Below are 42,623 nucleotides of genomic sequence, written 5' to 3' on the forward strand. Positions count from 1 at the left end.
AGCGAACAGGGATTGCAGGCTGGAGCTCACTCTGGGAAGGCTGGCAAACACTGCAAAGTAAACTGGACGGCTTTATTGCCGCCAAAGAGATGATGGCTTCGGGGATCAAGATCTGATCAAGAGACAGCGACATACCCCCAATCAACCGGGTTATCCCCCCATCATTTTCGCCGTCTGGATCGCCTCGATAAGCGCCGCACGGTTGATGCGAGGGCGCTCGCTATCGAGCAGCTGTTGCCACAGCGCAATGGCCCGGGTGTAGCGGCCGTGCAGGAAGTGATCGGCGGCGAGCAGCATCAGGGCGCTCACTTCCCCTTTATCCTGTTTGAGGGCGCTCTCCAGCAGGCGGGTTGCCTCCGGGGTAAGCTGCTGGCCCGCCTGATAGTAGCGCACGGTGGCCTGGGCGGCTTGAGTCGCCGCGCTGGCCCCCCCCTCCAGCAGGGCAAGGCGCTGATAGGCGAGCAGGGCGTTGTCATATTCGCCCCGATAGAGATAGAGCTGACCGAGCGCCGCCCAGCTGTTGAGATCGGCGGGGCTGCGCTGCAAGGTTTGATGCAGACTCCCCAGCTCCTTGTCCTGCAGAGCTCGTGGGCTTAGCCCTGCCAGCGGGTCGGGACGGGATGCATGGGCCTGCCATGCCTGATAGCGGCCGCTGCTCATGTAAGTGGCGGCAACGGCAGCGATTGCCATGATGCCAAGTAGCAACAAGACGCGCCCGTGCCGGGTATGGCGGTCGCTATTGTCACGCTGGTTGGTCAGTTGTGCGCGCAGGGCCAACTCTGTGGCGGGTGTGGCATTGGCAAGGCGGGCGGCGGTCAGCTCCCTATAGAGCGGCTCTGCGGGGGAGAGGCTGGCCTGCTCCCCAAGCATGATCAGCTGATTCAATTCGCTGCGCGGATCGGCGGCGGGTTGATGGCGCGGCTCAACGATGGCCTTAACGACAGGGACGGCCCGTACTTCTGTGCGCGTCAGGCGACGACGCAGAGTCAACAGCGCGAGCCCCAACAGCAGCAGGGGGCCACCCCACAGCAGCGCCGTGCTGGCTTTGAAGGGGGGATCGTAGCGCACGAAATCGCCGAAGCGCTCCGTCATCCGGGCGATCACCAGCTCATCAGACTGCCCCTCGTCGACCCAGCGGTAGACCTCGAGTCGCAGATCCCGCGCGATGGAGGAGTTGGACTCCACCAGATTCTGGTTTTGGCACTGGGGACAGCGCAGGGCGCGGGCCAACTCCTGCGCGCGCGGTTGCAGCTCGGGATGGCGAAACTGATAGGTATCGACCCCGCTGGCCGTGGCTGCTGGCGTGAAAGAGATCATCAGGCCGAGCAGCAGGAGATGTGGCAAGAAACGCGGTAAGTAACACAGAAAGTAAAACGGAAAGTAACGCAGCAAGGTCATGCCCTTCATGGTCTCGCCTCCCTTGCTAACACGTCAGCCCGCGCCTGCGCCAGCAGCGGTGCAAACTGGCGCTGCCAGATCTCGTTGGTGAGCGCGCCGGTGTGGCGGGCAAGCAGGGCGCCATCGGCATCAAACAGATAGGTTTCAGGCGTGCCGTAGACGCCGAGCTCCAGCGCCAGTTTGCCGTCGGGGTCGGCCAGCACGGCGCGATAGGGGTTGCCCGCCTGGATAAGCCAGGCGCGGGCTGCGTCACCCTTGTCCCGATAGTTGAGACCGTAGAGGGGCACTGTGCCCGCCAGCTCGGTGAGCAGCGGATGCTCGGCGCGGCAGTTGACGCACCAGCTGGCCCAGACGTTAAGCACAAAGGGCTCACCCTTGAGGCTGGCGGTCTGGATCGGACTCCCATCCAGCAGATTGTCGCTCTGCCACGCAGGCAGGGTGCGCCCCAGCGTCGCTTCATCCTGACGATAGGGATCTTGCCCGAGACCGAGCCAGAGCAGGGCGCCGAGGCCCAGGGTCAGCAGCAGGGGAACAAAGAGGCGCAGGCGGGATCTCATAACGCCTCCTGTTCGAGCCGGAGATTGGAGGCACCAACCGCAATGGGATGGGAGGCAAGCAAGGGGCGACGGGCGAGCAGGCGCAGGGTGCCGCCCGCGATCATCAGCAGGCCGCCGAGCCAGATCCAGCGCACCAGCGGCTTGTAGTGCAGCCGCATGGCATAGGCATCGGGTCCCATCTTCTCGCCGAGCACTACGTATAGATCGCCAAACAGCCCCCATGCTATGCCCGGTTCGTTCATGTTCATGGTGCGCACGCTGTAGTGGCGCCGCTCGGGTGTCAGCCGCGCCACCTCTTTACCGTCCTTATACACGCTAAGCGTGATGCGCTCGGCGGTGTAGTTGGGGCCGATCACCGGCTCTCGCCCCTCATAGCGAAACTCGAACGCGCCGAGTCGGTAGGGCTGGTTGGCGCCGAGCACTGTGCCCCCTTCCTGACTGTGGTGGCTCACTTGGGCAATGCCGAGGGCGCACACCGCCACCCCGAGGTGGGCCAGCAAGCTGCCGAGCCGCTTGAACGTCAGCTCACGAAGTGAGGTCAGTTGTGAGAAAGGGAGTAGCAGGCTGGCCATCAGCCAGAGGCTCACCATATTGGCGAGGATGCCGCTCCAGCTACCGGAAAAAGATCCCTGTTCCAGATAGGCAAGGCTAAGCAGCCCGCCGCCAAGCAGGCCAAACAGCGGCGGCAACAGGGTGTTGAGCCGGGAACCTGCGGCAAGCTGCTGCCAGCGCAGACGGGGCAGCTGGGTCATCAGCCCCATCAGCAGCAGGGCCAGTGGCACGAAGATGGTGTTGAAGTAGGGGGCCCCCACCGAGAGCGATCCCAGATGGAGCGACTGGAACACCATGGGGTAGAAGGTGCCGAGCAGCACACTTGCGCAGGCCACGCAGAGCAGCAGGATGGCGGCTGCCGAGCAGCCCCTCCTTTGACAGTAAGCCGAAGCGGGCGTAGGGGGCGCGGGTGTCGGCGCGCAGCGCAAACAGGGTGAGGGCGCAGGTTAACAGCAGCCCTAGCAGCAGCAACAGGGTGAGCCCCCGGTTGGGATCCACCGCAAAGGCGTGTACCGAGGTGAGCACTCCGGAGCGCACCACAAAGGTGCCGAGCAGGCTCAAGGCGAAGGTGAAGATGGAGAGCAACAGCACGGCGTGGCCGTAGGCGCCGCGCTTCTCGCAGACTACAAGAGCGTGCAGCAGGGCAGTGCCCAGCAGCCAGGGCAGCAGGGAGGCATTTTCCACCGGATCCCAGAACCACCAGCCGCCCCAGCCCAGTTCGTAATAGGCCCACCAAGAGCCCAGCACGATACCGGCGGTGAGAAACACCCAGGAGCCGAGCGCCCAGGGGCGGCTCCAGTGGGCCACGGCGCCATCCAGCCTGCCCGAATGGAGCGCTGCCATGGCGAAGGCGAAGTTGACTGCAAAGCCGACGTAGCCGAGATAGAGCAGGGGCGGGTGAATGATAAGACCTATATCTTGCAGCATGGGGTTGAGATCGCGCCCCTCCAGCGGTCCGGGGAATTGGCGGTCAAACGGGCTGGAGAAGATCAGGGTATAGAGGGTAAAGAGCCCCACGATCAGCCCCATGATGGCCAGTACCCGGGCGGTGATCAGCGGATCGACCCGCTTTGAACAGAGCGCGACCAGTGACCCCCACAGAGCCAGTGCGAAGACGAAAAAGAGCATGGAGCCTTCATGGCCAGCCCACACCGCAGCCAGTTTGAAGCCAAGGGGCAGGGCACTGTTGGCGTGCTGGGCCACATAGCTGACGGTGAAATCATCCCGGGCAAAGCAGCTGGCGAGCAGCAGCAGGGCCGCGCCCAGCAGGATGGCGTTGCTCAGCGCCAGCGGCTTGGTGCTGCGCAGCAGGGTCGGGGAGGCGAGCCGCAATCCCAGCCAGGGCAAGGTGCCCTGCAGCAGCGAGAGTACCGCTGCCAGTAGCAGTGAGAGATAGCCAAGCTCCGCTAGCACAAAACCTCCTGTTAATCAATCGTTTATGTTATGCCGCAGCGCCTGCACCGTACCGGCGCTGCGGCATAACATCCACATGCTTGGAAACAAATCAGCGCCAGTCGCCCGAGGGCGGCTGGCGATTGTCCCCCACTTTAATAACCGGATCACGACCTCGCTGCAGGAGCGTGAACGGGTTGTTATACGACTGTCATCTGGCCGGCGTAGAGCACGAAGTAGCGCAGCAGCAAGATCCCCATCAGGGTCAGGCTGCAGATCAGTACCAGATGGCCGTTCCTCTCCCGTAGCCGAGCGGGCATCAGCAGGGTGAGCAGCTGGGGCAGTAGCATGCCGATCCCCAGCACCCCGACCCAGAACACCTGAGCCCAGAAACCGCTGCCGATGGCAGCCCACATCGCCACCTCTTTCTGGCCGCCACCAAAGTAGAGGCCGGTAAAGAAGCAGACCAGCAGCAACAGCTCCACCGCCAGCACCGGCCGCTCGAAGCGGTGGACAAAGCTCACCCCCTGGCTGTGGTGGTTCTCTCTGAACAGGGTCACCGCCAGCAAGATGGTGGCGGCAATACCGGAGCTGATGCCGGAGACCAGAAACAGCACCGGCAGCACCGGGTTGTTGAGCAGCGGATAGGTTTTGAGCGCCGAGAGCAGAAAGCCGGTGTAGGCCCCCAAGAGCACGGCGAGCAGCAGCAACAGCGGTGCCAGCAAGGTTTCAACGCGTGCCAACAGGGCGATCAGTCCATCCACAAAGGCGAACTTCTCTTTCAGCAACCGGCGGCGCAGCGTCTCAATATCGGCTCTGAACACCACCGCCAGCCAGGCGAACAGCACAGCCATATAGAGCTGGAACAGCATGACCCCCATCGACATCACGGAGTCGAACTGGTAGTGGAACATCAGCTTCCAGAAGGTCCAGGGACGGGCCAGATGGAAGATGAGGATGAGCAGCCCCAATATCACGCTGAGCGGCGCCAGAATGGCGGTCGCCTTGATGATGCCGCTCTCGCTACCGGCCCCTTTGCGGCGCAGCAGCACCGAAAGGGTGGTGGCGCCGGCGGAGATGCCGAGCAGAAAGAGGTAGATGGCGATCGGCCAGTCCCAGACAAGAGAAGGGAAATGAAAGGCGTCATACCACATGATCCATTCCTCCTTCTGTTACTGCGGTAGATGGCGATCGGACAAATCCCAAAACAAGGGAAGGGAAGTGAAATGCCGCTTGCATGGTCATGAGGTTATCTCCCCTTTGGGGACGCGGTACATCTTGGGCGAGGTGCCGAGCGCCTGCTTGTAGCGATAGCTGGTCTCCTTCACCAGCCGCTGTGCGATGGGGCTGCCCGGATCATCCAGATTGCCAAACACCAGCGCCCTGGTGGGGCAGGATCCCACACAGGCTGGCTCCTTGCCCGCCGCCAGATTGGTCTTGCGGCAAAAGTCGCACTTGTCGGCGACCTTGGTGACCGGGTTGATAAAGCGCACCTGATAGGGGCAGGCGGCCAGACAGTACATGCAACCGACGCACAAGTCCGGGTTCACCTCGACGATGCCATCCTCCGCCCTGATATGGGAGGCCCCGGTGGGGCAGACGTGCACGCAGGGTGCGTTATCACAGTGCTGGCAGGATTTACGAAAGAAGCGGTACTCGGTATCGGGAAATTCACCGACGGGGCCGGAACGGATGATCTCGAGGCGCGAAACCCCTTCCGGCACCTGGTTCACCTCCCGGCAAGCATCCATGCAGGCGGTACAGCCGATACAGGCTGTCTCGTCGTGGATCATGCCATAGCGCACCCCGTTGATGGTCTGGCTGTGGGCGAGGGCAGTCGCGCGAACAGGCCCCGTCATCATGATGAGGGCCCCCGCGCTCATCCCCGCTATGAAGTGACGGCGAGAGCAGCTCATTGTGCCTCCTTGCCCGGGGCGGCGTTCGTGGCTCTGATCGCCTCATGCTGCTTGCTGTGGCAGTCGACGCAAAGCTTGATGCGGGATTTTTCAGGGATCCCCGCCATGGGCTCTTTGGCCGGGTGCAGCTGGTGACAGCTGGTGCAGGTGAGCTTGGTGGCGTGCACGTCGTGAGCCCAGAGCGCCTCGCGCAGGGGTTTGGGCTCGTGGCAGCTCATGCAGACCCCGTTTTGCTCGGTGATGGGGTAAGCCTCATCGCTTTGCGTGTCGTTGGCGCTGCTCAGCTTATCTTGCAATGCGCTTTGCTGGTCGTTGAAGCTGTCACTGAACCGCATCACATCCTTGACCCCTTCCCTGTGCTGGGGAGAGGGCAGGCCGTGGCAGTTGGTGCAGGTGACCGGCGCCAGGTTGTTGGGGTTGGTTGCCTGGCCATGCTTGCCGTGCATGCCGTAGGCCTGCTCCTTGTGGCAGTCGGTACAGGCCGCATCGGGATTGCGCAAAAACTCCACCTCCAGTGTGGCCGGGGTAGGTGTGGCCGGAACAGGGGCGGCAACCGGTTCGGTCGCCTGACCCTGTAGGCTGGTGAGCAGCATGGCTGCCATCAGCATCAGTCGTAAGAAATCCATCGTTAAATCACCCATAGGAAGCCTCCATCCGCTGCGGGCCCGATCTGGTCGGGCCCGCAGGCGCCATTACTGTGCCAGCCGTCCGGCCGCTTTGGCCTCGGCATCCCAGGCGGGGACTGTGGTCTTGAGGAACTGGGCCTTGTCGCTGTTCATCTGTTTCATATCCATGCCAAGGGCGGTTTGGGCCTTCTCCTTGCTGGAGATGTCGGGGATGGCGATCTCGTGGCTGATCCCTTTGGTCGCCAGCAGGCGAGCCAGTTTGGTGCGGGCGTCAGCGGCCTTGTCCAGCGCGCTGCCAAGTACCTTGAGGGCCACTTCGGGGGCGTGCATCTGCACCCCGTGGGAGGCGATGGCATAGTCCCAGCGCCACTGGGCGTGACGGATGTCCTGCAGAATGTCCTTCATCTCGGCGTCGGTGGCACCGGCATCCCAGGCCGCCTTGGCCTCGAAGTGGGCGTGCACCAGCTGCTTCTCGACCTTCAGCTTGGTCTCGATCACCGCCTCTTTGCGCTGCTGGACTATGCCTTGCAGCATCTCCTTGCTCTGGGTGTGGCAGTTGCGGCAGGTCTGCTCGAAACGATCGAAAGGGTTGCCCACCTTGTGATCCGTGTAGACCTTGCCCTGATCGTTTTGCACCTTGGGCATGTGGCAGTCGACGCAGGCGACGTTGTTCTGGCCGTGGATGCCAGCGCGCCAGGTCTCGTATTCCGGATGCTGGGCCTTGAGCATGGGTGTCCTGGAGAGGGCATGAGTCCAGTCGGCGAAACCGATCTCGTCGTAATACTCTTCCATCTGCCCAACCGTGGTGCCCTTGTCCCAGGGGAATTTCACCGCCTTGGTGGGGCCGCTGAAGTAGTACTCCACGTGGCACTGACCGCACACCTGAGACTGCTGATCGAAGCGTCCCTGATCCTTGAACGGCTTGCCGATGGCGGTCATGGCTCGATCGGCATAGGGACGGGAGAGGTGCAGGGCCGGTTTGCCCTCCTTGAACTCTTTCGAGGCGGTGTCGTGGCAGTCGGCGCAGCCGATGGTGTTGACAATCTCCGGCCCACCTTTTGCCCACATCCCCTTGAAGTAGCCATCCTCGCCTTTCTCATCGATGACGCGGGCCACATCCGGGCCTTTGCAGCTCCAGCAGGCCATCGGCAGCGGGCCATCTTCGGCAGTTTTCGGGGCGCCGGTGCGCAGGGTTTCCCGCACATCGGTCAGGGCATAAAAGTGGCCGCGTGGCTTGTTGTAATCCTTGGCAAAGGGGTAACCGCCCCACAGCACGATCATATTGGGATCTTCTGCCAGCGCATCGGTGCGCGTCTCGCTCTCGCGGGTGGCCTGCCAGCTGGTGAACTGATCGGTGTGATCCTTGGCGAACAGCTCACTGCGCGCCTCTATCTTGCCCTTGGTGGTTGCCTCATCAGCCTGTGCAAAGCCGCTGGCGCCAAGCCAGCTGGTTAGCAGCAGGGCAGCGAAGCCCAGTTGGGTATGCCTGTGTTGTGAACCCACGTTTATCACTCCCAGATAAATGTCTTGGTCTGACCCTTTCCATCTTGTTGCGTGGATTTCATCCCCATTGGGCGGGGTGGGCAGACGTGTGGTTGGCGATGAATAAAACCGCGCAATATGTGATTTCTAGAGGCTTACCCTATCAAATAGGTAAATTTAATGATGATTTATCAGCAGGAGAGTTGTGCCAGATCAATTGGTGCACCGGATTGATCGTTGAAATGAGATCTCGATTAAATTTTATGAAAACTCAACTCTTTGTTCACCGCAGAACATCCGATGTAAGGGGGGACAGATACCGTCATGAACGAGCCATGTTGCTGCCAATCCCGTTTGCCATTGCCACAACGCGGATTGCAACGCCATTTCGAATGTGTTTTTTTTGACTAAATATGCAATTTCGGCATGTTGAGTGCGAACCATGTGACGCGCCAGCAGTCGTCAGTTCATCGAGGTGCTGGGCAAATTTCTCGCCACGCGACCGAAATGCTCACATGCGAGCGAATAAGCCTGTTACTAGAGGGGTGGAGGCGGGGCCATTCAAATCTTGTTTTGTTTAAGAACCCTTGCCTGATGCACAAAGTTGTCAGTTAAGGCCATTTAATCGCTTTTGTTGTCGAAAATAGCGAAAAGACCCAAGCTGCCGGGTGCGGTATGATTATTGAACAAATGAGTATCCGGTTGATACTGATATCAGTGCGTAAAATGGTACTGGAGGCTGTATGGCTGAGTTGCAAATTGAAACGTCCAAGGTGATCACCCAACTCGAGGGCTCCGTGTTTGTCATCAATGCAGATGGATCTGTCATACGCGCAAAGGTGGGGATGGTGTTGCAGCCGGGGGACCGCCTCCAAACCGCCCAAGGGGGCCATTTTCAACTAGCCGAGCCGGGCAGTGATACGGCTGGTGAGCAAGCGGTTGCCGCCAAACCTGAGCCTGCCACTCCCGCTGGTGATGGGCAACTGGCCGATCCGGAGCTGGCCTCGTTGCAAGAGGCTATCCGCCAGGGGATAGACCCGACAGCTCAATTCCAGGAGACCGCGGCGGGCAATGCTGCCGCGGCTGCAGGTAATATCGGCGGTGTCGCCGGTTCCAGCTCGGGCGGATTCGTTGTGGTCGATCGTACCAATGACGCTACCCTGGCCGAGGCTGGTTTCGACACCTATCACACAGCTCAACCTGCGGGCGATGAGCTGCTGTTTTCCGAAGAGCGCGACCTCTTTGCCGCTATCACCATCACCGACCCCCAGACCAGCGACAACATCATCAATGCCGATGAAGCGGCGGGCGTCATCATCCGCGGCACTGTGTTCGATGTGGAGGTGGGCCAGCCGGTCACCGTCACCCTTATCGACCAGGCGGGAAATTCACTGACAGTAACGACCGTGGTGCTGCCTGGCTTGGTCTGGGAGGCCAACTTTGGCGATGTCACCGGCAAGCTGGTGGATGGCCCGCTGCAGATTGTGGCCAATACCCAGGATCAGGCGGGCAACAATGCCAACGACACCGGCCAGACCCTGCTCGATACCATCACCACCATTACTCTGGATCTCGCCGATGAGAGCGACAGCGGTGCCAGTCAGACCGATGATCTGACCCGCGACAATACCCCGCTGCTGCAAGGCAAGGGGGAGCCCGGCGCCACCGTGACCCTGAGCCTTGGCGGCAGCGTGCTCACAGTCCTGACGGTGGATACCGCCGGTAACTGGCAATATCAGTTGCCGCAGACCCTGGCCGATGGCCAGTACCAGTTTCAGGTCAATTCAGTGGATATTGCCGGCAACCGCGCCAGCGATACCCTTGTTATCAATGTCGATACCCAGGCCTTCATCGACATCGATGATCTCGATACCGCCGCCCTGTTTGGCAATAACAGCGCCACCCTGAGCGGTTCCAGCAGCAATGTGGAAGCGGGTCAGAATGTCACCATCACCCTGGTCGACAGCAATGGCCAGCCGCTGCTGACTACCTCGGCGCTGGTAGGGGCCGATGGTCGCTGGCAGGTGAGCGGCCTTGATCTCTCCGGCATCAATCAATCCTTTGAAGTGCGCGCCAGCGTCACCGATTTGGTGGGCAACAGCGCAAGCGATGGCGCACCGCTGATCGGTCAGAGCGAGACCCTGACACTCTCCGAAGCAGGTTTGGCCGATGGCCCGGTGACCGCGACCGGCAGTCTCAATACCGGTGCCGGTCAGGATGGCAATCTGCAAGTTCAGTTTGCTGCCGACCAGAGTGCGCTGGAAGGGCTGGGGTTTGTCAGCCACGGTGTGCCTCTCGGCTACACCATCAATGGTCAGACCCTGACCGCCACCGCCGGTGGTTCGACCGTCTTCACCCTGACCCTCAACAATGACGGCAGCTACCGCATCGTCTGGAGTCAGAGTCTGGATCACGGTCAGGACACGTTGCGCCTGCCGTTCAACCTCGAATATCGCGATAGCGACGGCGATCTGGTGAAGGCGCCGTTGGTGCTCACTCTGGTGGACAGCAATCCGCCCAGCTTCGACATCCCGGCCATTCCCCTGACCGAAGATGCCTTTACCAACGGCGCCGCCGTGGTGGGCGAGAGCAGCTTTGTGGTCAAACACACCGCCGATCCCCTGCTGGTGGATTCGCTGGTGTTCAGTAACCAGAGCCAGACCCTGGCCACCCTAAACGGTGCCGGGCTGGGGAGTGATGGCCATCCGCTGACGTTCGAATTTGCCGGTGATCGCACCCTGTTGGGTTACTACCTGGATGGCAGTGGCAAACGGGTAGAGGTGCTGCGCGCCGAGCTGAAGGCTGAGCAGCAGGGCAGCGATGTGGGCGGTCGGGTGGTCGTCACCCTCACCGGGCCGCTGGATCATCAGGGCCGTGACAGCCTCTCCCTCGGTTTGCAGGTGAGCGCCAACGAGATCGACGGCGATAGCACCAGTGCCAACCTGACGCTGACCGTCAATGATGGCAGTGATCCTGCATTGGGCATCGACAAGGGTATTGCCCTGCAAGAGGGGGGTAACCAGAGCATTGATGGTCAGCTGCCGGTGACGGTGGGCAGCGATCGTCTGGTTTCCCTCAACTTTGATGCGAACCAACCGGCGTTGGCCGGGCTGACCAGTCAGGGCAAGGCCACCAGTGTCGAGGTCAATGACAACCAGCTGATCGTCAAGGATTGGCAGGGCAAGGCTATCCTCACCGTCACCATCGAGCTGGATGGCAAATACAGCGTTTCTCTGACCGGCGTGTTTGACGAGCCGGTGGCGACCGATCGCCTCAACCTCGGTTTGAAGGTACAAGGCAGCGACGTTGACGGGGACAAGAGCAACCTCGGCACCCTCAATATCACCATTACCGACGGTGTTTTGCCGCAAGTGAATCCGGTTTCGGTCACCTTGAGCGAAGATAGCGACTGGCAGCTGGGGCAGAGCCTGTCTGGCGATCTGGCCATCACGGTAGGCAGCGATCCGTTGGCCAGCATCACCTTCGATGCCAATCAGCCGGGGCTGCAAGGGTTCACCTCGGGCAAGCAGGCCGTTGCCATCACGGTGGCCGATCACCGTATCGAGGGGCATACCCCCGATGGCAAGCTGGTGTTTGAGTTGACCCTCGGTGATGACGGCAAATACAGCGTCACCTTCCATCAGCAGCTTGATCAGGGCAGTGCAAATAGCTCGCTGCAAGCGGACTTTTCCCTGCTCGACAGTGATGGCGACAAGGTCTCCTCCACCCTTACAGTCGCGGTGGGCGATGGCGCCAACCCGACAATCTCTGCCGTGACTGGCACCACTATCACCGAGACGGCGCAAGGTGAGGCGGCCGCCGTCAGCACCATGAGTTTTTCGGTGGCGCACGGTAGCGATGCCCTCGACCTCAGCTCCCTTGGTTTTGATATCACCGCTATTCAGGGCACCCTGAGCGGGTTGACCAGCCACGGCAATCCGGTCACCTTCTCCCTCGATGCCAACGGTCAGTTGGTCGGGACCGCCGGTGGACAGGTGGTGCTGCGCGCCGAGCTGAGTCTGGTCGACAACAACGGCAACTGGAGCGTCACCGCCAAGGTGACCCTGAGTGGCGAGCTGGACCACAAGGGGAGCGAATCCCTCAAGCTGCCGCTGGCAGTTACCCTTGCTGACCAGGATGGCGATAGCGTCGGCACCACGCTGCCGCTCACCATTGTGGATGGCAAGGCGCCGAGCTTTATCGCTGGCACTGACGTGACGCTGGATGAGGGGGACCTCACCGGCAGTAACAGCCTGAGCCAAACCGGCCACTTCGATGTGCAAGCCGGGTCGGATCGGGTGGCCGAAGTGGCCTTTGCTGATGCCAACCAGCAACCGGTTCTCACTGCTCTCGGCCAGAGCGTTAAATACGAGCTGGTTGATGGGGATCCCGCCATCCCCGGCAGTCAGTTGCTCAAAGGTTATGTGATGGTGGATGGCCAGCGGGTCGAGGTGTTCGAGGTCAAGCTGACTGGCAGCCTCGATCAGGCGGGCAAGAACGGGTTTGACTATCAGGTGACCCTCTATCAGGGGCTTCATCAGGGTGGCAACGCCGTGACCGAGCTGCCCATCAAGGTGATCGTCAACGACTACGACAAGGCAGACGGCAACAACGACAGCACCAGCGGCACCCTCAATATCACGATTGGGGAAGGGGAGAAACCGACCCTCACCCTGACCGGCGTGACGCTTGGCGAAGGGCGTTTCGATGGCGCCAACTTGGCCACCGATGACCAGCAGGCGAGCGGCAAGATCACCATCCAGGCCGACTCAGACCCCGTGGTCGATGTGCGGTTGGCCCTCTCCGGTCAGGTCATGGATGCCAGTGGCAAGCCCATTACCCACAATGGCGAGAGCTTGAGCTGGAAAGCGGTGGGCACGGATGGCCATACCTTCCAGGCGGTGACCAGCGGCGGTCTGGTAGTGATGACTGTGTCCATCCCCACCGTCCCCGCCAGCATAGCCGCTCACACCAGTGCGGAGATCGGCTATCAGGTGACGGTGCATACCAATCTGGATCACGGTGCCGACAACAAGTTGGAACTGACTTTGCCAGTCAAGGTCACTGATAGCGATGGCAGTGTGACCACCGGCAACACCACTGCGGTGATTTCTGATGCGGCCAATCCTGTGATCACCAACGTCGAGGGGGGGACCGTCAAGGAGTCGGATCTCAATGGTGGCGGTGGCCAGCATGGGGGGACCAGCCCGTCAGGCATGGGCGAAGTCGCCGTCGGCCAGGTGACGATTGCCGCCGGGAGCGACCGGGTGGTCTCTCTGCAACTGGATGTGGCACGTTTCAACGCCCTCAACAGCCTCACGTCGGGGGGCAAGGCGGTCACCATCGGCGCCGATAGCCAGCCGGGCGTGTATCTTGGCAAGGACAGCGCGGGCAAGGTTATCTTCAAGCTGACGTTGGATGTCTCCGGCCGTTATACCTTCGAGCTCTCCGGCAATCTGGATCACAGCGTCCAGGGCAAGGATCTGCTGGATATCCAGCTGCCGTTACAGGCGCGAGACAGTGACGGAGACCTCAGCGCCGAAGTGATTGGCCATGTGAGCGTGCAGGATGATGTGCCCGTGGCCGTGGATGCGAGCAAGACCCTGAATGAAGGTGCGAAAGTGACCGGCGATCTGCTGGCCACCGCCAGCGAGGGGGCGGACGATGCGGTGGTGAAATCGGTGACCATCAATGGTACCGAACACCCCATCGCAGCTAGCGGCAACACTACCATCGCGGTGGCTGACGGCACAGGGCAAGTCATCGGCACTCTGGTGATCAATGCCGAGGGTACCTACAGCTTTACCGCCAAATCGGGCATCGATCACAGCAACACCACGCTGGTGCAGCAGATTGAATTTCATCTGGTGGACGGGGACCGAGATAATGATGATGGGGTCCTGACCCTGACCATCCAGGATGAGGCAGGCAAGCTCACCGTGAGCGCGGCCACCGGCCAAGAGGATACGGGGGCGACCAATCCCGGCCAGGGGATCCCCATCACCATGAACCTGGATATAGGCGACTTCGATCGGGGCGAGCATGTGGAGCAGTTGCTTATCCAGGCACCGGCCAATGCCCAGGGCATCTTCTACTTCAACGGCATCGCACTCACCACCATTACCCAGGGTGGCAAGACCTGGTATCAGGTGCCGCCAGAGGCCATGGTGGCGGTGGCCAATACCAATGACAGGTTCCAGCTGACCGGTGTCACCTTCGTACCAAATCATGACTACTCGAGCTACAACAACGGGGGCAGCGCGCTGCGCTTCCCGGTGCAATTACAGGTGGGCGTCACCGAGGGGAACAAGCCCCCGGTGTTGACCGGCAATCTGGACATTACGGTAGAGGGCATTGCCGACAAGCCGCTCTGGGATGGGGCGAGCACGAATCAGCACTACAGCACCAATGAGGACAGCACCGGCATCGCTCTAAATGTGAAGGCCGCGCTCACCGACACCGATGGCTCCGAAACCCTGAGCTACCAGATCAAGTGGGAGTTGGGCCAGGGCAGCCTGACCCTGAATGGCAAGGTGCTCACCCCGGGGGCAAACGGCCTCTACACCGTTGCTGGCGGCGACATCAACAAGATAATTGTGGTGCCCGGTAAGGACTACAGCGGTGACATCAAGCTGGTGGTGACACCGGTGAGCACAGAGAATACCCCTGTGGTGACCGACAAGGTGACAGCCCTCGGCGATCCGTTGGCGGTGGTGATCAATGTCAATCCGCAGGCGGATGATGCCAAGCTGACCATTCGTGATATTCAGGGCAAGGAAGACATCTTGCTCGATTTGGGTAGCAAGATCTCCCTGGCTCAGCTGGGTGACAAACTCGATGGCTCCGAGCAGATGTTTGTCCGCATCAGCGGCTTGCCTGCCGGGGCAACCTTGCTGCTTGGCGGTGTAGCGGTGGGTCAGAATGCGGCGGGCTACTACGAGGTGCCCTATGACCGCATTCGCGAGCTCAAGCTTGAACCACCGAAAAACAGCAACGTCGATTTCGATCTCACCATCAAGGGAGTGGTGAAAGACACCGCAACGCTGACCGATGCCAATGGCCAGATCCATACAGTGGTCAACGAGAAGGAGACCGGCGCCCAGACCATCCATGTGGATTTGGTTGGGGTCGTGGATAAACCCCACGTCGAGTTGGGCGGCACAGGTTGGGCGTCTGAAGGCGCAGGGTACGCCATCACGGTGGCCGAAGATGGCAAGGCGCCGCTCAACTTCAAACTGGCATCCGGTGAGTGGGTAGAGACCCCTCTCGATCACTCGGAAAGTCTCAACATGGTGTTGGGTGGTTTGCCAGACGGAGCCCGGGTGTTCGATGCCAGTGGCAATGAGTTGACCCTCACCTTTGCCGGACTCGATGCCAGTGGTAAACCGACGTATCAGGTCAATGTGTCGGATCTGGGCAATCTGCAGATCCAGCCGCCACCCAATAGCACCGCTGATCTGCATCTGATTGCCAAGGTCGTGGTGACCGAGAGCGATGGCGATCACAAGAGCTTCGAGGTGCCCCTGCACATCAAGGTTGAACCGGAGATCGATGCGACCCACTACAGCAAGACCAGCCATGGTCTTGAAGATCAGTTCGTTGCGCTCGACTGGCATCCGGTGTTGACCGATGAGGCCGAACAGGTGACTGGTCTGACGCTATCGGGCGTGGCAGATGGATACCAAATCTGGTTGCGTGCAGGTGGCGTTGATACCCAGATCGCCATCAGTGGGGGCAATGTCTCGTTGACCTCCGCTCAACTCGACAGCCTGCTCAAGGGTGGGCAGCTGTTGGTGAAAGCGCCGGAAGATAGTGACAGGGATATTACGATTCAAAGCCATGTCACCGTGACCCAGTATGATGTGGATTCCAGTGTGGTGGCTAACAAAGTGATTGATGGGCAACTGCACGTCGATATCCAGGCGGTGGTGGAACTCGATGGCAATCTGGTACAAGTCGGGGGGGCTCTGGTCAGTCCTGATGGAGATGACATTCCGCTCAACGGTATCTTTGTTTTTGAGGATCTGGATCTTAGCAGCAGTGAGACCATCAACTACCTGGTGATAAGCGAGTTGCCTCCCGGTTTCGTGGTGGTGGGGGGGATTAACGATGGTCTGGGCAACTGGACTGTACCGAGTAGCTCGCTTGGCCATTATTCTTTACACGCTCCTGGAGGTTATCCTGGTGGTACAGTCACCTTCAAGGTGAGTGCCCAAGTGATCGATCTTGGCGATAACAATGAACATGATGTCAGTATGCCGGCTTATCGTAAGCTGACGGCCACTGCTGAGTTTAAAGATAAAATTGAGTCAAATCAGGTTGCAGCAACCGTCGATGTTGACAACAGAGCCCCTATAACCGGCGTAGAAGATCACGGAGTCAACGTTGGTGCCCAGTTTAAGAACATGGTTACCCTTGGCGCTGCGGATATGGGCGATGATGAACTCAGTATCGTTATCACCGGTCTGCCAGCCGGGGTGAATGTAGAGGGGCTGACCTTCGACTTCGTCAATAACGAGTATCTGATCAAGCTGCCGGGCGGCCTCAGTGACCTTGACAGGCTGACTCTGACCCTGCCGGAGGATTATGCTGGCAACAACCTGCATTTCAATGTGCGGTTGGTCAACACCGATACGGTGAGCGGTGATACCAAGACAGTCGAGAAGCAAGTCACTCTTTCCATCACCCCCGAAGTGGATATCAACGGCGGCCAGGATGGTCACCCTGAGCTGACGCTGCAGGTGAGGGACGTGAACGGTCAGCCGAGTAACGTTGAAGACACAGTGACTCACCTCAACCTCTCGGTCAAACTGGCCGATATCAGCCCGAGCATTGCGGATGGCGGTCTCGAGACTGTGGAGACGGTGACCATTACCGTCGATCCCAAGTTTGGCTATTTCCTGATGGGCAACCAGCCACTGACCACGCTGGTGGTGAGCGATATGGCGGCGCTCAAGGATCTGATGTTTGTGCCAAAAGAGCACTTTAGCGGCAAGGTACCGCTGGATATCAAGGTCGATATTCTGGATACCGCCACCACGGGCACGGCGCAAGGCAGCTGGAACGGGCATGTGGAATTTGAGGTCAAGCAGGTCAACGACCCGGCCACGCTCACGGTACACAATGTGGCAGGCAATGAGGATGGCACGGTCAACCTCGCCGGATTTGGCGCGGCCCTTGTCGACAACGATGGCTCGGAACAGATAGTCGCGCTGCAGATCAAGGGGGTACCGGATGGCTTCACGCTGTCGGCTCCAGCGGTCAACAATGGCGGCGGCATCTGGCAGATCCCGGTGGGGACTGACTTCTCCAAACTGACCCTGATCCCGCCAGCGGATTTCAGCGGTAGCGTGGATCTCTCCTTGAGCGCCTTTACCCTGGACAAGGGGCTCTCTATTCCGCTCGAGACCAGCGGCAGCTTCACCGTCACCGTCAATCCGGTGGGGGATGTCATCATCGCCGACATTCAGGACAAGGCGAGTGGCACCGAAGGGGATGTGATCACCCTGGATCTGGGGCTAGAGACCCACGATACCCAGGTAACCGGCGGCACTGCCGCTAATGTCCATGAGAATGGCCCGGAGCAGGTGCGGGTCACTATCGAAGGGGTACCTGATGGTGCCCAGATCCGCTTGCCAAACGGCGTTGCTGGCACTGTGGTTGATCTGGGAGGGGGGCGTTGGCAGGTGACCACGGATGGCGGCAAGCTGGGTGCTGTTGAACTGGTGACCAATGACACCAACGGGACGCTGGATCTCAAGGTGACGGCCCAGAGTCTCGACAACGGCGCCCTTGGTCCCGAGGTCAATAGCACCATCCATGTGGATCTGAGCCCGGTCAACGATGCGCCTGTCAACGTGCTGCCTGCGGCAGCGCTGGTGGCCGAGGAGGACACGCCGTATACCATTAACGGTTTACAGGTGAAAGATGTGGATGCGGGCAGCAGCCCCATTGAGGTACGCCTCTCGGTCGAGCACGGTACCCTCAATCTGGCTACGGGCAGCGGGGTGACCGTGAGCGGAAACGGGTCCGGTACGCTGGTGCTTAGCGGGTCGCTTGATGCCATCAATGCGCTGCTGTCCGGGGGGGTGACTTATCAGGGTAAGCAGGACTTCAATGGTCAGGATCAGCTCACCATGGTGACCAATGATCTTGGCAATACCGGCAGCGGCGGTGCGCTTGGCGATACCGATGTGGTGGCGATTGAAGTGCAGCCGGTCAACGACGCGCCGATCAATCAGGTGCCGGGCAGCATGACGGTGAAAGAGGATGGTTCGCTGTCGCTTTCCGGTATCAGTGTGAAGGACGTGGATGCAGGCACTGCCCCCATGTCCATGGTGCTGCAGGTCGAGCACGGTGTGCTCACCCTGCTGGGTGCTAGCGGCGCCGTGGGAGTGCAGGGTGCAGGTACCGGCGAGATCACCCTGGTGGGTTCTCTTGTCGATATCAATAACCTGCTTGCCAGCCAGCTGCACTATGAACCAGCCAAGGATTTCTGGGGCGATGACAATCTCACCATCACTACCTCGGATCAGGGCAACACGGGGTCGGGTGGGGCGCTGACCGACAGTGCCCAGATCGGCATTACTGTGACCGCCGAGGCGGACGATCCGCGCCTTAATCTGGGGGCCCATGAGATCCACGCCCTGCAGGGGGCCTGGGTACCGCTCAACCTGAGCGCCAGCGTGGTCAACCCCGCGCCGGGTGAGCTCTCCGTTCGCATCCACAACCTGGGCGGCGGCCAGGTGGTGGACGAGCATGGCCAGAGCGTGGGTCATGCTGACAGCAACGGTGACTGGCTACTGCCGATGGATCAATCCGTGCCGATCTATCTCAAGGATCTGCCGGTGGGAGATCACGCCCTGACCCTGAGTGCAGAGTCCAGTGTGGGTGGCGCTATCATCAGTTCCCCGTCCGATACGGTCATCGTCCACAGCCAGAGCGGCCATGACCTGCAGGGCTCGGATCAGAGTGACTGGCTGTTTGGTTCCGGTGGAGATGATCGGCTCCTGGCTGGCCAGGGGGATGACGTGCTCAGGGGGGGCCAAGGCAACGACATTCTGACTGGCGGTGCCGGCAGCGATCTCTTCGTGTGGGGAAGTGGTGATGAGGGGACGGCGGCGTTGCCTGCCATGGATACCATTACCGACTTTCGCCCGGAAGAGGGGGACAAGATCGATCTGACTGACATGTTGCACGGGGTGACCGACAACAGCGTGGATGGCTTGCTCAATCACCTCTCCGCCAGTGTGGCCACCGGCAGCAGCGGGCTGAGCGACGTGAGTCTCTCGGTATCACCGGCGGGGGATGGCCAGGTGACTCAGCAGATCACCCTGAAGGACGTGGACTTGAGCAGCTGGCATGTTGCCAGTAGCTCATCCCACGATATCTTGCAGTCCATGCTTGATAACCAGAGTTTGATCATCCAGCACCCTTGATGCGCTGAACATGCAAACAAGTAAAGGTAGAGCCGGCGATTGCCGGCTCTTTAGTTTATCCATTCGCGGGCGATTGTGTTATCAGACCAGTGCCTGGGCCAGCAGATGGATGAGGTGTGCACAGCGGAAATCGGAGTGCTCATCTCTATATCCATCTGTCACTGTGGTCCCTTATGCCAGCGCCTGAGCCAGAAGGTGGATGGGGTGTTCGCAGCGAAACGCCGTGCTCATCTCGATCTGCCACTTGCAGGTCTCACAGTCGGTGATGACCAGATCAGGCTTGAGGCGGTTTATCTGATCAAATAACCCTTCACCTATGGCCTGGCTGGTCTCGTAGTTCTCCGACTTGAAGCCGTAGGTGCCGGCGATGCCGCAGCACTGGGACTCCAGTACTGTCACCTTGACCCCGGGAATGGCGCGCAGCAATTCGAGTGTATAGATGACGCCGCCCATCTTCTCCATGTGGCAAGGGGTATGGTAGGCGATGTGCAGGTCCAGCGGCTTCATGGCCGGTTTGTTGCCCTTGTAGAACTCGTTCCACAGGAAGCGGGTCACCAGCGAGATGCGATCGCGCACCTTGTGGTTGTCCTGCTCCAGCAGGTGGGGGTATTCATCGCGCAGGGTGAAGCCGCAGGTGGAGGAGGTGGCCAAGAGCGGCATCTCGTTGCCGAGCAGAGTGTTCTCCAGCTGCTTGATGTTGAAGGCCGCCTGCTGCTTGGCCTTGTCCATGAAGCCGTTGGCAATCAGCGGCACACCGCAGCACTTCTCCCGCTCCAGCAGTTGCATGCCTATGTTCATGGCGTTGAGCACTTGCACCAGCTCCTTGCCAAGCTGCGGGTGGTTGTAGTTGACGTAGCAGCCGTGGAAATAGGCTATCTGGCGCTCATATTGGGCCTGGCTGGCTTTCTGCTTCTTGTACCAGCCGCGGAAGGTGCCTTGCGAATACTTGGGCAGGTCACGGTGGGAGGAGACGCCCAGCGCCTTGTCCAGTACCAGCTTCATGGGCTTGAGCCCGGTGGTGAAGTTGACCACGGGCGCCATCAGGGTGGACATGCCGCCCATCAGATCGGTGTGGGAGAGCACGAATTCGCGGATCCCGGGTTTGAAGCCGCTGTACTTGTGTTTGGCCTTGGCGATGATGTCGCCGATGCGCACCCCGCTCGGGCAGGCCACTTCACAGCGCTTGCAGTTGGTGCAGTACTTGAGGGCGCTGTCGAACAGCTCAGGGCTCTTGATGCGCAGCCGCTCCCCATCCGGGCCCGCCTGTTTCGGGCCGGGGTAGGCGGGATTGGCCTTGGCCACCGGGCAGTAGGCGGTGCAGACGGTGCATTTGATGCACTGATCGAAAGTTTGGTTGGCGTGATCCAGTAGCATGATTTACTCCTCCCGGGCCGGATTGAAAGCGCAAGGGACGCGGCAATGGGGTTGTCGAGCGGGCAGCGAACGGCCCGCAGTCAGGAAATGCAGGGTTGGCATCTCACACCCCTGCCAGAATATGGCAGGCGGCCTGCCAGCCGGTGGCAACGGCGACACCGGAGCCGGAGCCCTCTTTAATGGGGTCGTAATGGGCCAATACACTGCCAGCACCATAGAGGTTGGTGAGCGGCTTGCCGCCGCGCATTACCCGCAGCGTGTCATCCGTCTTGACCCCGAAGCCCATGAAGGGGTGGTGGTCGAACAGGCGGCGACCGGCCCAGGCGTCACGCTCCTCCAGACTCAGCACATCGGCATTGAAGATAGGCTCGCGAATGCCACGCAGCCGGGATTCGAGGCCGCGACTGAAGAAGCTGCCGGAGGCGAGCACGAAGTTGTCCGCCTCGAACAGTTGGTCATCGCCATTCTGGCTGTGTACGCCTATGACACTGTCCCCCTCATAGCGGGCGCCCAGCACCCGTTCGCTGGTGAGGAAGGTGCCGCCAAGGGCCAGGAAGCGGCGCTTGAGGGCCTCTTGCATCCGCATGCCGATGAGTGATGGCGGCATGGTCGCCACCTCCTTGATGGTGCAGCCGGTGCGTTTTTCCAGCTCCGCCAGACGGGGGCCGACCAGCCCCAGCGACAGGCAGGCGGGCAATACAACATGGCGGCAACCGGGATCGCTGCTCTCGTGCACCATGCGGCAGATCTCGCGAGCCAGATCTGCCAGCAGATCGGGCTGGTCGCAATTTTGTTTGTCAAACAGGCGGGCTATGTCAGCAGAGCGAAACTCGTGGGGATTGCGGCTGAATTCGGCAAGCTGGGGCAGGCGAATTTCGCCCGTCATGATGTGGCAGTGGGCGAAGCGTGGATGGGTCGCCAGGTTGGCGGCCGCGAGCGCCGGGTGAAAGTCGCGAAACCCTTCCAGGGTAGCGAGCAAGATGGCATCAGGGGCCGGTGCATCTGTCAGGCAGGCGCAGGTGTGGGGCGACAGCCAGGTGGATTTCAGGGTGCCTATGGGGGTCAGCCGCTGGTGGTTGGTCTCCTGGCGAAACAGGGGCAGCCCCTGCTCGTGGCAGTGGCGCTGCAGATCGGCGAGGCTTGCCTCTATGTTGGTCAGGCCTACTTTGCTGTAAGGGTGATCCGGATGCTCGGCCATGAAGGCGGGCAGGGCGGTGCGGGGATCGCCCTCGCTCTCCAGCAGATCGATGGAGCCTGAGGAGAAGTGCAAGGCACTCTGGCCAGAGGCCATCAGCAGCGTCTTCTGACCCGCTTCGGCGAGGCGCAGCGCCGCCGAGAGGCCCGCCATGCCGCCACCTATCACGATACTGTCAAATTTCATGACTGCACTCCTTGAGCCAATGGGGCCTGGCTGTGGTCTTCTGTCTTGGTCAGGGGGTCGAGAGGAAAGGGGGGCTCGGCCACCAGATGGGGCGCCGTCCACTCTCCCAGACCAAACAGTCCTTCGTAGATCCAGTAGGTAAACTCGGCTTCACGCAGGGCATCGCCCCACAGCACAGGGCGGGTGCCCTTGTAACGCTCTTCCAGGAACTGGCGCAGCATGACGCAGGCCTGACGGCCATCGGCCTTGCCATACTCCTGCATCAGGCCGGCGGCGCGATAGGCGCACAGTTCACCCTGACAGGGGCCCATGCCCAGACGGGTGCGGCGGCGCAGGTCGATGAGGTTGTCCACGTCCAGCTCGCGCAGGGCATATTCGATTTCGCCCGCGGTGACCATTTCGCACTCGCAGATGAGGGCATTGGCCTTGGGATTGTCACGGAAGAAGGCGATGACCCGCTCGCCGTGGCGGTATTGGGCGGAGCCTTCGACCGGCACCGACAGACCGGGTGCGGAAACCTTCTCCGGATCCCGTGAGCCGGGCAGGCTGAGTTCGGCAGTGCGGCACGGCTTGGTGTTGCCTAGCTTCTTGGCGATGAGGTCGGTGGCCCACTCGGCCATCAGCCGATAGGTCATCAGCTTGCCGCCGGTGATGGTGTTGAAGCCCTTGAGGCCGTCGCGATCGCTGTGATCGAGCAGGACTATGCCGCGGCTGATGTTGCGGCCGGTCTCGTCGCCATCCACCGCCACCAGGGGGCGAACCCCGGCGTAGGCGCGCAGCAGACGGGTGCGCGCCATGATGGGGGCAAGTTTAATCCCCTCGCGCAGCAGCACTTCCACCTCCTCAGGATCCACGGTGAGCTGGTCAATCTTGTGGTAGTCGATGCGGCTGGAGGTGGTACCGATGAGGGAGATGGTATCGCCCGGCACCAGAATGTCCGCATCCGCCGGTTTGCGGGCGCGGTTGAGCACCATCTGGTTGATGCGGTAATCCATGATGAGCAGCGAACCCTTGGCCGGGAACATGCGGATGCCGAGATCGGCGTACTCGCAGATCTGCTGGCCCCAGATCCCGGCGGCATTGATCACCTCCTGACACTCCACCTCGAACGCCTCGCCAGTGCGGGTGTTGATGGCCTTGACGCCATGGACCCGATCCTGGGTGCGGATCAGCCCCAGCACCTTGCTGTGGGTGAAGATGCGCGCGCCGTGTTCTTTGGCATCCAGCACGTTGGCGGCGGCGAGGCGGAAGGGATCGACAGTGCCGTCCGGCACTTGAATGGCGCCGATCAGCGCCGGATTAACGTTGGGCTCGAGGCGCAGCGCATCAGACGGATCCATCTGGCGTGCATCAATGCCCGCCAGAGCGCAGGCATTCATGAAGGTATTTTGAAAATTGATGTCATCTTCCGGCAGGGTGACGAAGAGACCGCCCGTCTCCTCGACGCAATGGCTGGCGATCCGCTTGAGGATGCGGTTCTCCTGAATGCACTCGCGGGCGGATTCCGGATCCGTCACCGCGTAGCGGGCACCCGAGTGGAGCAGGCCGTGGTTGCGGCCGGTGGTGCCGGCGGCGATGTCATCCCGTTCCAGCAGGATGCAGTCGATGCCGCGCAGTGCGCAATCGCGCATGATGCCGGCTCCGGTGGCGCCACCCCCTATGATGACGACTTGTGTGGTTATTCTTTTCATTCTTGACCGTCTCATCTCTTCCAGATGACGCCAGTGTGGCGCCTCTCGGGCCGAAAATGTTTGATATGGGCCAAATTAATGCTCGTAAACGCTCATTCTGGTGCGAAATAATGAGCAAATCGTGATTCTTGTCACACTCCCGTATTAAAAGAGAAGGGGCCACCAGGGCCCCCTCTGCATGAGTTAGCCGCCACTCAACCGCAGCATTTCTTGAACTTCTTGCCGCTGCCACAGGGGCAAGGGTCGTTGCGACCAGCCTGCAGTGGTGCCGGATCCTGCTCGCCATCTGTGTAGACCCAGCGTCCCTGATGGCGCACGAAGCGGGAACGCTCATGCAGACAGTGGCGCTCATCCCCCTCCTTGAACCAGGCTTTGAACTCCACCACGCCGGTTTTGTCCGAAGGGCCGCCTTGGGCGGCGAGGATCTCCAGCCCGTCCCAGCGGGTGTCGGTGTGGGAGAGTTGATCAGCCGTCAATCCCCCCAGATGATCAGGGTGCCAGCTGTGCACCAGATAGTCGCCCAGTCCCAGCACGAAGGCGCTGTAACGGGAGCGCATCAGCTGCTCCGGGGTCTGCGCCTCGGCCCCCTGGTGCAGTGATCCACAGCACAGTTCGAAAGAAAGAGTTGAACCGCAAGGACATTTTTTCATATGTCAGCCCATCAGGGTCGATAGAGGAGGTGCGGGGATTGTAGCGAAAGCGGGTCCCTGCCGACCAGCGCCCTATACTGGCTAGGTAGGAACGAAACACCAATAAAGACAGCTGTAAGGATGTGAAAGATGACGCTAAAGCAGAAAATTTTGTTGCTGGGAGCGATCCCCGTGCTCCTGATGGCTCTGGTGGTCAACCTCAGCAACTACATGATGTTCAAGAGTGATTTGGAAGCCGATCTGGTGGTGGCGCGGGAGAATGCGATCCAGGATCGCAAGGCATTGCTCAGCAGCTACCTGATGCTCGCCAAGACTGCCGTCAACAGGATCTATAACCAGCCAGACTCCCCGGAAGCGCGCAAGCAGGTCACCGAGATCCTGCGACCATTGCGCTATAGCAGCGATGGCTATTTTTTCATCTATGACTTTCAGGGCAATACCGTATTGCTGCCGACCCGCCCCGAGATGGAGGGTCAAAACCGCTGGCAGGACAAGGATGCCAAGGGCAAGCTTTTGATCCAGGAGATCATCAAGGCGGCGCGCCAGGGGGATGGCTTCTCCGAGTACTGGACCGCCAAGCCCTCCATCGGGCGGGATGTGCCCAAGCTCTCCTTCAACCTGGTGCTCGACAAGTATCAGTGGGTCATCGGCACGGGTTTTTACATCGATGACATCGACAACGAGCTGGCGGCGCTGCGCGCCGAGCGTGAGAGCAACATGCACAACTCCTTGCAAAGCAGCGTGCTGTTGATCCTGGTGATCCTGGGAATAACCCTGGCAGTGACAGTGCTGATCGGCAATCGGGTCACCCGACCGCTGGCGGATGCGGTATCGGCCCTCAATGACATCGCCGACGGGGAGGGGGATTTGACCCAGCGCCTCAAGGTGCAGAGTCATGACGAGATTGGCCAGCTGGCCACCGCCTTCAACCGCTTCGTCGAGCGGATCCAGTCGGTGGTGAGTCAGGTGGGGGAGACCAGCAATCATCTCTTCAGTGCGGTGGAGAAGCTGCACCACCTGAGCGAGCACTATGACCATCAGATGCACGGCCACAGCCGGGAGACGGATCAGGTGGTCACCGCCGTGACCGAGATGAGCTCCACCGCTCAGGAAGTGGCGGCCAGCGCCTCCAACGCAGCCACTGCTACCAGCGACGCGGCGCGCGAATCCGATGCCGCCCGTGGGGTGGTGGATTCCGCCATCAACAGCATCAACCGACTGGTGGACGAGGTGCATACCGCCTCCGGCGTTATCGAGCAGCTGGCGCACGAGACCGGCAAGATAGGCTCTGTGGTTGAGGTCATTCGCGGCATTGCCGAACAGACCAACCTGCTGGCACTCAACGCCGCCATCGAAGCGGCTCGGGCGGGCGAGCAAGGGCGCGGATTTGCGGTAGTGGCGGACGAGGTGCGCTCCCTGGCGGGCCGTACCCAGCAGAGCACCAAGGAGATCAACGAGATGCTGCAGCGGTTGCAAAGCGGTGTCAAACAGGCGGTAGACGTGATGCAGGCCAGCGAGGAGCGCAGCCAGGAGACGGTACAGGAGGCGAGCCATATCGCCACCTCACTCGACAGCATGGTGATGGCGGTCAGCACCATCAATGATATGAACATACAGATAGCGACGGCGGCCGAGGAGCAACATGCGGTCTCCGAGGAGATCAACAAGAACCTGGTGGCCATACAGCAGATCGTCAGCGAGCTGACCGATGCGGCTGTGGCGTCCAACAGTACCACCCGCGACCTGGCCAGCACGGGTGACAAATTGCGCAAACTTGTCTCCCAATTCCGCTACTGATCGCATTTTTGCCGTCTGGACGTGATTTCCAGACGGCAAATTTGGGGATTGGCGGAGAATGTGGGAAAATTGTCACCATCCGCTCTTTTCGTTAACCCATATCCTATGAATGAGATCGTGAAAGGCAGTATCGATTTGATCCGTCAGCTCAACTATGGTCTGGTCTACGCCAGCCTGGAGGAGCACAAGGAGCTGTCCCGTACCGATCTGTCCCGTTTGACCGGCCTCTCTCCGGCCAGCATCACCAAGATCACCCGTGAACTGCTCGATGGCGGTCTGGTGGTGACCTGTGGCGAGAGCTCGGTGGGCCGTGGTCGCCGTCAGACCCTGCTGCGCATCAACGAGCGTCGCTTCCAGTTTCTCTCCATGCGGCTTGGCCGTGGCTATGTGGACATGGCCTTGTTCGATCTGGCCGGTCGCTCCCTCGCCCGTCATCGTCACACCTTCAGCGAGGCTGAGCGTGCCGACCTGCTGGTCAGCCTGGTGCGCGCCATCCAGGGTTTCCTGCCAAAGAAAGCGCTGCGCCTTGCCTGTATTGCACTGTGCCTGCCGGGGCAGGTGGAGCGCCACTCCGGCATGGTCAAGCACTTCCCCTTTTATGATCTGCGTAACTGGCCGCTTGGCCCCACCCTGCAACAGGCGTTCGAGGTACCCGTGCTGGTCAGTGGCGACGTGCGCACCTGGATCCAGGCCGAGCGCGAGTGGGGGGCCGCCAAAAACTGCGCCGATGCGGTGCTGGTGTTCGTGCACAACGACATAGGTGTCGGCATGGTGGTCAATGGCCAGCTCATCGAGAGCGAGTCGGCCCTGCTCGGCGATCTCAGCCACCTGCAGCTCGAGCCCTATGGCCAGCGTTGCTACTGCGGTGGCTTTGGCTGCGCCTGTACCCTGGTGACCAATCAGGCACTGGAGGCGCAATACCGGGAGCTGCGCGAGCGCATGCAGGAGCATGATCTGCCCGAGAGCGTTACCATCCGCGAGCTGTGCGAGCTGGCGCTGGCGGGCAACAGCCTGTGCCAGGACATATTGCATCAGGCGGCCGGTCGTCTCTCACGGGTGCTCTCCAACCTCATCTGCCTGCTCAATCCGGGCAAGCTGCTGCTGGGGGGGGAAATAACCCGCGCCGATCGGCTGCTGTTCCCCATGCTGCACCAGTCTCTGGCCAGCCAGTTGCCGGCTGAATACCTGGTACGGCTGCAAATCGAGTCTACCCACTTTTACGAAGATCCCACCAAGCCCACCTCGGTGCAGGTGCACAAGGTCCTGCGCGACGGCAGCCTGCTGCTCGACCTGTTGCGAGGTGACAAGGAGGCATGAGACTCGGGTTGCAAGGACGCTTCCTGCTGATGCTCTGTCTGGTCAGTCTGCTGCAACTGGTGCTGCTGAGCGGGGCCAGCTACTACTACGTTTCCGAGCAGCGCTACCGCGAGGTGGGGGATCAGGCCCTCGACGTGGCGCGGCTGGTGGCTCGTGAACCCGGGATCATCGCCGGGGTGAAGCGGGGTGATACCGCCCGGCTCAACCTGCTGGTGGAGCGGATCCGCGCCGAGGTTGGCGCCAGTTACATCGTCATCGGCGACAAGGAGGCGCGGCGGCTGGTGCACCCCAATGCGGATCGCATCGGCCAGCCCATGGTCGGTGACGATCCCAAGCGAGCCCAGCAAGGGGAGGCTTACACCTCCCGGGCGGAGGGATCGCTCGGGGTTTCAGTGCGCGGCAAGGGACCGATCCGCGACGAGATGGAACAGGTCATCGGCGTGGTGTCGGTCGGTTATCTGGTGCGCGACATTGATGCGGATCTGCAGGGTTTTCTGCGCTTTGGTCTGGCGATGACTCTGATTATCGTCTTGCTCAACAGCGCCGCTGCTGCCTGGCTGGCGCGCCGCTACAAGCGGGCCCTGCTGGGGTTCGAGCCCGAGCAGATCGGGCGCCTCTATGCGGAGCTGGATTGTACCCTGCGCACGGTGCGTGAAGGGATCCTCACCATAGATGAACAGGGGCGGCTCACCTCCCTCAACCCCAATGGCATCCGGTTGCTGCGCCTCGACGAGCAGGCGGCAAGGACGGCCATAGGCCAGCCCATCACCCGCTTGTTGCCGGAGAGCCGCATGCTCTCCCTCATTCAGGATCCCCGTCCCCAGTTTGATGAAGAGATAGTGCTCAACGGTCAGCAGCTCATCGTCAACCGGCTGCCGCTGGTGCGGGACGGCAAGTTGATCGGCGCCGTGTCGAGCTTTCGGCGCAAGGATGAGCTGGCCGAGCTCAGTGCTCAGCTCTCCCAGGTGCAGGCCTACAGCGACTTGCTGCGGGTACAGACCCACGAACACAACAACCAGCTCGGCACCATTGCCGGCCTGATCGAGCTTGGTGCCACCCAGGAGGCGCTCGCCTTCATCGGGCGGGAGGCCGCTACCGAGCAGACCCTGCTCAGCTTCCTGATGGGAGCCATCGCCAAACCCAAGGTGGCAGGGCTGCTGCTTGGCAAGTATCACAGGGCTCATGAGCTGGGGTTGGTGCTGGAGGTCGACGCGGAGGCTCATCTGCACGACATTCCCCTTCGTGTCAGCGGTTCCCAGCTGGTGACAGTGTTGGGCAATCTCATCGACAATGCCTTCGAGGCCACCCGTCGCCACGGCGCGCCTTATCAGCCGATCCGGGTCTCGTTGAGCGATCTCGGCCAGGATCTCATTCTGGAGGTGGAAGACGGGGCGGGCGGCATAGATCCCGCCCTGGCGGACAGGTTGTTCGAGCGCGGCGTCAGCAGCAAGGTCGAGCCCGGTCACGGCATCGGCCTCTCTCTGGTGCGCAAGACCCTGGATGCCCTGCAGGGGACCATCACCATCGAAGCCACGGCGCAGGGAAGTTGCGTCGTCTGTTACATTCCCAAGGAGGTGTGAGTGATCAAGATCCTGATCGTCGAAGATGATCCGGCCATCGCCGAGATCCACCGTCGCTTCGTGCAGCGGCTGGCGGGCTTCGAGGTGCTGGGGGTGGCGCTCACCCTGTTCGATGCCCGAGAGCAGATAGCCATCCTCCAACCCGATCTGGTGCTGCTGGATGTGTGGCTGCCGGATGGTGAAGGCTTTTCCCTCTTGCGCGAACTGCGCCAGGCGGGGGCCTGCCTGGATGTGATCTTGCTCACTGCTGCGCGGGAGGCGAGCGCCCTGCAGGAGGCGATGCGGCTCGGGGTGGTGGACTTTATCCTCAAACCCGTGGTGTTCGAGCGGCTACGCGATACCCTCGACAACTATTGCCAGAGCCGCGCCGCCCTGGCGGCCCTTGCCGATATCGATCAGCAGGCGGTGGATGCCCTGTTCGGTACACCGCTGCAGCAGGTGGCGGCCGGTGGCCTGCCCAAGGGAATAGACGCGCTCACCCTGCAACGGGTACTGGCGGCATTGACCAGTGTCGGGGCCAGCGCCGAGGAGATAGGCAACCGGGTGGGGGTGAGCCGTACCACGGCGCGCCGCTATCTGGAGTTTCTGGTGGGTCAGCAGCTGGCAAGCCCGGAGCTGGAATATGGCTCTGTGGGCCGGCCGGAGCGGCGCTATCAGTCAATACAGAAGCGCTAACACGGATGCGCCAGCACCAAGCTGCCAGTCGCGATATGCTGGCAGCATGGGAATTTCCCCATAAAAAGAGCGCCTTTCGGCGCTCTTTTGCTTCATGAAAACCCTGGGTTCAGGTCGGATCGGATTGCAGACTGGCAGCCGGAGCACGACGGGCCTGCCACCACTGCCAGACTGGCAACAGCAGCATCACCAGAGTCACCAGCGTGAAGCCGAGGGTAATGGGTCGCTCCCACAGGAAGCTCAGTGAGCCGTCGTTGATCACCAGGGCCCGGCGCAGGTTATCCTCCAGCATGCCCCCCAGAATGAACCCGAGCAGCATGGGGGCCATGGGGAAGTCCAGCAGGCGCAGGCCGATGGCGATCAGCGCTACCAGTACCATCACATAGATGTCCATGGTGTTGAAAGAGACCAGGTAGACCCCGATCAGCGAGAACAGCAATACCATGGGAATGAGCACGGGGCGCGGCACCTGCAGTATCTTGGCCAGATAGGGAATGAGCGGCAGGTTGAGGATCAGCAGCACCACGTTGCCCAGATACATGGAGATGATCACCGACCAGAACACCTCCGGGTGCTCCATGAACAGGCGCGGGCCCGGCTGAATACCGTAGGCGATGAGTGCCCCCAGCATCAGCGCCGTGGTGCCCGAGCCCGGGATCCCCAGGGTCAGCAGGGGCACGAAGGCGCCACTGGAGGCGGCGTTGTTGGCCGCCTCCGGTGCGGCTATACCGGTCAGGCTGCCCTTGCCGAACTCCTCCTGCCTGCGCTTGCTGGCGAAGTTGCGTTCGGCGCCATAGGCCATGAAGGAGGCGATGGTGGCGCCAGCGCCCGGCAGCACACCGATAAGAAAGCCCAGCACCGAGGAGCGCGCTATGGGCGGCGCTATCTCTTTTACCTCGGCCTTGCTCAGCTTGAGGGAGCCGAGTTGCTGGATCTTGTTCACCTCCTCCTTGCTGGTGTCTTTGCCCGGGCGCAATACCGTCATCAGGATCTCCTCCAGGGCGAAGGTGGCCATGGCCAGCAACAGGAAGGAGAAGCCATCGCGCAAGTCCGGCAGGCCGAAGGTGAATCTGTCCACCCCGACGCTGCGGTCGATGCCAACAGTGGAGAGCATGATGCCGAACAGCGCCATGATCAGCGCCTTGAGCACCTGGCCCTTGCCGGCAAATGCCGCCACCGCGGAGAGCCCCAGCACCATGAGGGCGAAGTAGTCTGCTGACTGGAAGGAGAGGGAGACCTTGGCGAGCAGGGGGGCCGCCACCATCAGGAAGATGGCTGACAGGGTGCCGCCGGTGAAAGAGGCGTAGGCGGCGATGGCCAGCGCCTTGCCCGCCTGTCCCTTGCAGGCCAGCGGATAGCCGTCGATGGCGGTGATCATGCTGGCCGAGCAGCCCGGGGTGTTGATCAGGATGGAGGAGGTGGATCCCCCAAACATGGAGCCGTAGTAGACCCCGGCCATCAAGATGATGCCGGAGGCCGGATCCAGCCCGTAGGTGATGGGGATCATCAGAGCGATGGCGGTGACCGGCCCGAGGCCCGGCAGCATGCCGATGAAGGTGCCGACGAAGCAGCCGACGATCACCATAAAGATGTTGATGGGCATCATGGCGGTGCCCAGTCCTTGCAAAATGCCGTCTAACATGGATTCTCCTTATCCCAGCAGTTGCGTGAATAGCCGACCCGGCTCGAGGTAAACGTTGAGCCCTTTGGTCAGCAGTGCCCAGAAGATGAGGGTGAAGGGCAGGCTTACCTTGCAGGCGAAGGCGAGGCTCTGCTCGCCCATCAAGCGGATCCCGCCGATGAGGAACAAGGTGGTGGCGATGACAAAGCCGAGCCAGCCGAGGGCCATCCCATAGACCAGCATCAGCAGCAGCAGGGCAAATACCAGCCGCCAGTTGCCCGTTTCGCGCTGCAGCCGCTCCCCGCCCGGAAAGCAGATCAGCAGCAGGGAGAGCAGGGCGCCGACGCCAGCCAGGGCATAGGGCAGGGTGCTGGCGGTAAAGGGTTCATATTCGTCCCCGGGGTAGCCGGGGATCAGGGTGGCGTGATAGCCGTACGCGAGGGAGAGCAGCAAAAACAGCAGCCCCCCGAATCGCTCCTTGGTCAGGTGCATGACGATGACTCCGATGGGCGGGACTGGCCCGCCACAGGTTGAGGGATCACTTGATGAAGCCGAGCTCGCGCATCAGGCCGCCAATCTGCTGCTCCTGCTGGTTGAGGAAGGCGGTGAACTCGGGACCGGACTGGTAGAGATTGGTCCAGCTGTTGCGGGCCCTGACCGTTTCCCACTCTGGCTTGTCGTACATCTGCTTGAGCAGGGCGGCGAATTCGGCGGATTTTTCGACGCTGACGGCGGGGGAGGCAAAATAGCCGCGCCAGTTGGCAAAGACAGTCGGGTTACCCTGCTCGCTGAAGGTGGGGATCTCGCTGGCATCTGGCATGCGCTCGGGTGCCGTGACACCGAGGATCCGCATCTGGCCGGATTTGACCGCCTCCATCGCCTCGCCAAAGCCGGTGGAGAGCACCTGGGTTTCCCCTGACAGCACCGCTGCCATGGCGCTGCCGCCGGCGTCATAGGCCACGTAACGCAGCTTGCTGGCATCCGCCCCTGCATTCTTGAAGGTCATGGCCGCCACCAGGTGATCCAGGCTGCCACGGGCGGAGCCGCCGGCTATCTTCACCTTGGCGGGGTTGGCCTCATAGGCTGCCAGCAGCTGGGGCCAGTTCTGGTAGGGGGAGTCCAGCGGCACGGCCAGCGCCTGATAATCGGCAATGATGGCGGCGACCGGGGTGAGATCCCTAAAGGATTGAGGTAGCTCCTTGGAGAGGGATTTGACGATGATGGGGGTGGAGTTGACCATCAGCGTCTTGTTGGACTGGGCCGAGGTCTCGATCAGGTGGGCGATGGCCTTGGCGCCGCCACCGGCCGAGATGTTCTGATAGGAGGCGGTGGTGATGAGGCCGGACTTGGTTAGCGCCTCGCCCGTGCCCCGGGCCGTATTGTCCCAGCCACCGCCGGCACCACCCGGGATCAGGAAATGAATCTCATCTATCTTGGCCTGCACGCCGAGGCTGGCGCCAAGCAGACAGCAGAGCAGGGTGCGCTTGAGGGTTCCTTGCAACATGGTGTACTCCTTATGATTGTTGCAAAGAGGTTAATTAATCGTATCTGGTTGGAGAACAATCTGACCGTAATGGCTATTAAGGCTGTTGTGGTCATTGTGTTCATTCTGGTCATGGCGGTATGAGAGGCTTCGTCTGGTTAGGCCGGGTGAGAAGCAGCGCTGTGGGTCGACGTTGCGTGCAGGTGATGGGGGGGAAATGAAGAAGGGAGCCAATATGGCTCCCTTCTTGTTGTGGTGCGATCCGGTGCTAGAACCAGAAGCCGATGATGAAGGAGCCCGCCAGGGTCAGCATGACGTTGGCCACCGCATAGGTGCCGGCATAGCCGAGAGCAGGGATGGAGCTGTTGGCCGCCTCGTTGACCACATCCATCGCCGGGGCACAGGTGCGGGCGCCCGTGATGGCTCCCAGCAGCAGGGCCGGGTTCATCTTCAGCACCCAAATCCCGAACAGGTAGCCCACCAGCACAGGCAGCGTGGTCACCAGCATGCCAGAGAAGAGCACCACCATACCCACCTCACTGAGGTGATCGAGGATGCCGCCACCGGCTTTCAGACCCGTACTCACCATAAAGACGGCGAGTCCCAGATCCTTGGCCAGGCGCAGGGCGCCCGGCGGCACATAGCCGACCGTGGGGTGGTTGGCTCTCAGGTAGCCCATCAGGATCCCCGCCAGCAGCAGGCCGACGGCGTTGCCCAGACCAAACTCGAGCTGACCGAACACCAGGGAGACGGAACCGATCAGCAGACCCAGCACAAAGAAGGTGGTGAAGGCCACCAGATCCGTGGTCTGGCTGTGGATGCTGATGAAGCCTATCTTGTTGGCCAGCAGCTTGACCCGCTGCTTCTCGCCACTGATCTGCAGCACGTCGCCCTTTTGCAGCATGATGTTGCGATCGAACGGCATCTCGATCTGGGAGCGCACCACCCGGTTGAGGAAGCAGCCCTTCTCGGTGAGGTTGAGCTCCACCAGATGGCGGCCCACCACAGCATCGTTTTTCACCACTATCTCTTCGGTGACTATTTGCAGGTCAAGCAGGTTGCGGTCGAACACCTCCTTGCCGTTGCGATAGTTGACGTCAAGCTTCTCGTGGCTCTCGGGATAACCGACCAGGGCGATCTCGTCCCCCTCCTGGATGACGGCGTCACCATCCGGGCTTGCCAGTATGCCGTTGCGACGGATCCGCTCCACATAGCAACCTGTGTGGGGATAGATGCCGGTTTCACGCAGGGTGCGTCCCCCGATCCAGGCTGCCAGTTCGGGGCCGACCCGGTAGGCGCGGATGATGGGCAGATAGGTCTTGCGGCTCTCGCTGTCGGAAAGCCCCCGCTCGCGGGCTATCTTCTGGGCCTCGGTGTTGAGGTCCAGCCGCGCCAGGGAGGGGAGGTAGCGCACCACCAGCATCAGCCCCACCAGGCCCACCAGATAGGTCAGGGCATAGCCGATCCCCATGTTGTCGAGCACGGGTTGCATGTCGGTGCCGTGGGGCAGGTTGAGCAGGCCGCTGCGCAGGGCATCCTGTGCCCCCACCAGGGCCGGGGTCGAGGTGAGTGAACCGGCCAATATACCTGCCGCCATGCCTGGCCCCAGGTTGAAGAACTTGGCCAGTCCCACCGTCAACAGCAATGCCGTCAGCAGGATCACCAGGGTGAGGGTGATGTAGTGGATGCCATCGCGCAGGAAGACACTGAAGAAGTGCGGTCCCGCCTCTATGCCCACGCAGAAGATGAACAGCATGAAGCCGACGTTCTCCGTGGTGGCGGTGAACTCGAAGCCCATCTGGCCGAACTGCAGGGCGGTAAACAGGACGCCTATGGTGTTGCCAATCTGGAAATTACCGACTCTGACTTTGCCTAGTAGCAGGCCGAAGGCCAGTACCACGAACAGCAGCAGGGAGTCGCTTTGATGTAGCAGTGTCACGAAATCTATGGTCATGCCCGGAAAAACCGAGGAAAAAAGTGGGGCCGATATTGTGCCGGATCCCTCACCAATAAAGAAGTGTCAAAGGGGGATTAATCGGCAGTAAAGCGTCCCGCTGCTGCCATGGTCGAGGGAAACCTCGGGGCTGGCAGGAAAATAACCTCTATTTTCGTCTGTTTGCCCCGCTGTCAATGAGTGATTCCTGCTATCTGCGCTCCCGGCCCGTACAACCCGCTTGAAAATTTATTACCTGCTGTTTGGCGGCCAGGTTTCGCATTTTTTCAGCATATCTGACTGGGGGCCATGGACCGAAATGGAAACCAGTATTGGGGGGCGGGAGGGGGGATGACCCATGGTGCACGGGATGGCGAAAAGATATCTGGAAAAAGTATCTGATCAGTGGCCTTTTGACCCATTTGAAGTGGCGCTCAAAAACAGCAGAAAGTGGGGATCGCAAAAGAAATGGGCCGTCGCCGGTGGCGATGGCCTGCGAAGCTAGGCCGTGACTGGCTTTGGCTGACTTACCCACAGAATCTGTGGATAACCCTGTTCATGAAACTTGGTGATCAGCCTGCAGGCCGCGCCAATACTGGGGTGCAAGGGCTGTTCAAAAAATACCTGAAGAAAAATGTTTCTATAAAAATCAAATAGTTAAGTGTGACAGAACAAAACGCTGTCGAGCCAGGAGAGGAAACAAAGAGAGGTTGTAACCGCAGGGCGCGGCTTGTGCATTAAAATTGGCAGAGGAAAGTACTAAAGTGGATAACTTGCACCGAGATGGTGAGGAATTGGCTCCCCCGACTGGACTTGAACCAGTGACATACGGATTAACAGTCCGCCGTTCTACCGACTGAACTACGGGGGAACATCAGGCAAGGAGGGGCACTATACAGAGCTCGCTTTTCGAGGTCAATAGCCGCTTTGGCAGGAGAGTGGATACCCAGGTTACCCCAACTCGGAGTACACTTCTGCCTTGCTGTTTTTTGTCGGGAGTCGTCATGAGCAAGTTATTCCAGTTGGCCAGCCAGTTTGAACCTGCGGGAGATCAGCCAGAGGCGATCGCCCGCCTGCTCGATGGCATCGAGTCCGGCCTCGCCCACCAGACCCTGCTCGGGGTGACTGGCTCGGGCAAGACCTTCACCATGGCCAACGTGATCGCGACCCTCAACCGCCCCACCATGATACTGGCCCCCAACAAGACGCTGGCGGCCCAGCTCTATGGCGAGATGAAAGAGTTTTTCCCCGAGAATTCGGTGGAGTATTTCGTCTCCTACTACGACTACTACCAGCCCGAGGCCTATGTGCCGACCACGGACACCTTCATCGAGAAGGATGCCTCCATCAACGATCACATAGAACAGATGCGGCTGTCGGCCACCAAGGCCCTGCTGGAGCGGCGGGACGTGATCATCGTTGCGTCTGTGTCGGCCATCTATGGTCTGGGGGATCCTCAGGCCTACCTCAGCATGATGCTGCACCTCAAAGTCGGGGACGTGATCAATCAGCGGGACATACTGCGCCGTCTTGCCGAGCTGCAATACACCCGCAACGACATGGCGTTTCAGCGTGGCACCTTCCGGGTGCGTGGCGAGGTGATAGACATCTACCCCGCCGAATCGGACAAGCTGGCGCTGCGGGTGGAGCTGTTTGACGAAGAGGTGGAGCGGCTCTCCCAGTTTGATCCCCTGACCGGCGCCATCGAGCAAACGGTCGTGCGCTACACCATCTACCCCAAGACCCACTACGCCACCCCGCGCGAGACCATTTTGGGTGCCATCGAGCACATCAAAGTGGAGTTGAAGGGCCGTCGGGAGCAGCTGTTGTCGCTCAACAAGCTGGTGGAGGAGCAGCGCATCAGCCAGCGCACCCAGTTCGACATGGAGATGATGCAGGAGCTGGGCTACTGCTCCGGCATCGAGAACTACAGCCGTTACCTCTCTGGCCGCGCGCCGGGGGAGCCGCCGCCCACCCTGTTTGACTACCTGCCGGGGGATGGCCTGCTCATCATCGACGAGTCCCACGTGACCGTGCCGCAGATCGGCGCCATGTTCAAAGGGGACAGATCCCGCAAGGAGACGCTAGTGGAGTACGGCTTCCGGCTGCCCTCGGCGCTCGACAACCGACCGCTGAAGTTCGATGAGTTCGAATCGCTGATGCCGCAGACCGTGTTTGTGTCGGCTACTCCGGGCCCCTACGAGCTGGACAAGTCCGGTGGCGACGTGGTGCAGCAGGTGGTGCGTCCCACCGGCTTGCTCGATCCCGAGATCGAGGTGCGCCCTGTCACCACCCAGGTGGACGATCTGCTCTCCGAGATCCGGCTGCGTGTCGCGGTGGAGGAGCGGGTGCTGGTGACCACGCTCACCAAGCGGATGTCGGAGGACTTGACCGAATATCTGGCGGAGCACGACGTCAAGGTGCGCTACCTGCACTCCGATATCGATACTGTCGAGCGGGTGGAGATCATCCGCGATCTGCGCCTCGGCAAGTTCGACGTGCTGGTGGGCATCAACCTGTTGCGCGAAGGGCTCGACATGCCGGAGGTCTCCCTGGTGGCCATTCTGGATGCGGACAAGGAGGGCTTCCTGCGCTCCACCCGATCGCTGATCCAGACCATAGGCCGCGCCGCCCGCAACCTCAACGGCAAGGTCATTCTTTATGGGGATACCATCACCAACTCCATGAGGGTGGCCATCGAGGAGACAGAGCGCCGCCGCACTCTGCAGCACGCCCACAACCTTGAACACGGCATCACCCCCAAGGGGCTCAACAAGTCGGTGGGGGACGTGATGGACATGGGGGGGAGCCGCAGCGCGGGCAAAGCGGGGAGGGGAGGACGCAAGGCCGCCGAGCCGCAAGGGGAATACCATGCCCGTTCTGCCAGCGAGATCGCCAAAGAGATCAAGCGGATGGAAGAACAGATGTTCCAGCATGCGCGGGATCTGGAGTTCGAACAGGCGGCCGCGCTGCGAGACCAGATCCAGCGGCTGCGCCACGAGTTGATCGAAAGTTAATGGGCAAACGCTGGCTCATCTGGCGGCGTGTGCGTCGCCTCTATCTGGGCTTTCGCCACCCGGCCACGCCCTGATGGGCCAGGGGGCTGGTGATCCTCATCTTGCTTTATGGCATCAGCCCGGTGGATCTCATCCCCGATGTGGTGCCCCTGTTCGGTTGGCTCGATGATGTGACGCTGCTGCTGGTGTTGCTATGGGGCTGGGAGAAATGCCTGCCAGCGCACGTTAGCGCGGCACTGGATGAGCGTGACTGAACCACGGTTGGCCTGACTGGTGTCGAGAAGATGCATTTCCTCTTTGATGGTATTGTCATGACGAAGATAGCGTCGTATGGGTTTCGTTTAACCGGGATAAAAAGAGGATTGTGGGAAGATTGTGGCTCGGAATGCATTGGCGTAGACTCCACGCCGTTCACTTTATGGGTATGAGAAAATGGATCTGATCCTGTTTGCGATTGATTTTATTCTGCATGTTGATGTGCATTTGAAAGAGCTGTTTGAAAACTATGGTATCTGGGTTTACGCCATTCTGTTTTTGATCATCTTCTGCGAGACAGGGCTGGTCGTCACCCCCTTCCTGCCGGGTGACTCCCTGCTGTTTGCTGCCGGTGCGCTCACCGTCGGCAGCGTGCTGGACGTGCACACCCTGGCCGCCGTGCTGATCATCGCCGCCGTGCTGGGCAACGTGGTCAACTACACCATAGGTCACTTCTTCGGGGAGCAGCTGTTCCGCAATCCCGACTCCAAGATCTTCCGTCGCGACTATCTGGACAAGACCCACGCCTTCTATGCCAAGCATGGCGGCAAGACCATCATCATCACCCGCTTCCTGCCGATCGTGCGTACCTTTGCTCCCTTCGTGGCGGGCATGGGCGCCATGACCTATCCGCGCTTCCTAGTGTTCAACCTGGTGGGCGGCCTGCTGTGGGTGCTCTCGTTTGTCTACGCCGGCCACTTCTTTGGCAATCTGCCTGTGGTACGTCAGAACTTTACCCTGTTGATCTTCGGCATCATCGGCATCTCGCTGCTGCCCATGGTGATTGGCATGGTGAAAGCCAGGATGAACGCCAGCAAGACGGCACCCTGATCCACATATTGTATGGGTGAGAGATCAGCATGAGAAAAGGGGAGCCAAAGGCGCAATGCCGATAAGTGAAGGGTCCATTGACCGCTCCTGCTGAGGTGTGAAAATCCGAAACGTGTTGATTGGTTTCGGATTTTTTATGCGTATCACACAGGCTCCCGACTTTCTTCACGCCAGCCAGGCTGCCCAGCTTGGGTCGCTCTTCCACCTCATTCCCCCACGCTCATCACTACCCTGCTTGGCGAAGAGGACGTCACGACCAGAAGAGAGCGACCTTACCCCCGCGGCGTGAAGCCAAGACCACCGCAGTACAGTGTGAAAAAGGCCAATAAAAACAATGCCAGTCAGGCTTAACTGACTGGCATTACGACCCAGTGTCGCGCTTTTTGTTGAGCGGCGTTACGCCTTACCAGCGGTAGGTCTTGAGCAACTGTTCCAGCTTCTGGCACTGCTCCACCAGCTGGATGCTGGCGAGGTTGGCGGCGTGCGCCTGACCCAGGGTGTCGTTGGAGGTGTTGCGAATGTCGCTCACCGAGCTGTCCACCTCGCTGCAGACCCTGTCCTGCTCCTCGGCAGATTGCGCCATCTGGGCGTTGAGATCGTTGATGCTGGCGATGCGACCTATGATGTTTTGCATGGCGGCCAGGGTTTCCTCGGTCTTGTGGATGCTCTGGTCCGCCTTGGATTTTGCATCCCCGATCACCGCAACGGCGCTCTGGGCCTCTTTCTGTAGTGCCGCGATCATCTGGGAGATCTGCTCGCTGGCGGCGCGGCTGCGGCTGGAGAGGGCGCGTACCTCGTCGGCCACCACCGCAAAACCGCGACCCTGCTCGCCGGCGCGGGCCGCCTCTATGGCGGCGTTGAGGGCCAGCAGGTTGGTCTGATCCGCAATCCCCTTGATCACTTCCAGCACGCCATCGACGGCCAGGCAGCGATTGTCGAGTTGCTGGATCACCCGATCGACCCGCGCAATCTCGGCGGACATCTCGCCCATGTCAGTGATGGAGTGCTGGGCGAGGCGACTGGTGTTGGCCGCATCCTGGTTGGTGAGGGCGGAGAGCTCGGCACTGTGACGGGCGTGCTCTCGCACCTCGTGGGAGCTGGCGGCCAGTTCGCTGACGGCGGCGGCGACCTGGGTGGTCATGTGTTCCTGCTGGCGGGCCGAGCCTTCGGTCTGGGTCGCGACCTGCCTGATCTGGTTTGACTCCTGATAGAGCTGCTGAGTCGCGTGCTCCACCTCCTGCAAGCTGTGGCGAAACCCCTGCACCATGTCGCTGACGGCGCGGGTCATCTGGCCCAGCTCATCCCGGCTCGGGTTGAGCAGGGGGAGGGAGAGATCCCGCTCCTTGGCCATGCGAGTCATGGTCAGTTGCAGGTGGCGCACCGGTCGCTTGATGTAGCGCTGCAGCACCCAGCCAAGCAGGCCGAAACCGAGCCCGAACACCGCCACCAGGCTGCCGCTCAGGATCAGGTTGTTGTGGCGAATTTCGCTGAACGTGTGGCTGAGGTCGTAACTGATCCGCACCGCCCCCATGACGGTACCTTCCGGCACCTGATGGCAGGTGGTGCACTGGGTGCCGCGGTACTCCTTGTTCGCCTTGAAGGGCTTGACCAGGGTGAGCCGGTTGCCCTGCTGCTCGAGTATGGTCTCCCCTTGCGCGATGGCGCGCTGGTCCCAGCTATCCTCTGCCTGCTGATCCGGATGACCGGGTCCGAACAAGTCAGTCACGGCGGGGGCGCGGATCAGGCGAGCCTCGACGATCCCCGCCTCGCTCTTGAGCTTGGTCTGCACGATTTGTCGGTTGGCGATGGCCCCCGTCATCATCATGACGTTGAGCTGATCCATGTAGGTGTTGGCGGCGCTCTCGACCTTTTCACCGGCCAGCCGGATAGCGAGATCCCGTTGCAGCCAGGCGGAGAGTTCGAAGCTGAGGGCGAAGGTACAGCCGATTACCAGGGTGAGGGGGAGGAAGATTTTCCAGTTTAATGACAGATTTTGCATCGTTTGCAGGGTCCATGCGCAGGTGGGCGAGCGTCAATGCCGGGCGACTCTCCTCACGCTCGCTCGTCAGTGCGGGGGAGATGGTTCTCTATCGGCACACACTACCCCATCTTGAGTAAATTATCTGTTAACTGGATCCATGATGGAGGTTAAAGATGGGTAGCAAAGCTGGGTTGTCTGAGTGTGGTTTGATCCAGCACAAATTTGGCATAAATTGATAGTGGTTATCATTTGCATTATTTCCATGTGGTAACCCAGCCAGTGATGACATTACACCTGACCCCGACCATGACCGGACTCGACACGCCGGATCCCCTCCAATTTGCCTTCGGTGCCAAAACCTCGGCCCATGCCAGTCGGGGTGGCATTCGCCCCTTCACCCTAGACCCTGGCGGCTGGCAAGCCTGGTGGCAGCAAGAGAGCGAGGCGGGGGAGCGGGCGCTCTACATCCATATTCCGTTTTGCCGCAAGCGCTGCAGCTTTTGCAATTTCTTCGAAAATGGCGCCAATCCGGCGCGTATGAGCCGTTACATGACGGCTCTGTGCGACAGCCTGAAGCAGGCGGCGGATACCCCCTTTGGGCAGAGCCAGCCCTGCTCTGCCGTCTATGTGGGGGGCGGCACACCGACTGACATGGCGGTCGAGGATCTGGCGCGATTGGCCAGGGCTATCCAGGGTTTTCCGCTGACCGCAGATGCCGAGGTGACCCTGGAGGGGCGCCTCAATGGCTTTGATGATGCCAAGTGGCAGGCCGCGCTGGCGGGTGGCTTCAACCGTTTCTCGTTCGGGGTGCAGAGCTTTGACACCCGGGTGCGCCAACAGGCGGCCCGCTTGGATGACAGGCAGACCCTGCTGGCCCGTCTGGCCGAGCTGACCCGGGATGATGCCGCTGTGATAGTGGCGGATCTCATCTTTGGCCTGCCGGGGCAGGATGATGCGGTGTGGCGCCAGGATATCGCAGACGTGATGGCTTGCGGGGTACAGGGCGTGGATCTCTATCAGTTGATCGCCATGGCGGGTACCAATCTGGCGCGGGCACAGGAGAAGGGGTCGCTGGGCTGGGCAGCCGATGGTCAGCAGCGGGCCGGCATGTATGCCTATGGCGCCCAGACGCTGGAGCAGGGCGGCTGGCAGCGACTCTCCTGCAGCCACTGGCGGCGCGGCGACGCCGAGCGGAGCCGCTACAACCAGATGGCCAAGCGCGGCGCCGAGATCCTCCCCTTCGGGGCGGGGGCCGGAGGCAGCGTGCACGGCCACGGCCTCATGTATGGCCGGGATCTGACCCTCTGGCACGAGGCGCTGGCCAGAAAGCAACGGGCACCCGGCATGGTGATGGGAAAGAACCCCAATGCTCTCATGGACGGCCTGCTGCGCGGTGCCCTCGACAGCGGCTGGCTGATGCTGGCTCGTCTGCCTGCGTCGCTGCGGGCCCACCTGCTGCCGCTGTTTGAGGCCTGGCAGCGGCACGGGTTGGTGACGCTCACGCCGGGGCAGCTTGAACTGACCCTGGCGGGGCGTTTCTGGCACGTCAATCGTAAGCGCCGTTAAATCGACCTACTTGCCTTTACCGTATTGCGCCACTTTTTTTGCAATCGGCTCCAGCGGGACGTTCCATGGCAGCAGGGCTTCGAGCTTTTCCAGGGTATCGGCCTCGCCAA

General features: G+C 60.9%; 23 protein-coding genes, 1 tRNA gene and 2 pseudogenes. 9 read left to right on the forward strand and 17 right to left on the reverse strand.

Annotated features, from left to right (window positions below; all coding sequences use genetic code 11):
* Positions 1-150: 150 nt before the first annotated feature.
* The 7 genes and pseudogenes from nrfF to nrfA form a co-directional block, all read right to left on the reverse strand.
* Complete coding sequence (nrfF, locus tag GWQ22_RS12470; protein ID WP_275930508.1) at positions 151-1,317, reverse strand: heme lyase NrfEFG subunit NrfF; 1,167 nt, start codon at positions 1,315-1,317, stop codon at positions 151-153.
* An 86-nt stretch (positions 1,318-1,403) separates the two neighbouring features.
* Positions 1,404-1,955 (reverse strand): DsbE family thiol:disulfide interchange protein, encoded by a 552-nt coding sequence (locus GWQ22_RS12475; RefSeq protein ID WP_275930492.1) that lies wholly within the window; start codon positions 1,953-1,955, stop codon positions 1,404-1,406.
* Positions 1,952-3,920: pseudogene (gene nrfE / locus GWQ22_RS12480) on the reverse strand (heme lyase NrfEFG subunit NrfE). The gene GWQ22_RS12475 and the pseudogene nrfE overlap by 4 nt, the downstream one beginning before the upstream one ends.
* 179 nt (positions 3,921-4,099) lie before the next feature.
* Complete coding sequence (gene nrfD, locus GWQ22_RS12485) at positions 4,100-5,053, reverse strand: cytochrome c nitrite reductase subunit NrfD (RefSeq protein WP_275930493.1); 954 nt, start codon at positions 5,051-5,053, stop codon at positions 4,100-4,102.
* Between the two features lie 87 nt (positions 5,054-5,140).
* Entirely contained in the window at positions 5,141-5,815 is a 675-nt protein-coding gene (locus GWQ22_RS12490) for a 4Fe-4S dicluster domain-containing protein (RefSeq protein WP_275930494.1), read from the reverse strand.
* Entirely contained in the window at positions 5,812-6,456 is a 645-nt protein-coding gene (gene nrfB, locus GWQ22_RS12495; protein WP_275930495.1) for a cytochrome c nitrite reductase pentaheme subunit, read from the reverse strand. The genes GWQ22_RS12490 and nrfB overlap by 4 nt, the downstream gene beginning before the upstream one ends.
* A gap of 51 nt (positions 6,457-6,507) precedes the next feature.
* Complete coding sequence (gene nrfA / locus GWQ22_RS12500; RefSeq protein ID WP_275930509.1) at positions 6,508-7,950, reverse strand: ammonia-forming nitrite reductase cytochrome c552 subunit; 1,443 nt, start codon at positions 7,948-7,950, stop codon at positions 6,508-6,510.
* A gap of 716 nt (positions 7,951-8,666) precedes the next feature.
* Between nrfA and GWQ22_RS12505 the strand changes: the two genes are divergently transcribed.
* The gene (locus tag GWQ22_RS12505) at positions 8,667-19,361 is read left to right on the forward strand and encodes a retention module-containing protein (protein ID WP_275930496.1); all 10,695 of its coding nucleotides are present in this window, start codon (positions 8,667-8,669) and stop codon (positions 19,359-19,361) included.
* Between the two features lie 171 nt (positions 19,362-19,532).
* Here GWQ22_RS12505 and glpC read toward each other — a convergent pair whose 3' ends face one another.
* The 4 genes from glpC to GWQ22_RS12525 form a co-directional block, all read right to left on the reverse strand.
* Positions 19,533-20,735: an anaerobic glycerol-3-phosphate dehydrogenase subunit GlpC gene (glpC, locus tag GWQ22_RS12510; RefSeq protein ID WP_042034214.1), complete on the reverse strand. Its 1,203-nt coding sequence runs from the start codon at positions 20,733-20,735 to the stop codon at positions 19,533-19,535.
* A gap of 103 nt (positions 20,736-20,838) precedes the next feature.
* Positions 20,839-22,116, reverse strand: coding sequence for a glycerol-3-phosphate dehydrogenase subunit GlpB (gene glpB / locus GWQ22_RS12515; RefSeq protein WP_275930497.1), 1,278 nt, complete (start codon positions 22,114-22,116; stop codon positions 20,839-20,841).
* Positions 22,113-23,807, reverse strand: a complete 1,695-nt coding sequence (glpA, locus tag GWQ22_RS12520; RefSeq protein ID WP_275930498.1) for an anaerobic glycerol-3-phosphate dehydrogenase subunit A — start codon at positions 23,805-23,807, stop codon at positions 22,113-22,115. Before glpA ends, glpB begins: the two co-directional genes overlap by 4 nt.
* A 194-nt stretch (positions 23,808-24,001) precedes the next feature.
* A complete protein-coding gene (locus GWQ22_RS12525; protein ID WP_275930499.1) occupies positions 24,002-24,457 on the reverse strand; it encodes a YchJ family protein in 456 nt (151 codons plus the stop codon).
* Between the two features lie 129 nt (positions 24,458-24,586).
* Between GWQ22_RS12525 and GWQ22_RS12530 the strand changes: the two genes are divergently transcribed.
* The 4 genes from GWQ22_RS12530 (at position 24,587) to GWQ22_RS12545 (ending at position 29,826) form a co-directional block, all read left to right on the forward strand.
* Entirely contained in the window at positions 24,587-26,254 is a 1,668-nt protein-coding gene (locus GWQ22_RS12530) for a methyl-accepting chemotaxis protein (RefSeq protein WP_275930500.1), read from the forward strand.
* Positions 26,255-26,359: 105 nt separating this feature from the next.
* Complete coding sequence (locus tag GWQ22_RS12535) at positions 26,360-27,571, forward strand: ROK family transcriptional regulator (RefSeq protein ID WP_042034221.1); 1,212 nt, start codon at positions 26,360-26,362, stop codon at positions 27,569-27,571.
* Complete coding sequence (locus GWQ22_RS12540; RefSeq protein ID WP_042034222.1) at positions 27,568-29,151, forward strand: sensor histidine kinase; 1,584 nt, start codon at positions 27,568-27,570, stop codon at positions 29,149-29,151. The genes GWQ22_RS12535 and GWQ22_RS12540 overlap by 4 nt, the downstream gene beginning before the upstream one ends.
* Positions 29,152-29,826 carry a response regulator gene (locus GWQ22_RS12545; RefSeq protein ID WP_275930501.1) on the forward strand — a complete coding sequence of 225 codons (675 nt, stop codon included), beginning with the start codon at positions 29,152-29,154 and terminating at the stop codon, positions 29,824-29,826.
* 109 nt (positions 29,827-29,935) lie between these two features.
* On the opposite strand, the gene GWQ22_RS12550 is transcribed toward GWQ22_RS12545, so the two are convergent.
* From GWQ22_RS12550 to GWQ22_RS12570, 5 genes are all read right to left on the reverse strand, one after another.
* The gene (locus GWQ22_RS12550; protein WP_275930502.1) at positions 29,936-31,468 is read right to left on the reverse strand and encodes a tripartite tricarboxylate transporter permease; all 1,533 of its coding nucleotides are present in this window, start codon (positions 31,466-31,468) and stop codon (positions 29,936-29,938) included.
* Between the two features lie 9 nt (positions 31,469-31,477).
* Complete coding sequence (locus tag GWQ22_RS12555; protein ID WP_042034227.1) at positions 31,478-31,939, reverse strand: tripartite tricarboxylate transporter TctB family protein; 462 nt, start codon at positions 31,937-31,939, stop codon at positions 31,478-31,480.
* A gap of 46 nt (positions 31,940-31,985) precedes the next feature.
* Positions 31,986-32,951, reverse strand: a complete 966-nt coding sequence (locus GWQ22_RS12560) for a tripartite tricarboxylate transporter substrate-binding protein (RefSeq protein ID WP_275930503.1) — start codon at positions 32,949-32,951, stop codon at positions 31,986-31,988.
* Between the two features lie 247 nt (positions 32,952-33,198).
* Positions 33,199-34,884 (reverse strand): aspartate:alanine antiporter, encoded by a 1,686-nt coding sequence (locus GWQ22_RS12565; RefSeq protein ID WP_275930504.1) that lies wholly within the window; start codon positions 34,882-34,884, stop codon positions 33,199-33,201.
* A gap of 774 nt (positions 34,885-35,658) precedes the next feature.
* Positions 35,659-35,734, reverse strand: a tRNA-Asn gene (locus GWQ22_RS12570).
* 133 nt (positions 35,735-35,867) lie between these two features.
* On the opposite strand from GWQ22_RS12570, the gene uvrB reads away from it, so the two are divergent.
* The 3 genes and pseudogenes from uvrB to GWQ22_RS12585 all read left to right on the forward strand — a co-directional run bounded on the left by uvrB (position 35,868) and on the right by GWQ22_RS12585 (position 38,966).
* Complete coding sequence (uvrB, locus tag GWQ22_RS12575; RefSeq protein ID WP_275930505.1) at positions 35,868-37,880, forward strand: excinuclease ABC subunit UvrB; 2,013 nt, start codon at positions 35,868-35,870, stop codon at positions 37,878-37,880.
* Positions 37,880-38,134: pseudogene (locus GWQ22_RS12580) on the forward strand (DUF1232 domain-containing protein). Before uvrB ends, GWQ22_RS12580 begins: the two are co-directional and overlap by 1 nt.
* 178 nt (positions 38,135-38,312) lie before the next feature.
* The gene (locus tag GWQ22_RS12585) at positions 38,313-38,966 is read left to right on the forward strand and encodes a DedA family protein (RefSeq protein ID WP_108537191.1); all 654 of its coding nucleotides are present in this window, start codon (positions 38,313-38,315) and stop codon (positions 38,964-38,966) included.
* A gap of 403 nt (positions 38,967-39,369) precedes the next feature.
* Here GWQ22_RS12585 and GWQ22_RS12590 read toward each other — a convergent pair whose 3' ends face one another.
* Positions 39,370-40,965, reverse strand: a complete 1,596-nt coding sequence (locus GWQ22_RS12590) for a methyl-accepting chemotaxis protein (RefSeq protein WP_275930506.1) — start codon at positions 40,963-40,965, stop codon at positions 39,370-39,372.
* Positions 40,966-41,229: 264 nt separating this feature from the next.
* Here GWQ22_RS12590 and hutW point away from each other — a divergent pair, with 264 nt between their 5' ends.
* Positions 41,230-42,513 carry a heme anaerobic degradation radical SAM methyltransferase ChuW/HutW gene (gene hutW, locus GWQ22_RS12595; protein WP_275930507.1) on the forward strand — a complete coding sequence of 428 codons (1,284 nt, stop codon included), beginning with the start codon at positions 41,230-41,232 and terminating at the stop codon, positions 42,511-42,513.
* Positions 42,514-42,623: the final 110 nt, after the last annotated feature.

This window comes from Aeromonas sp. 1HA1, from assembly GCF_029237385.1.
GTDB classification, from domain to species: domain Bacteria; phylum Pseudomonadota; class Gammaproteobacteria; order Enterobacterales; family Aeromonadaceae; genus Aeromonas; species Aeromonas popoffii.

What these genes read in the sequence shown, in the direction of transcription:
- nrfF (WP_275930508.1), bottom strand. Translation starts at nt 1,317, where the DNA reads ATGATCTCTTTCACGCCAGCAGCCACGGCCAGCGGGGTCGATACCTAT.
- GWQ22_RS12475 (WP_275930492.1), bottom strand. Translation starts at nt 1,955, where the DNA reads ATGAGATCCCGCCTGCGCCTCTTTGTTCCCCTGCTGCTGACCCTGGGC.
- nrfD (WP_275930493.1), bottom strand. Translation starts at nt 5,053, where the DNA reads ATGTGGTATGACGCCTTTCATTTCCCTTCTCTTGTCTGGGACTGGCCG.
- GWQ22_RS12490 (WP_275930494.1), bottom strand. Translation starts at nt 5,815, where the DNA reads ATGAGCTGCTCTCGCCGTCACTTCATAGCGGGGATGAGCGCGGGGGCC.
- nrfB (WP_275930495.1), bottom strand. Translation starts at nt 6,456, where the DNA reads ATGGGTGATTTAACGATGGATTTCTTACGACTGATGCTGATGGCAGCC.
- GWQ22_RS12505 (WP_275930496.1), top strand. Translation starts at nt 8,667, where the DNA reads ATGGCTGAGTTGCAAATTGAAACGTCCAAGGTGATCACCCAACTCGAG.
- glpC (WP_042034214.1), bottom strand. Translation starts at nt 20,735, where the DNA reads ATGCTACTGGATCACGCCAACCAAACTTTCGATCAGTGCATCAAATGC.
- glpB (WP_275930497.1), bottom strand. Translation starts at nt 22,116, where the DNA reads ATGAAATTTGACAGTATCGTGATAGGTGGCGGCATGGCGGGCCTCTCG.
- glpA (WP_275930498.1), bottom strand. Translation starts at nt 23,807, where the DNA reads ATGAAAAGAATAACCACACAAGTCGTCATCATAGGGGGTGGCGCCACC.
- GWQ22_RS12525 (WP_275930499.1), bottom strand. Translation starts at nt 24,457, where the DNA reads ATGAAAAAATGTCCTTGCGGTTCAACTCTTTCTTTCGAACTGTGCTGT.
- GWQ22_RS12530 (WP_275930500.1), top strand. Translation starts at nt 24,587, where the DNA reads ATGACGCTAAAGCAGAAAATTTTGTTGCTGGGAGCGATCCCCGTGCTC.
- GWQ22_RS12535 (WP_042034221.1), top strand. Translation starts at nt 26,360, where the DNA reads ATGAATGAGATCGTGAAAGGCAGTATCGATTTGATCCGTCAGCTCAAC.
- GWQ22_RS12540 (WP_042034222.1), top strand. Translation starts at nt 27,568, where the DNA reads ATGAGACTCGGGTTGCAAGGACGCTTCCTGCTGATGCTCTGTCTGGTC.
- GWQ22_RS12550 (WP_275930502.1), bottom strand. Translation starts at nt 31,468, where the DNA reads ATGTTAGACGGCATTTTGCAAGGACTGGGCACCGCCATGATGCCCATC.
- GWQ22_RS12555 (WP_042034227.1), bottom strand. Translation starts at nt 31,939, where the DNA reads ATGCACCTGACCAAGGAGCGATTCGGGGGGCTGCTGTTTTTGCTGCTC.
- GWQ22_RS12560 (WP_275930503.1), bottom strand. Translation starts at nt 32,951, where the DNA reads ATGTTGCAAGGAACCCTCAAGCGCACCCTGCTCTGCTGTCTGCTTGGC.
- GWQ22_RS12565 (WP_275930504.1), bottom strand. Translation starts at nt 34,884, where the DNA reads ATGACCATAGATTTCGTGACACTGCTACATCAAAGCGACTCCCTGCTG.
- uvrB (WP_275930505.1), top strand. Translation starts at nt 35,868, where the DNA reads ATGAGCAAGTTATTCCAGTTGGCCAGCCAGTTTGAACCTGCGGGAGAT.
- GWQ22_RS12585 (WP_108537191.1), top strand. Translation starts at nt 38,313, where the DNA reads ATGGATCTGATCCTGTTTGCGATTGATTTTATTCTGCATGTTGATGTG.
- GWQ22_RS12590 (WP_275930506.1), bottom strand. Translation starts at nt 40,965, where the DNA reads ATGCAAAATCTGTCATTAAACTGGAAAATCTTCCTCCCCCTCACCCTG.
- hutW (WP_275930507.1), top strand. Translation starts at nt 41,230, where the DNA reads ATGACATTACACCTGACCCCGACCATGACCGGACTCGACACGCCGGAT.